The following is a 50,886-nucleotide window of genomic DNA, read 5'->3' on the forward strand; positions in this document are numbered from 1 at the left end:
TCTCACCGGCTACGTCGACGACCTCCCTGCCGTCGTCGACCGCTATCCCATCATGATCAACCCGATGCAGACCGGGAGTGGGCTCAAGAACAAGGTCCTCGAGGCCTTCGGGCTCGGGCTCGCCGTCGTCTCCACGACCCTCGGTGTCGAGGCGGTACCTCAGGCCCGCCACGGGGAGCACCTCGTGTGCGCCGACGACGGCGACGAGTTCGCGAGGGCGATCCTGCGTCTCCTCGACGATCCCGGTCTCCGCGAGCGCCTCCGCCGGGCGGCCCACGAGCTCGTCGCGCGTCACTACCGCTGGGAGTCGATCGGGCACCGCTGGAGCAGCCTCATCGCCGGACACCCGTCGCGCGTGCCGGCGCATCGGACGGCGGAGACGGTCGTGCCTGCGGTGCGAACCGCAGGCACGACCCTTCTCGACGGTCAGGCTGGGCGCAGGGCGCCGTCGAGGGTGCCGGCTTCCTGACGGTCCTTGAGGACGGCGAGGCGGGTGAAGCGCCGGTCGAACGCCTCCTGCGTCAGCCCGCGGGCGCGGTACTCGCGGATCAGCTCCTCGGCGCCGTCGGCGACCGACCAGGCGGGCCGGAACTCCGGCAGGAACTTGCCGATCTTCGTGAAGTCGACGCGGTAGGAGCGCGGGTCACCGCCGGTCTCGCCGGTGATGACGAGCTCGGCCTCGGGCACCGCGACCTTCACCGCGTCGGCGATGTCGCGCACCTGCACGTTGTTCTCCGTCGAGCCGACGTTGAACGCCTGCGCGCGCACCGTGTCCGCGGGCGCGGCCAGCGCGGCGACGACGGCCCCGCCGATGTCCTGCGCGTGCGCCAGCGGCCGCCACGGCGTGCCGTCGCTCATGACGAGGATGCGGTTCGACAGCAGGGCGTGGCCGACGAGGTTGTTGAGCACGATGTCGGCGCGCAGGCGCGGCGAGAAGCCGAAGGCCGTCGCGTTGCGCATCGACACCGGCACGAAGTCGGCGTCGGCCATGTCGACGAGGTCGGCCTCGACGCGCACCTTCGACTCGGCGTAGGGGGTCACCGGCTTCATCGGCGCCTCCTCGTCGAGCACGTCCTCGGTGCCCGACGCGCCGTACACCGAGCACGTCGACGCGTAGACGAAGCGCGACACCCCGGCCTCCTTGGCCAGGCGCGCCAGGCGGGTCGAGGCGTGGTGGTTGATGTCGTAGGTGTGCTGGGGCGCCAGCGCGCCGAGCGGGTCGTTCGACAGCGCCGCGAGGTGCACGACGGCGTCGAACCCGGCGAGCTGGTCGACGGTGACGTCGCGCAGGTCGACCGCGAGGGCCGGCGGCTCGGGGGCGGGCAGGTCGCCGAGCACGCAGCCGGCGTACAGGCCCGAGTCGAGCCCGGTGACCTCGTGCCCGGCCGCGGTCAGCAGCGGCGCCATCAGGGTCCCGAGGTAGCCCTGGTGTCCGGTGAGCAGGACGCGCATCGGGGCGGTCCCTCCTTCGTGTGACTCGTAGAGCGTCAGGTCGACGGTACGGGGGCCGCCAGCAGCGCCCGCGTCAGGTGGAACCCCTCGGCGTAGCGCACTCCGGCCTGGACCCCGCGCACCCGCGCGAGGCCCCGGAAGGTCTCCTCGTCGAACCACGCGCGGCCGACCTGGGACGGGTAGGACTCGTGCAGCAGGCGGACCTTGTCGGCCACCACGTCCGGTTCCAGCGGCCACAGCAGCGGGGGCTGGCTCAGGTCCGGCTCGGCTTTGAGGATCTCGTACCCCAGCGCCAGGTGGTCGCGGAACACGGTGGGCACGAGGCGCGCGAGCTCGCGGTGGTCCTGGTGGTCGTCACCGCGGTGGCCGACGAGGACCAGGTCGGGCTCGCAGGTCCGGCGGAACGCCTCGAGCTGCTCCTTGGCCCACTCCCAGTGGGTCGGGAGCCGCCCGTCGGGCATGTCGAGCACGGTGACCTCGAGGTCGGCACCCGGGGTGAACGCCGCCAGCGCCGCCCGCTCCTCGTCCTCGCGATGGGTGCCCCCGCCCGACAGGACGAGGGCCCGGACACGCAGCCCCGGGCGCGCCCGGCACAGGGTCAGCAGCGTGCCGCCCGCCCCGAGGGGGATGTCGTCGCAGTGCGCCGCGAGCAGGACCAGCTCGTCCAGCGACTCGGGGCGCAGCGCGCGCATCACGAGGTGTCGCGCTCGGAGAGCTCCTGGGCGACGAGGCTCTCCAGCGGCGGCCGGTCGATCGCGCGGGCGGCTTTCTCCCACACCATCCACGGCCGGGTGCCGGCCCGGTACGACGCCTCGAGGGCGTTGCGCTCCTTGAGCGTGTCCGCAGGCTGCCAGAAGCCTTCCCACGGATACGAGAGCAGCTTGCCCTCCTTGGCCAGCGTCATCCCGGCGTCGCCGACGAGGTCGCCGTTCTCCGGGATGTAATCGATGACCTCGGGGCGCAGCACGAAGTAGCCCCCGTTCTCCCGGATGTGCATGTCGGTCACCGGGTAGATCGAGTTCACCCGGTCCGAACCGTCGACGTCGACGATGTGGAACACCGCCTGGGGCGGCACCGCCAGCAGCGACGCCGTGGCGTCGCTCGCGCGGAACTTGTCGACCATCGCGTCGAGCGGGGCGTCGGTGAGGACGTCGGCGTAGTTCGCGAGGAACATCTCCTCGCCCTCGACGAGGTGGCGCACCCGCCGCAGCCGCTCGCCGATCGGCGACTCCAGCCCCGTGTGGACGAAGTGGATCGTCCAGTCGGCGATGTCGGAGCTCTGCAGCTCCAGCTCGCCCTCCCGGAGCACGAAGTCGTTCGACTCGGTCTCGCGGTAGTCGAGGAAGTAGTCCTTGATGTGGTGGGCGCCGTAGCCCAGGCACAGGATGAACTCCTTGTGCCCGAAGTGGGCGTAGTAGCGCATGACGTGCCAGATGAGCGGGCGCGGCCCGACCATCTGCATGGGCTTGGGGACGTCGGAGTCGCCGTCGCGCATCCGCATCCCGAATCCGCCGCAGAAGAGGACGACCTTCACGGTTCGAGAACCTTGCCAGAGCCGGGTGCGACCACCTGCAGGGAGGGGATGGGGAAGACGAGCGCCCCGCCCCAGTCTGCGACGTGCGCGAGCTGCGCGGTGATCTCGTCGCGCAGGTTCCACGGCAGCACGAGCACGTAGTCCGGGCGGTCGGCGTCGATCCGCTCCGGCGGGTGGATCGGGATGCGCGTGCCCGGGGTGAACCGGCCGTGCTTGTAGGGGTTGCGGTCGACCGTGTACGCGAGCAGGTCGGGACGGATGCCGCAGTAGTTGAGCAGGGTGTTGCCCTTGCCCGGGGCGCCGTAGCCGACGACGGTCTTCCCGGCGTCCGCAGCGTCCACGAGGAAGCGCACGAGGTCGTTGCGGATCCGCGAGACCTCGCCCGCGAAGCCGGCGTGGCCCTCGACGGTGTCGAGCCCGGCCGCGGCCTCCTCGGCGAGCACGTCGGCGACGGCCTGCGAGGGCTGCTGGCCCAGCTCGGTGGGTCGCGCCCAGCACCGGATCGAGCCGCCGTGCGTCGGCACCAGCTCGACGTCCACCAGCTCCAGGCCGCCCGAGCGCAGCGCCTTCTGCGCCGTGCCGACCGTGTAGTACTGGAAGTGCTCGTGGTAGATCGTGTCGAACTGGCGGTAGCGCACCAGCGTGAGCAGGTGCTGCACCTCGATCGACACCCAGCCGTCGTCGGCCACCATCGCCCGCAGCCCCTGGGTGAAGCCCACGAGGTCGGGGATGTGCGCGTAGACGTTGTTCGCGACGACGAGCGCGGCCGGGCCGTGCTCCTCGCGGACCGCGGCGCCGGTCTCGGGCGAGAGGAACGCGGTCAGCGTCGGCACGCCCTTCTCCCGGGCGGCCTGGCCGACGTTGACGCTGGGCTCGATGCCCACCGCGCGCATGCCGTCGGCGACCACGTGCTGGAGCAGGTAGCCGTCGTTGCTGGCCGCCTCGACCACCAGCGAGTCCGGGCCGAGCCCGGCCCGCTCGGTGGCCGCGGTGACGAAGCGCCGCGCGTGGTCGACCCAGGACGTCGAGAACGACGAGAAGTACGCGTACTCCGTGAACGTCTCGTCCGGGTCGATCAGCGGGGGCAGTTGCACCAGCAGGCACGACCGGCACACCCGGGGGTGCAGCGGGAACGTCTGCTCGGGGGCCTCGAGGCCCTCCGCGGTGAGGAAGAGCTCGCACGGGGGCGTCGCGCCGAGGTCGACGAAGCTGGCCAGGTCGGCCGAGCCGCAGAGCCGGCAGAGAATCTTGTCCAAGGGTCCCGTCTCAGTAGGCGCCGTCCCCGCGGAACACCGCGGAGACCGTCTTCCACATGATCACCAGGTCCATCGCGGGCGACCAGTTCTCCACGTAGCGCAGGTCGAGGCGGACCGACTCCTCCCAGGAGAGGTCCGACCGGCCGCTGACCTGCCAGAGGCCGGTCATGCCCGGGCGCACGAGGAACTTGCGCTTGGCGGCGTCCGTGTAGGCCTCGATCTCGCCGGGCAGCGGCGGGCGCGGGCCGACCAGCGACATCGAGCCGCCGAGGACGTTGAGCAGCTGCGGCAGCTCGTCGAGCGAGTACCGGCGCAGCAGCTGGCCGATGCGGGTGACCCTCGGGTCCCTGCGGAGCTTGAACAGCGGCCCGGAGCCGTCGTTCGTGCCGGCCAGGAGGTTCTCCCGCAGCTTGTCGGCGTCCGGCACCATCGACCGGAACTTGATCATCTTGAAGGTCCGCCCGCGCTGACCGACACGGGTCTGGCGGTAGAACACCGGACCCCCGTCGAGCTTGACGATCAGCGCGATCACCGCGAACACCGGCAGCAGCACGAGCAGGATCGCCGCGGTCGTGATCCGGTCGAACATCAGCTTGAACACCCGCGGGACGCCCGACAGGCGCGGCTCGGTGAGGCGCAGCAGCGGCAGCCCGTCGACGGGCGCGACGTGCAGTCGCGGGCCCGCGACCTCCATGAGGCCCGGGTCGACCACCAGCTCGGAGCCGGTGCCCTCGAGATCCCACGCGAGGCGGTGCAGGCGCTTGGGGCTCCAGCCGGGCGTCGGGGCCACGGCGACCACGCCGTAGCGCCCGCTGCCGACGCTGGTGGACAGGTCGTCGAGGTCGCCGATGACCGGGACGCCGGCCACGTGGCCCTGCCCCTCCTCGCCGAGCCCGGTCGGGGTGCAGGCCCCGATGACGACCCAGCCCATGTGCGGCACGCGGCGGGTGCGCTCGATGAGGTCGCGCACGGCCTGCTCGGTGCCGACGGCGAGCACCGGGAGCATCCCGCGCCCGCGCTTGCGGGCCTGGTGCAGCCAGCGGCGCAACATGTAGCGGCCCGCCATCGCGACGAGCCCGGCGACCGGGAGGACGCCGAACACCCAGGGGCGGACGCCCAGGCGCTCGAAGGCGAGCCCGCCGAGGCCCAGGACGATCGCCGCGGAGACGAACGCCCGGATCAGGCGGCTCCACTCCTCGGCGCCCTGGCCGAGCGTGCGGGGGTCCCAGGCACGGCACGCGACGATCGCCAGCGGCACGACCACCGCGACGATGCCGGCCAGCGTCCACGGATTCGAGCTCCACGGTGCCTCGGTGCCCTCGCCGAAACCGATGAGGGCACCGAGGAGGACGCAGACCGCGAGCGTCGCCATGTCCGAGGCCGCCACCGCGAGCGCGAACTTGCGCTGCCAGCTGGTCGCGACCGCCACGCTGCCCGGCTGCTCCGGGCCCTCGTCCTCCCAGATGCGCACGAACCCCGGCGCCGTGGGCGCTGGTTCGACGAAGACATCGGGCTCCGGGGTCGCCGGCGCGGCGACCGCCATCCCGAGGTCGTCGGCCAGCTCCTCGGCGGGCGTGCGCACATCGTGCTGCTCGCCGAGCTCTGCTCGTCCGTTCGTCACGTCGCCCCCGTCGTGGGTTGCAGGGTGGGGGTCCACCCCTCGCACCTCGTCGGCATGGACAGCCTTCCTCGGACGTGAGACGTCCGAGTCGGCCTCGGGTTGCCCCGAGCCACGGACGTGATCCGGCACCGGCAACACCCCCTCTCCACAACGCGACCGACGGGCGGGAGGTCACGAGCACACGGCGCCGACTGCCCGGACGGGCGACCGGCCCCGCGGCAGGACGCATCCTCCCGTACAGGTCCCGCGAGCCCTGTCGCCGGTGGTCACCCCCATGGCAGCAATGGCGGCGACCAGCCCGGCGGTACCCCTCCGATGATCGTCGCCGGGAGATCGAGATCACGTGCCGAGTGCTCGTCACCGCCGTCCGACGTCGGCTTCACCTCGGCGCTGGGTATCGTCGAATGCGGGGCGCGCACCGTTACGTACGAGGCGTGGTCGAGCGCACCACGCGCGCCCTGGCGTCGACACCGCCCGGCACCCGGTCGATCACCAGGGTTGGAGCCCAGTTTGCGGAGCACCCCCGCCGTCCCGCGTCACATGACACGTCGCGGGCTCGTCGGCTCCGCGGTTGCCGTCGCGCTCGCACTCGGACTCCTCGTCCTCATCAGCGCCGCGCCGGCCCTCGCATCGTCGCCGACGCCGTCGAACAATGCCCCGATCTGGGTCTTGCCGCCCTCCGGCAACCTGTTCTCGGGCTTCTCGCGCAACGACTACGACGAGCAGGACGGGTCGCCGCAACAGGTCCGTTCACCCGACAAGCCGGGACAGGACGCCGTCGAGTTCGACATCCCGGGCGGCGCCCAGCGCTCGGAGATGCAGCCCCGGATTCCCAACCAGGTCGAGGGCGACGTCCAGTACTACACCTATGGGGCGCTGCTCGCGCCCGACTTCCCGACCGACACGAGGACCTGGCAGCTCATCCTGCAGTGGCACCACTTCGCCGACTCGGGATCGCCGCCGGTGGCCGTCGAGGTCCGGGACGGTCGCCTGATGCTCGCGGCGGAAGGAACCGACCTTCAGGACCTCGGTCCCGTAAGCGGTGGCGATCGCGTGGACCTGACCCTGCGGATCGCGTTCTCCCGCGATCCCGACCAGGGAACGGTGGACGTGTGGCGCGACGGCCGCCAGGTCCTGGTGGGCTACCACCCTCCGAGCGGCACGTTGCTCGACAACGCCGACTACCTGAAGGTCGGCATCTATCGCGACACCTCGATCGACGCCCCGGGGAATCTGTGGCTCGACGAGCTACGGGTCGGGCCCACTCTCGCCTCCGTCCAATCGCCGGGCTCGCCATCCGCGGCCATCCCGACCGAGAGCGATCCGACCAGCGGGCCTTCGGGCGGGGGCCGAGGCGGGTCGTCCGAGACGATCCTGTGGGTGGCCGGCGGCCTGCTCCTCGTCGTCGTGCTGTCCACGGCGGGCTCGCTGCACCATCGGCGCCGCAGCCGCAGCTGACTCAACGCCAACGGCGCCAGACCCGCGGCTGAGAAGCGGGCCCTCCTGCGTGGGACCATGGCGGGGTCCCGCGGCAGCGGGCGATCCGCCGTGGTGTAAGGGCAACACCTCGGATTTTGGTTCCGATGATCCTGGTTCGAATCCAGGCGGCGGAGCGGTGCGCCCGGCGGTCGCTCAGTGCTCCGGCGACGACCCCACGCGCGGCAGGACGTCGGTCGGCCTCTCCCGCGGGTCGAACGCCCGCGGGTCCGGGCCCGGATCGTGGACGACGTCCGCGAACGCGTCCACCGCGAGGGCGACGCCGAGCACCACGGCGACCGCGACCCCGAGCGCGCCGAGGGTGTCGGTCGGGTAGTGGATCCCACGCACCACCAGCGAGAGGCCGACCGCGACGACGAGGGCCGCGAGCCCGGCGACCGCGCACAGCCGCAGCGCGCGCGGCAGGGTCGGCAGGCCGAGCACGAGCACCGCGCAGGTCACGGCGATCGAGGCCACCGACGTCGTGTGCCCGCTGGGGAACGCCAGCTCGCCGCCGCGCGTGCGCTCGACCAACGGCTTGAGCACCAGCGACGTCACGACCATCGCCGTCGTCGGACCGGCGAGCACGAGGCCCAGGCCGCGCCCGCGGCGCAGGTACCAGGCCAGCGGCGCCAGCAGCAGGAGCGCGACGACCACCGGGAGCGGGCCGCCGAGCGCGGCGAACCCCCGCGCGAGGGAGTGGGCGATCCCGGGCTGGTCGTCGAGGACCTCGGTGATCCGGGTGTCGGCGCGACCGGCCCCCGAGTCGCCGGCGTACCGCCAGCCGAGCACGGCGGTGATCGCCGCCGCGACGCCGATGGCGATCACCACGCGGCGGCGCACCGCCGCCACCACGAGGGGTGTGCGGCCGTCGGGGACCAGGCCGGACGGACCGGGGGACGAGCCCATGATCGAGCGCGGCATGGGCGGCAAGGATGCCGTACCCCCGGGGTGGGTTCAGCGGCCTCCCCGCGACGGAGGACAGTGACGTCCGACGGTCGGCGCAGCGTCAACGCCGGGGCGCACCGAACCGCCCGATCGTCGGACGCCGGACCCCGACGGGGTCGCGCGGAGCCGGAGGTGGGCGATGCTCCCGGGTCGCACGACGGTCGCGCCCGATCCCGCCGCGCGCCGGGACGAGCTGGTCGGGCGCGCCGGCGCCGCCACGCTCGCCGCCACGCGGGTGCCCGCCCCCGACCCGTGGGGCAGCCTCGCCGTCCTCGACGCCCTGCTCGACGAGGCGCGCGTCCAGGGCGATCCGGGGCTGCACGCCCTGGTGCTGCGGCAGACCCTGGTCGCCCGCGTCCTGCTGGCCGCCGCGCCGGACGGCCCCGCGCTCGACCACGCCGACGAGCGCGGGCTCGACGAGCTGATCGCCCTGAGCGCCGACCACGGCCTGACGCTCTTCGGCGCCGACGCCCAGATGCTCGTGGCGCGCCGCGCGCTGCTCGGCGACGACGAGGACGCCGCGCTCGCGGCGGTCTCGGCGGGCCTGGCGCACCTCGAGGAGCCGGTCCTGACCGACCTCGCCCCGACCGTCGCCGAGCACCACCGCAACGTGTGCTGCTCGCGGCGCCTGGCCGCGAGCACCCTGGTCTCGCTCGGGATGCACGACCTCGCCGAGCCGCTGCTGGAGGAGGCCGGGGCCGGGGACCCGTCCCGGGAGAGCGGCGCCCTCGCCTACGAGCGGGTGCGCCTCGGCGTCTCCTGGGGCCTGCGCCTCGAGCGCGCCGGGCGTCGCGGCCAGGACCGGATGACCGGCGCGGCGGCCGTCGCCCAGGACATGCGCCGCCGGGCCGCGCCGGAGGAGCTGCCGCTGCTGCGGGCGGCGACGGTGCTCGCCCGGACCGCGCCCGGGGTCGCGACGACCGCCGCCGCGCGCCAGGCCTCCCGCCGCGACGCCGAGGCCCTCGCCCGTGGCGACCTCGTCTCGTCCCAGCACGACCGGCTGGTGACGCACCTGGCCGCCGCGCGCGCGCTCGAGCACGCCGGCGACACCGAGGCGGCGGCCGCCCTGCTCACCCGCCTGCGTGCGTGCCCGCCGCGGGGCGAGGCCAGCCTCATGCTCTCGGTGACCCGCGAGCTCGCCCGCCTGAGCGCGCGGCTCTCCGGGCCCGGCGGCGCGCCCTGCAGCGTCGACGCCGCCGTGCGCGACTACGTGGCCGACCTGGAGGAGGAGCTCTGGTCGCTGCACCGCGCCCGCGCGCTCTCCCTGCGGACGCGGCTCGCCCATGAGCGGCTGCGCCGCGAGCACGGACAGGTGGCCGCGCTGGCCCTGGCCGACCCGCTGACCGGTCTGCCCAACCGCCGCGCGCTGGACCGGTGCCTGTCCGAGGCGCTCGGCCCGGCCGTCGCGATGATCGACGTGGACGGCTTCAAGCAGATCAACGACACCGTCTCGCACACCCACGGCGACGAGGTGCTGCGCGGGGTCGCGGCGGCGCTGCGGTCGTCGCTGCGGGCCCCGGACCTGGTCGCCCGCTACGGCGGCGACGAGTTCGTCGTCGTCCTGCCCGACACCGCGGTGGACGACGCCGGCGCGGCGCTCGGGCGGGCCTGCCGCGCCGTCGCGGGGCTCGCGGGCGCCGGGGGCCGGGCGGTGACGCTGTCGGTCGGGGTGGTCGGGGCCCGTCCGGGCGAGCCCGTGGCCGCCGTGCTCGCCCGCGCGGACGCCGCGATGTACGCGGTCAAGCGGGCGGGCGGGAACGCGGTGCTCACGGAGGCCTGACCGAGGGCGGTGCCCGGCGCGCGGGGCCGCCCGGCGCACACCCCGCCGGACCGGCGGCGCAGCGGTCGTAGGATCGGCCCGCGAGCCCCGGACCCGGGGCCGGCCCGCGCACGAGTGGGAGCCAGAAGAGCCGATGCCGCCGAGCCCGACCGCCGTCGTCGTCCTCGCCGCCGGTGAGGGCACCCGGATGAACTCGGCCACCCCGAAGGTCCTGCACCCCGTCGGCGGGCGCACCCTGCTCGGGCACGCCGTGCACGCGGCCGCGGGCACCACGCCGGACCACCTCGTCGTCGTGGTCGGCCACGAGCGCGAGCAGGTCGGCGGCCACGTCCTCGGGCTCGCCGCGGAGGTCGACCGCGAGGTCCTCACCGCGGTGCAGGACCGCCGCCGGGGCACCGGGCACGCCGTCGCGTGCGGCGTCTCCCGGCTGCCGAGCGACCTCACCGGCACCGTGCTCGTCTCCTACGGCGACGTCCCGCTGCTGGACACGGCGACGATGCGCGCGCTGCAGGCCGAGCACGCCGACGGGGACTACGCGGTGACGCTGCTCACCGCCGAGCTCGACGACCCGAGCGGGTACGGCCGCGTCGTCCGGGACGACGACAACCAGGTCGTCGCGATCGTCGAGCACCGTGACGCGGCGCTCGAGCAGCTCGCGATCACCGAGGTGAACTCCGGCGTCTACGCCTTCGACCTCGCCTTCCTCCGCGAGGCGCTCGAGCGCCTCGACACCCACAACGCCCAGGGCGAGCTCTACCTCACCGACGTCGTCGCGACCGCCGCCCGCGAGGGTCGCGGCGTCGGCGCCGTCGAGACCGCGGACCCGTGGCTGGTCTCCGGGGTCAACGACCGCGTGCAGATGTCCGAGCTCGGCGCGGAGCTCAACCGCCGCCTGCTCGAGCGCTGGATGCGCGCCGGCGTCACCGTCGTCGACCCGCGCTCGACCTGGGTGGACGTGGGGGTGCGCCTCGAGCGCGACGTCACGCTGCACCCGGGCACCCAGCTGCACGGGCGGACCGCGGTCGCCGAGGGCGCCACGATCGGACCGGACACCACGCTCACCGACGTCACCGTCGGCGAGCGGGCCGCCGTCGTGCGCACCCACGGGTCGTCGTCGCGGATCGGCCCGGAGACCTCGGTGGGCCCGTTCGCCTACCTGCGACCCGGTGTCGAGCTCGACGCCCGCGGCAAGATCGGGACGTTCGTCGAGGTCAAGAACGCCCGCATCGGCGAGGGCAGCAAGGTCCCGCACCTGACCTACGTCGGCGATGCGACGATCGGCGAGAGCAGCAACATCGGCGCCTCGTCGGTGTTCGTCAACTACGACGGCGTCACCAAGCACCGCACCGTCGTGGGATCGCACGTGCGCACGGGCTCGGACAACACGTTCGTCGCCCCGGTGCAGATCGGCGACGGCGCCTACACCGGCGCCGGCACGGTCGTCCGCGAGGACGTGCCCCCCGGGGCGCTGGCCGTGTCGTCGGGGCCGCACCGCAACATCGAGGGCTGGGTGACCAGGAAGCGCCCGGGCACCGCCGCCGCCCAGGCGGCCGAGGCCGCGCAGAAGGCGGCGGACGCCGACGAGCGAACCACGCAGGAGGACCCGTGACCGTCAGCATGTCGTCGACCCCGAAGAAGAGCCTCATGCTCTTCTCCGGGCGGGCCCACCCGGAGCTCGCGGAGGAGATCGCCAAGGAACTGGACGTGTCGATCACGCCGCAGTCGGCGTACGACTTCGCCAACGGCGAGATCTTCGTCCGCTTCCAGGAATCGGTCCGCGGGTCCGACGCCTTCGTGATCCAGAGCCACACGGCGCCGATCAACCAGTGGATCATGGAGCAGCTCATCATGATCGACGCCCTGAAGCGGGCGTCGGCCAAGCGCATCACGGCGGTCGTGCCGTTCTACGGCTACGCCCGGCAGGACAAGAAGCACCGGGGCCGCGAGCCGATCTCGGCCCGCCTGATCGCGGACATGCTCAAGACCGCCGGCGCGCACCGGATCATGACGATCGACCTGCACACCGACCAGATCCAGGGCTTCTTCGACGGTCCCGTCGACCACCTGCTGGCCAACAAGGTCCTCGCCGAGCACCTGCGCGACACCTACGCCGACCACGACCTCGCCGTCGTCGCGCCCGACTCCGGCCGCGTCCGCGTCGCCGAGAAGTGGGCGGACATGATGGGCGGCGTCCCGCTGGCCTTCATCCACAAGACCCGCGACAAGACGCGCCCCAACGAGGTCGCCGCCAACCGCGTCGTCGGTGACGTCGCCGGGCGCTGCTGCATCCTCGTCGACGACATGATCGACACCGGCGGCACGATCGCCAAGGCCACCGAGGCGCTCCTCAACGACGGGGCCTCCGACGTCGTCATCGCCGCCACCCACGGCGTGCTCTCCGGCCCGGCCGTCGAGCGGCTGTCGACCTGCGGGGCGCGCGAGGTCATCGTCACCAACACACTCCCGATCCCGGACGAGAAGCGCTTCCCGACGCTGACCGTCCTCTCCATCGCCCCGGTGATCGCCCGCGCGGTGCGCGAGGTCTTCGAGGACGGTTCGGTGACGAACCTCTTCGACGGCAACGCCTGACGTCCGTGGGCCTCTGGGCCGAGCACGTCGTCCCGCGCGTCACCGACCTCGCCCTCGGCACCCCGGACGTGCGCGCGCTGCGCGAGCGGGCGCTCGCGCCGGCGCGGGGCGACGTCGTCGAGCTCGGCTTCGGCAGCGGCCCGACGCTGCCCCTCTACCCGGCGGCGGTGACGTCGGTGCGCGCGGTCGAGCCCTCGGCCGTGGCCCGGCGCCTCGCCGCCGAGCGGGTGGCCGCGGCGTCGGTACCCGTGACGTTCGTCGGCCTCGACGGCGCGGACCTCGACCTGCCCGACGCCGCCGCCGACACCGTCGTCAGCACGTTCAGCCTCTGCACCATCCCGGACGCCGACCGTACGCTGCGCGAGGTCCGCCGCGTCCTGCGCCCGGGCGGGCAGCTGCTCTTCCTCGAGCACGGCCTGTCCCCCGATCCGCGCACCGCCCGCTGGCAGCACCGCCTCGACGGTCTCCAGCAGCGCCTCTTCGCGGGGTGTCACCTCGTGCGACCCATCGACGAGCTGGTCCGCAGGGCCGGCCTGAACGTCACGAGCCTGGAGCACGACCGCCTCCGCGGCCCGGGCCCGATGTCGTATCTCTACCTCGGCGTCGCCACGCCCTGATCGCGACGTCGTCGGGGAGATCAGGAGAGCGCTGTGCACCCTCGCGTGCCGCAGGAGGTGGATGACGCGCTCGTGATCTCCACGAGAGCCGTCGCCGCGGAGATCAGCAGGCGGAAAGGCACCCGCGACGGGTCCCGCGAGGTGCCCACGACCTGCTGATCGTCAGCGCGCCCGCCGCGCGAGCATCGCCGCCTGCGGCAACGGCTTCGCCCGCGAGTCCACCTCGGGCGCGCGCACCACCCGCGCGGTGACGTCGAACCCCGCCTCCACCAGCAGGTCCGCGACGGCGTCGGGCTGCAGGCGGCGGAAGTCCAGCGAGACGCGGTGCCCGAACGCCTCGTCGTGGTGCGAGACGTCGTCGCCGACCTGGAACCCCAGCAGCAGGCGCCCGCCCGGTCGCAGGACGCGGCGGAACTCGGCGAGCACCGCCGGCAGCTCGGGACGCGGGACGTGGATGAGGGAGTACCAGGCGACGAGGCCGCCCAGCGAGGCGTCCGCGACGTCGAGGGCCGCCATGTCGCCGACGGCGAACGCGATCCCCGGGTGCTGGCGGCGTGCGAGCGCGACCATCGCCGGCGAGAGGTCGACGCCGCGGATCGCCACCCCGCAGGCGTGCAGGTGCGCGGTGACGCTGCCGGGCCCGCTGCCGGCCTCGAGGACGTCGCCCTCGACGAGCTCCGCGAACGCCCCGAGCACCGCGCGGTCGAGCGCCGAGCCCGCCAGCTCGTCGCGGAACTCCTCGGTGTAGGGCTCGGCGATCGCGTCGTAGCCGTCGCGGGTGGCGCGGCGGTCGGCCGGTTCCGTCACGGCAGCGGACCCTAGGACGGGGCCACGACAGGCCCACCGGTATCGTGGGACCCGCACTTCGGCGAGGGCCGGTGGAGAGCACCGGCCGTGATCGACGCGGTGCGGCCTCTCCCGGTCCCCGGGTCCCGGCCGCGCGCGGCGCGCCGACCCGAGAGCGACACCAGGAGAGACACCATGGCCGACGAGGTCCGCATCGCGGCGGAGACCCGCACCGAGTTCGGCAAGGGCGCGGCCCGTCGCACGCGCCGCGCGGGCAAGGTCCCCGGCGTGCTCTACGGGCACGGCACCGACCCCGTGCACCTCGCGTTCGACACCGTCGAGTTCGCCGCGGCGCTGCGCGAGAACGGGCGCAACGCCCTGCTCACCATCACCGGGCTCGGCGGGCAGCCGCAGCTCGCGCTGACCAAGAGCATCGCCCGCGACCCCATCAAGGGCTTCTTCGAGCACATCGACCTCGTGCTCGTCCGCCGCGGCGAGAAGGTCCAGGTCGACGTCCGCGTGGTGATCGTGGGCGAGGCCGCCTCCGGGACGCTCGTGTTCCAGAACGAGGACACGCTCACCGTCGAGGCCGACGCGACCAACATCCCCGAGGAGATCTCGGTCGTCATCGAGGACGCCGAGATCGGCACGCAGTTCCTCGCCGGCGACATCCGGCTGCCCGACGGCGCCGAGCTGGTCTCCGACCCCGAGCTCCTGGTCGTCAACGTCACCGAGGCGCCGACCGAGGAGGCCATGGAGGAGGAGATCGACACCGAGGGTGCGGGTGTCGAGGAGGACGCCTCCGAGGACGAGGCCGCCGAGACCGGCGAGTCGTCCGAGGCCGCCTCCGGCGACGAGAGCGCCGAGGGCTCGGGCGAGTCCGCCGAGTCCTCCGACGAGAGCTGACCCGACACCCGTGAGCTCCGACGGTGCCCGGCCCGACGGCCCCCTGCTGGTCGTCGGGCTGGGCAACCCGGGTCCCGACTACGAGGGCACCCGGCACAACGTCGGCTTCGTCGTCGCCGACGTCCTCGCGGCCCGCACCGGCAGCCGGTTCTCGCCGCACAAGCGCTCCGGCGCGGACGTGGCCGAGGGCCGGCTCGCCGGCCGCCGCCTCGTGCTCGCGAAGCCCCGCGGCTACATGAACCTCTCGGGCGGCCCGGTCGCCGGCGCCGCCCGCTTCTTCTCGGTGGACCCCACCGACGTGATCGTCGTCCACGACGACCTCGACCTCGAGTTCGGCGTCGTGCGCCTCAAGCGCGGCGGCGGCGAGGGCGGCCACAACGGTCTGCGCTCGATCTCGAAGTCGCTGGGCACGAAGGACTACCTGCGCGTCCGGTTCGGCATCGGGCGCCCGCCCGGTCGCCAGGACCCCGCCGACTACGTGCTCAAGCGCTGGTCGTCGGCCGAGCGCAAGGAGCTCGACGTCTCCGTCGAGCTGGCCGCCGACGCCGTCGAGGCGCTCGCGGCCGAGGGCCTCGAACCGGCGCAGAACCGCTTCCACCGAGCCTGAGGGTGACTCCGAACGGCGGCTGGCCGTCCCGCTGATCGCGGCAGACCCTCCCGGTATGCGTGCGGTGCGCCGCCACCCCCTCGTCACGTTCTTCGTGCTGACCTACGTCATCGCGTGGGCGTTCGTCCCGTTCGGTTCCTTCGGCGCGTTCGCGCCGCTGGTCGCCGCGCTGATCGTGGTGCCGATCAGCCAGGGCCGCGCGGGCCTCGCCGCGCTCGGGCGCCGCATCGTCCTCTGGCGCGTGCGCTGGTGGTGGTGGGCGCTGGCGCTCGCGGTGCCGGTCGCGATCCACGTCCTCGCCGCGATCCTGGGGGATTCGTCCCCGCTGCGGCTCGCGGCGTGGGGCGACGTCCTGCTGGTCTTCCTGCTGCGGCTCGTGAACCCCACCGACGGGGCGTTCGGCGAGGAGCCCGGCTGGCGGGGGTTCGCCCTGCCGGGCCTGCAGTCGCGGCTCTCACCGCTCGCCGCGACGGCGGTGCTCGCGGTGATCGTCACCGTGTGGCACCTGCCGCTGGTCCTGCTCGCCGAGGGCGACCGGGCGACGACGTTGGTGGGCATGATCGTCGGCACGGTGGGCGTGACGTTCTGGTACTCGTGGCTGTTCGACCACGCCGGGGGCAGCGTCCTGCTGGTCGTCGTCGCCCACGCCGTCGAGGGCGCGATCCAGGACGACACCGTCCTCTACTTCACCCTCTGGCTGGCGCTGGCGGTCGTCCTCGTGGTCGTCGACCTGCGGTGGTGGCTGCGGCCCGCTCCGGCGGAGGCGACGACGGCGTTCCCCCCGGCGCCCTCGCCGGCGGTGCGGTGACCCCGGTCAGTCGACCGCGTTCTCCAACCACGCCTCCTCCAGCTGCTCCCGCTCGCTGAGCAGCGCGCGCAGCTGGGCGTCGAGCTCCTGGAGACGGCCGGGCTGGGTCGCCGCGGCGGCGAGCTTCTCGTGGAGCTTCGTCTCCTCGGTCGCGATCCGCTCCAGGCGACGCTCGATCCGCGCGACCTCCTTGCGGGCCGCGCGGCGGTCGGCCTCCCCGCCGCCGGAGGCCGTGGACGCGGACGACGCCGCGATCGACGGCGGCGCGCTCTGACCGGCGCGCCGGCGCAGGTACTCCTCGATGCCGCCCGGCAGGTCGGTGATCTTCCCGTCGCCGAACAGGGCGACCGCGCGGTCGCAGACCCGCTCGGTGAGGTAGCGGTCGTGGCTGACGACGACGAGCGTGCCCGGCCAGCCGTCGAGGAGGTCCTCGAGCTGCTGGAGGGTGTCGACGTCGAGGTCGTTGGTGGGCTCGTCGAGCAGCAGGACGTTCGGCTCGGTCATGAGCAGGCGCACGAGCTGCAGGCGCCGGCGCTCCCCGCCGGAGAGGTCCGACACCGGCGTCCACTGCCGCGACGCCGGGAAGCCGAAGCGCTCGGCGAGCTGTGACGCCGTCTGCTCGTAGCGCCCGATCGTCACCCGCTCCGCGATGTCCTCGACGGCCTGGAGCACGCGGCGGTGCATCGGCAGGGCCAGGTTCTGTCCCGTCGCTCCGCTCGCCTCGGCGAGATCCTGCGACAGGTGGGCCAGGCGCACGGTGGTGCCCTGCACGCGCTGCCCGCCGTCGAGGGCGCGCTCGCCGCCGACCGCGCGCAGCAGCGTCGTCTTGCCCGAGCCGTTGATGCCGACGATGCCGATGCGGTCGCCGGGGCCGATGCGCCACGTCTGTCGGTTCACCAGGGTCCTGCGCTCACCTCCCTCCTGGCCGCCGACCGTCAGCGTCGCGTCCTCCAGCTCGATCACCGTGCGCCCGAGCCGGTGCTTTGCCATGGTCACGAGCTCGACGGTGTCGCGGGGCTCGGGGACGTCGGCGATCAGCGCCTCGGCGGCCTCGACGCGGTAGCGCGGCTTGGACGTGCGCGCCTGCGGCCCGCGCCGCAGCCACGCCAGCTCCTTGCGCGCCAGGTTGCGGCGGCGCTGCTCGGCGGCGTCGGCGAGGCGCGCCCGCTCGGCCCGGGCGAAGATCCAGTCGCCGTAGCCGCCCTCGTACTGCTCGACGTGGCCGTCGACGACCTCCCAGGTGCGCGAGGCGACGGTGTCGAGGAACCAGCGGTCGTGGGTGACGACGACGAGCGCGGTGCGCCGGGCGAGCAGGTGCTCGGCGAGCCAGCCGATGCCCTCGACGTCGAGGTGGTTGGTGGGCTCGTCGAGGACGAGCAGGTCGAGGTCCTGGACCAGGGCCGCGCACAGGGCGATCCGCTGGCGCTCGCCGCCGGAGAGCCCCTCGACCGAGGCGTCGAGGCCCCGGTCGCCGCCGGGGCGCAGGCCCTCCACGACCGCGCGGCTGCGCGGGTCGGCGGCCCACTCGTGGTCGGGGACGGGACCGCCCAGCACGGCCTCGCGGACCGTGTCCCCCGACAGCTGCGTCTGCTGGCTGACCAGCGCCATCCGCAGCCCGCCGACCGGGCTGCGCCGGCCGGTGTCCGGCGCCAGCGTCCCGGCCAGCACCTTCACCAGCGTCGACTTCCCGCCGCCGTTGCGTCCGACGACGCCGATGCGGTCGCCGGTGTCGACGCCGAGCGAGACGCCGTCGAGCACCGGCTTCGGGCCGCCGAAGCCGATCGACACCGACTCGAGGTTGACGAGGTTGGGCACGGTTCCATTCTCCAGAGGGCGCGAACGGGGACTTCGCGCGCGTAGAAGCAGCGGATGCCACGGTCGCTGCCAGAGGGCACAGGGTCAGGCGTAGGCCCCGGGGCCGGGGTCGAACGGACGGGGCGGGGGCGGCGGGCCGGTGCCGCCGTCGGCGTCGACGACCTTGGCCCCGGGGACCGGCCCGTGCGCGACGCGGACCGTCCGGCACACACCGGCGCCCGCGAGCTCGGCGGCGACGCGGACGGCGGCGTCCTGGCCGTCGCACAGGAACACGCACGTGGGCCCGGACCCGGAGACGACACCGGCGAGCGCGCCCGCGTCGACCCCGGCGCGCAGCGTGCGGCGCAGCCCCGGGTCGAGGCTCACCGCGGCGGCCTGCAGGTCGTTGCCCAGCAGCAGGGCCAGCGAGCGCGCCTCCCCCGAGGCCAGCGCCTCGAGCACCGGCTCGACGTCGCCGACGCGCCGCGGCGCCTCGGGGCGGGCGCGCAGCCGGTCGAGCTCGCCGAACACGGTCGGGGTCGCGAGCCCGTGGTCGGCGACGGCCACGACCCAGTGGAACGTGTGGCGCGTCAGCACCGGGACGAGGCGCTCGCCCCGCCCGGTGCCCAGCGCCGTCCCGCCGTGCAGGGCGAACGCGACGTCCGAGCCGACCTCGGCGGCCACCTCCATGAGGTCCTCGCGGCCCAGGTCGAGCCGCCAGAGCCCCGCGGTCGCCAGCAGGGCGCCGGCGGCGTCGGCGCTGCCGCCCGCCATGCCCCCCGCCACCGGGATGGCCTTGCGCAGGGCCACGCGGACGTCGGGGGTGCGGTCGGCCCGCCGGGCGAGGGCCTCGACCGCCCGCCACGCCAGGTTCGTCGTGTCGGTCGGCACGTCGCTGTCGTCGACCCCGTCGACCGCCGTGACCGACACCCCGGGCTCGATGGCGCCGGGGACGGCGGTGCTCACGCTGACCTCGTCGGCGATGCTCAGCGCCTGGAAGACCGTGACCAGGTCGTGGTAGCCGTCCGCGCGGAGATCGCCCACGGCCAGGTGCAGGTTGATCTTGGCCGGGACGCGGACGGTGACCGGCGGTCCGACGGCGGAGAGCACCCGACCAGGGTACGGACCGCGCCCGCCCGCCTTCAGGACGTCGCCTCCCCGGACGCGTCCCCCGCTGCGTCCCCGGCCGCGTCCCCGGCCGCCGCCGCCCGGGCGATCGCCGTGAACGCCGCGACGTCGAGCGACTCGCCCCGCGCGCCCGGGTCGATGCCCGCGGCCCGCAGCACGGCCTCGGCCGCCGGCGCCGATCCCGCCCAGCCGGCGAGGGCCGCCCGCAGCGACTTGCGGCGCTGCGCGAACGCGGCGTCGACGACCGCGAAGACGGCGTCGCGCTCCACGTCGGCGGGCTGCCCCGCGTGCCGGGTGAACGCCACGAGCCCGGAGTCGACGCCGGGCACCGGCCAGAACACCGCGCGCGGCACCGGGCCCGCCCGGCGGGCGTCGGCGTACCAGGCGAGCTTCGCCGACGGCGCCCCGTAGGCCCGCTCCCCCGGCCGCGCGGCGAGCCGCTCGGCGACCTCGGCCTGCACCATGACGAGGCCCCGGCGCAGGGACGGCAGCACGGCGAGCAGGTGCAGCACGACGGGGACGGCAACGTTGTAGGGCAGGTTCGCCACGAGGACGTCCGGCGCGCACGGCAGGTCGCCGGGCTCCAGGCGCACCGCGTCGGCCGTGACGACGCGCAGGTCGGCGCCCGGGGCGCGGTCGGCCGCGGTGCCAGGGAGCCGCCCGGCGAGCACCGGGTCGATCTCCACGGCCACGACCGTCGCCGCGGCTTCGAGCAGCGGCAACGTCAGCGACCCGAGGCCGGGACCGACCTCGAGCACGACGTCCTCCGGACCGACCTCCGCCCGGCGCACGATGCGCCGGACGGTGTTGGCGTCGTGGACGAAGTTCTGGCCCAGCCGCTTGGTCGGGCGCAGATCCAGTTCCGCGGCCAGAGCCCGCACGTCGCCTGCCCCGAACAGGCGCGCCGGACTCGTCACGCGGTCATCGTGGCAAAGAACGGAACTGGTCTAGCGGGACCCGCAGACCGGCCAGGCGCCGTACCCCCCGCGCGAGTCACGGACGCGCTCGGCGACCGCGATCTGCTCCTCGCGCGTGGCCTGGTCGGGACGCGAGGCGTACCGCGAGCCGCCGTAGGCGTTCCAGGTCTTCTTGTCGAACTGCAGGCCGCCGTAGTAGCCGTTGCCCGAGTTGGTCGACCAGTCGCCGGTCGACTCGCACTGGGCGATGCGGTCCCACTTGCCGCGGCCGACCGCCGGGGCCTCGTTCTTGGGCTTGGTGCCGCGGTGGACCACGCCGCCGACGGCCTGGCGCGTCACCTGCGACTCGCCGACCTGCGTCCGCCCGGTCTCGGCGCCGTTGGTGGCGTTGACCGACCAGGTGACGACCTCCTCGCCGGCCTGGCCGGGCTCCTCGACGCGGGTCTCGCCCTGCTCGAGGTCGGGGTCGTCGACGGTGCGCATCGGCGGCGCGACCGGCCGGGTCTCGGTGACCTGGGTGACGGTGTTGCGGGTGACGGTGAGCGTGGCGCCGTTAACGAGGTCACCGGCCACCGTGTCGGTCGGGCTGAGGCCCGCGAGGCCGTTCTGGGCGAGCAGCTCGTTGGCGTTCGCCGCGGTGGTCGTGATCTGCCGCGGGGCGCCGCCGCCGTCGACCAGCGTCACGGCCTTCGGCACGCGCACGTCGAGGTTCATCCCGTTGACGGGGATGTTCGCGCTCATCGGCGCCGAGGTGACGAGGCCGTCGGTCGGGAGACCGAGCTGCGCCAGCGCGTCCGCGACGGTGCGGGCCGTCGTCGAGATCGTCTGCGGGCGCCCGTCGACCATCAGCGCGACGCTGCGCGTGTGGTTGACGACGAGGTGGTCGCCGTCGTGGACCTCGGCGTTGGGCCCGGGCGCGAGCTGGTCGCCCGGGCCGAGCTCGATGTCGCCGCTGTCCAGCGCGCCGGAGACGTCCGAGGAGTAGGTGTGCACGACCTGGTCGACGCCGTCGACCGTGACCGTGACCTCCTTGTCCAGCGCCACGGCCGTGCTGCCGCCGGCCGCGACGGCCAGGAGGGCGACCGCGACGCCGCCCTTGACGGCGTTGGAGCGGCGGCGGGTGTCGCCGCCGAAGCGCTGCGGGTCGTCGAGCGCGGTCAGGCCGGCGGGAGCGGCACCGCGCAGGTCGCCGTGAGGCTCGGCCTCGAGGTCCTGCTCGCCGGTGAACGACTCGAGGTCGTTCCACTCGTCGAGGTCGGAGAGGTCGAGCGGGCCGCTCGTGCCGGGGTCGACCGTCGTCGCCGGGTCGGCGGTGCGCGCGACCGGGAGCGGGCCGGTGATGTCGTCGAACCAGCCCGGCTGCTCGCCGCCGCGGGTGCCGTACGCCGTGTCGTAGCCGAACTCGTGCGCCGCGTCGTAGCCGTAGTCCGGCGCGTAGTCGCCGGCGACGTCGGTCGCGTACCCGTCCTGGGCGTACCAGGCGTCGCCGTAGGTCCCGTACGAGCCGTGCGGGCCGTGCCCGTCGGGCGCCTCGGAGCCGAACCAGGCGCCGTCGGTGATCGGCAGGCCTGCGGTGTCGCTGTCGCCCTCGCCGACGAGGCCGGCGCGGCCGCGGGTCGTGGTGTCCGCGCTCATCGGGCGGCCACCACGGGGACCGGGGAGCAGGTCAATGCGAACAGGGAGCGCACAAGCACAGGAGAGTCCACATCGTTTCGTCCATCCGGGCAGGAACCGGTCCTGGGGAGACCGTCACGTCCTCGTGGCGTCCTCCCTGTGCTGGGGACCTGGGGAAGTCCTCATCACGCGGGCCCTCGGGGGTGGTTCCATCCCGGCGAGTCACAGCACGGTAACGAGTTGGGTATCGCCGCCATCAAGCCGACACGACCGTGTTGCGCCGAACGGCACGCCGGCGACGACGAGCGTGGCTACCCTGCGCTCTCTCGGGCGACAGAGCGTGAAGGTTGAGGGTGTTCGGCGAGTCGATAGGCCCGTCGGGCGTTGTCCGCGGTGGTCGCCGCCAGCCGTTCGGCGGGCTCCTCACGGAGCTCCGCCAGATCGCGCACCGTGTGGGGGACGACGTAGGGCTCGTTCGGCCGACCGCGGTACGGGTGCGGAGTCAGGAACGGGGCGTCGGTCTCGACGAGGACGAGCTCGGCGGGCATCTGCTGCGCCGCTCGTCGCAGCTCGGCGGCGTTCGCGTTGCGGAAGGTCGCCGTGCCCGAGAACGACGCGAACCAGCCCTCGTCGGCGCAGCGGCGCGCCAGCGCGGGCCCGCCGGAGAAGCAGTGGAAGACCGTGGTCGGCGGCGCGCCCTCGGCGGCGAGGACGTCGAGGATCGCGTCGTGGGCGTCGCGGTCGTGGATGACCAGCGGCAGCCCGGTGCGCTTGGCCAGGTCGATGTGCCAGGCGAAGGCCTCGCGCTGGACGTCGAGCGGCGCGCAGTCCTCGCGGCGCGTCGTCCAGTAGTCGTCGAGCCCGGACTCGCCCACGGCGACGACGCGGGGCCGCGCGGTGAGCTCCTCGAGGTCCCGGCGGGCGTCGGGGGTGAGGTCGTTCGAGCGCGTCGGGTGCAGGCCCACCGCGGCGAACACGCGCGGGTCGCCGTCGGCCGCCCATGCCGCCCAGCGTGCGGAGTCGAGGTCGTCGGCCGTGGTGACCACCGCCTCGACCCCGGCGCTGGTGGCGCGGTCGAGGACCTGCGCGAGGACCTCGGGCTCCCGCGCTCCGCAGGCGTCGAGGTGGGTGTGGGCGTCGATACAGTGAACGATCCCCTGGCCGTGCCCGATGGGTTCGGGCACCGGGGGTGGGACGCGGTCCTTACTCACCGCTCTGGATCGGCGCCCACGACGGACCGGTCTCGCCGAGGCTCGGGTCGAGCTTGGCGAACAGCGGGGTCGGCCGGGCCAGCGGCCGGCCCACCGGGATCGGCGTCGACGCCCAGCGGGCCTGCTCGGCGGCGTAGTCGCCGGTGAGCACCGAGTGGCTCGTCCCGAGCTCGCCGGAGGTGCCGGCGTCCTCGCGGTGCGGCTGCTCGGCCCACACGCCCGTGCCGCCGAGGGCCTCGTGGACCTTCTGCGCGGCGTGCGGCAGGAACGGCGTCAGCAGCGTGTTGGCGTCCTGCACCACCTGCAGCGCGGTGTGCAGGATCGTGTCCCGGCGGGCCGGGTCGTCCTTGCGCTTCCACGGCTCCTGGTGCGACAGGTAGGCGTTCGCCTCCCCGACCACCCGCATCGCCTCGGAGATCGCCTGCTTGAACCGCGAGCGGGCCAGGTGGGCTCCGACGGTGTCGAACGCCGCCCGCGACTGCGCGAGCAGCGCCTCGTCGGCCGGGTCCGGCGCGGTCGGCTCGGGCACGGCGCCGACGTTCTTCGCGGCCATCGAGACCGAGCGGTTGACGAGGTTGCCCCACTCGTTGGCCAGCTCGAAGTTCGTGCGCCGCACGAACTCGTCCCACGTGAAGTCGGTGTCCTGGTTCTCCGGCCCGGCCACCGAGATGAAGTAGCGCAGCGCGTCCGGCCCGAACTCGCGCAGGAAGTCGCCGACGTAGATCACCGTGCCGCGGCTGGTGGAGAACTTCGAGCCGCTCATCGTGAGGAACTCGGAGCTGACCACCTCGGTGGGCAGGTTGAGGTGCCCGAAGCCGCCGACCTCGCCGCCGCGGTCGCCCTCGCCGTTGTGCCCGAGCAGGATCGCCGGCCACATCACCGAGTGGAACGTGATGTTGTCCTTGCCCATGAAGTAGAAGGACTGGGCGTCCGGGTCGCACCACCACTGCTTCCAGGCGTCCGGGTCGCCGGTGCGCTGGGCCCACTCGACCGACGCCGACAGGTAGCCGATGACGGCGTCGAACCAGACGTAGAACCGCTTCATCGGGGCGTCGCGCCAGCCGTCGAGCGGGATCCGCACGCCCCAGTCGAGGTCGCGGCTGATCGCGCGGGGCTTGAGGTCCTCGGCGAGGCGGCGGCTGAAGTTCAGGACGTTGGGCCGCCAGTGGGTCCGGGTGTCGAGCCACGACGCGAGGGACTTGGAGAACGCCGGCAGGTCGAACAGCAGGTGCTCGGTCTCGACGAACTGCGGGGTCTCGCCGTTGATGCGCGAGCGCGGGTTGATCAGGTCCGCGGGGTCGAGCTGGTTGCCGCAGTTGTCGCACTGGTCGCCGCGCGCGCTCGGGTACCCGCAGATCGGGCATGTGCCCTCGATGTAGCGGTCGGGCAGCGTGCGGCCCGTCGACGGGCTGACCGCGCCGAGCGTCGTCTCGGTCGCGACGTAGCCGTTGTTCCACAGCGCGCTGAACAGGTCCTGCGTGACGCGGTGGTGGTTGTCGGTGCTCGTGCGCGTGAACAGGTCGTAGGACAGGCCGAGCCCGACGAGGTCGTCCTGGATCACCCGCGAGTAGCGGTCGACGAGCTCGCGGGGCGTCGTGCCCTCGGCGTCGGCTTGCACCTGGATCGGCGTGCCGTGCTCGTCGGTGCCCGAGACCATGAGCACCCGGTTGCCGACCATCCGCTGGTAGCGGGAGAAGACGTCGGAGGGCACACCGAAGCCGGAGACGTGGCCGATGTGCCGCGGGCCGTTGGCGTACGGCCACGCCACGGCGGTCAGCACGGGGATGCTCATGTCCCCATTCTCCGCACGCCCGCCACCGGCTACGGCATCGCCCCGAACTGCCGGTCCCCGGCGTCGCCGAGGCCCGGGACGATGTAGCCGTGCTCGTTCAGCCGCTCGTCGAGGGCGGCGGTGTAGACCGGCACGTCCGGGTGGGTCGCCGCGAGGTGCGCGACGCCCTCGGGCGCGGCGAGCAGGCAGATCGCGGTGACGTCGTCGGCGCCGCGGTCGGCGAGCAGGTCGATCGTGTAGGCCATCGACCCGCCCGTGGCGAGCATCGGGTCGAGCACGAACACGGGCCGGCCCGCGAGGCTCCCCGGCAACGACGCCATGTACGGCGTGGGCTGCAGGGTCTGCTCGTCACGGGCGACGCCGACGAAGCCCATCACGGCCCCGGGCACCTGGGCGTGGGCCGCCTCCGCCATCCCGAGCCCGGCGCGCAGCACGGGCACGAGCACCGGCGGCGTCGCGAGCTCGGCGCCCGTCGTCGCCGCCACCGGCGTGCGGATCGCCACCGGGGCGGTGGCCGCGTCGCGCATCGCCTCGTAGACCACCATCGCGGTCAGCTCCCGCACGGCGGCCCGGAACGCCGGCCGGTCGGTGGTCTCGTCGCGCAGGGTGGTCATGCGGACGTCGACGAACGGGTGGCGCACGACGTGGGGACCCGGCATGGCCGCGGACGCTATCGGGCCGGGTGGCGGGCGACGCGCGGGTCGGGTGATCAGCGCGGCAGCGACTCGGTGAACGCCACGATCGCGCGCCCGAGCTCGGCGCCCGCGTCCTCCTGCAGGAAGTGCCCGGCGTCGGGGATCGTCGGGTGCACCCGGCCGGCCGCGCCGGGGACGTGGTCGCGCAGCACAGGGCCCATGGCGCCGGTGATCGGGTCGGAGTCGGAGAACGCGGTGAGGAACGGGCGGTCGTAGCGCCCGAGCGCTTCCCAGGCGGCCCGGTTCGCGCCGTTCTCGGGATCGTCGGGGCGGGTCGGCACGAGCAGCGGCATCGCCCGCGGCCCGGCCTTGAACGTCTCGTCGGGGAACGGCGCGTCGTACGCCGCCCGGTCGGCGTCGGCGAGACCGCGGGCGCAGCCGGAGGCGACGAGACGGCCGACGTCGAGGATCTCGGCCTTCTCGACCGCACGGCGGAACCCCCACCAGACCTGCGGCATGTCGACGTCGCCGGTCGGGAGGCCGGTGTTGGCGGCCACGACCCCGGCCCAGCGCTCCGGCTCGGCGGCGACCAGCCGCAGGCCGATCAGCCCGCCCCAGTCCTGCCCGACGAGCACCGCGTCGCGCAGCCCGAGCGCGTCCACGGCCTGGCGGGTCCAGGCGACGTGGCGGGCGTAGGAGTGGTCGGCGATCCGCGCGGGCTTGTCGGAGCGGCCGAAGCCGACCAGGTCGACGGCCACCGCCCGCAGGTCGGCCGCCACGAGCGCGTCGACGACGTGCCGGTACAGGTACGACCACGACGGCTCGCCGTGGAGCAGCAGCACGGCGGGCGCGTCCTCGAGGCCTGCGGTGTAGGTCGCGACCCGGATCCCCGGGCCGCCGTCGGGATCGTCGACCTCGACGTAGTCGGGCGCGGACACGACGTCCGGCAGGTCGGCGAAACGGTCGTCCGGGGTCCGCAGCAGCTCCACCCGGGCAGGGTGGCAGTCGGGAGGGATGCGGTGGAACAGGGCCCGGCGGGGTACGGGCAGGTCACGGCGCCCGGCATAAGGTGCGCCGCGCACCCCACCCCCGGTTCGCGGAGGCCGCCCGGCATGGCGCAGGACATCATCCCGATCACGCTGGCGCTCACCGCCGGCGACCTGGTCACGCTGTGGGCACCGCGGTGGCGCCAGGACGGCGACGAGTGGGAGGCGTTCCTCGGCGACGACGAGGCGCTCTTCGCCTTCGCCGACGCCGCCGACCTCGCGGCCTGGGTGGCGGGCGCCGAGGAGTCCGGCCAGGAGCACGACCTCGCCGACCACCCCGCGTGGCCGGTCGTCGTGAAGCTCTCGGTGGACGAGCTGACCCCCGAGGACGTGCAGCGCTACGACGTCGTCGCCGTCCCCGAGCTCGCGGCGGGCGACCCCGACACCTGGACCCTCGACGACCTCGCCGAGGTCGCGGCCATGTGCCGCTCGCTCGCCGACGTCTGCGACCTCGCCGTCATCCACGAGGTGCTCGACGCGACCCCCGCCTTCGCCGCGCTCACCGCCGGGCCGACGGCCTTCGCCGGGCGCGACGGGCAGGCGCTGTGGGCCGAGCTCGCCGAGGTCGTCGACGAGCGGTGGGACGAGGTGGTCGACGCCCTCGACGGCATGGTCACCATCCCGGAGGTCGACGAGGAGCTCGCGGCGCGGCTGCGCGCCACGGCCACCCCGACCGCCGAGGAGTCCGGCGACCTCGATCCCGACGCGGAGGGAGAGCCCGCGGCGCCGGCGGAGAACGCCGAGGGCGACCCCGAGGACGCGCAGGACGTCGCCGACGACCCCCGCGACGCCGTCGACGACGCGCCCGACGATCTCCGCGAGGACACCCGGGGCGAGTCGCTGCGCAGCGACCTCGTCGACGCCGCCGAGGAGCCCGAGGAGGGCTTCTGGGAGGAGGTCGGCATCGACCCGATCGGCATCACCACCACCGACGGCGACGTGATCACGCTGCGCTGCTACCTCGACGACGCCCCGGTCTTCCTCGGCTCCGGGGGGCGCATCGAGACGTTCACCTCGGCCCGCGCGCTGCGCTCCTGGATCGCGGGCGAGGGGTCCGACGGCCACGACCTCGCCGACGTGACCACCTGGGAGGAGGTCGTGTCCGCCGCGACCGGCGGCGACCTCGAGATCGAGGTGGCCCCGGAGAACCGCTACGTGCTCGCGGGGCTCGCCGACGACATCGGCGAGGGGCCCGACGTCGTCGACGCCGAGCAGCTGGAGCTCGCGGTCGAGCTGATGATCGACGCCGCGGACTGGGCCGGCGAGACCCGCACCCGCGAGGCGCTGGCGCCGTCGGAGAGCCTCGGCTGGCTCGTCTCGTTCGTCGTGCGGCCCGACCCGACGCGCCTGACGCCCTCGCCCCCTTTCGACCGCGAGGCCACCGCGTGGCGGGCACTCGAGGACCGTTTCCTGGGGCGGCTGCGGCAGCACTGAACGCCAGGCCACGCATGGTGCCCGTGTGGTGGACACCCGGACGCCCGGCCATCACCCGGATGGGCTGGGCCCGCGGGGGGTGTTTACGCTTCGGCGCTGCCGAGACCGGCCGTCCCCGGGGCCGGAACCGTCGCAGAGAGATGGGCGCCGCGTGATCGACAACAGCCAGACCATGTCCTTCGACCGCATGCGCAGCATGCTGGTGCGGGCGGCGGAGGTCCGGGACAGCGAGCAGCAGCAGATCTTCGACTCGCTCGACGAGATCCACGGTCGCCTGGCGGCGCTCGACAGCCTCGGCGCGATGCGCAAGCGGCTCTCCGAGGTGCCCGACCGCACCGAGATGAGCGTGCTGGCCGAGCGCCTCGACGAGACCGTCGCGAAGCTCGACAGCCAGGAGTCCTCGATCTCCTCGCTCGCGCGGCTCGTCGAGGGCCTCGTCGACCGCGTCGCCGAGCGCCTGGCCACCCCGTTCGCCCAGCTCGACGGCCGCCTCGACGGCGTCTCCGGGCGCTTCGAGGGCGTGGCGGGCCGGATGGACGGTCTCGAGGACCGCATCTCCGGGCTGCACAAGCGCCTCGACGACCTCGACAACAAGCTCGACCGCCACGAGATGCGCCTCGACGGGCTCCCCTCGGCGGTCACCGGCCCGATGCGCGAGCGCGTCGACGCCGTCGACTCCTCCCTGCGCGACCGCCTCGACGACCTCGCCCGCGGCGTCTCCGAGGAGATCACCGGCACCCGCGAGGCCGCCCGCAGCGACGCCACCACCACCCGCTCCGAGACCGCCGAGCAGGTCGGCGAGCTGACCTCCCGGCTCGAGTCCCTCACCGGCCGCCTCGACCAGGTCGGCAGCCGCCTCGACGGCGTCGAGACGGGGCTGAACGACCGCGTCGGCGCCCTGTCCACCTCCGTGGAGAACGGGCTCGACCGCCTCGACGGCACCCTGGTCAGCCGGCCCGACCACGAGGCCGTCGTGGCGCTGGTCCGCCAGGCCAACGAGGAGTCCGAGCGCCGCAACGCCGGCCACCTCGACGAGGCGATGGCGACCTTCGCCGAGATCATCCTCGGCCCGGGCGGCGGGAACTCCGCCCCGATGCCCGCTCCCCGCCCGACCGCCCGCCGCGGCTCGCGCAAGCCCGTCTCGCGTGACAGCCAGGTCAACGGCGCGGAACTGCCGACGGAGAGCTCCGGCGCCGAGGGCTGAGCGCGCCGGGTCGTCAGCGAAGTGCCGTCGCAGACGCTGAGCGTCCGTATCGGTACTTCGATCACCCGGAGAGCTCCGGCGCCGAGGTGAGCGCCACGCCCTCGCGGGAGCGAAGGCCGCCCTGACTGCGCACGACGCAGCGAGGGACGCCTTCGCTCCGTCGCCGGTCCACGGGCCCGGTGGAGCGAGGGACGCCCCGACGGCGTGCCACGCAGCGAAGGACGCCTTCGCTCCCCGGCCGGTGCACCCGAGCGGGCGGCACGGCGGTCGGGAACGGCGCGCGGTGCGGCGTCTAGTGTCGCGCCGGTGCGTTCCCGACGTCGGCTCGCGACGGTGACGGTGCTCCTGGCACTGCTGCTGTGCGCCCTCCCCGGATTTGCGGCCACGGCTGCCGCCGCGCCCGCTCTCCCCGCCGGCGCGGAGTGCCCCGACGGGACCGCGCCCGGCCCGCCGGTCGACGAGTCCGAGGCCCTGCGGCCCGGGCAGACCGAGCCCCCGGCGCTCCCGGTGCCCGACCCGCCCGTCGGCGGGCCCGCGATGGGCACCTGCGGCGACGTCGTCGGCGAGGGCACCCCGGCGGCACCGGCGGTCGGGGTCGTCTCCTACGTGCTCGCGGACCTCGACACCGGCGCCGTCATCGCCGCCCGCAACCCCCACGCCCGGCTGCGCCCGGCGTCGCTGATGAAGACGCTGACCGGGCTGCTCGTGGCTCGCAGGCTCCCGATGGACGAGACGATCACCGGGACGCAGGAGGACGCCGACCAGGAGGGCACGCGGGTCGGCATCGGGCCGGGCGGGCAGTACACGATCCGCCAGGTGTTCGATTCCATGCTCATGGCGTCGGGCAACGACGCGGCGCACGCGCTGGCGGTCCGGCTCACGGGCAGCGTGCCCGCGACGGTCGACCTCATGAACACCACGGCGCACGACCTCGGGGCGCTCGACACCCGCGCCGCGACGCCCTCGGGGCTCGACGGGCCGGGCATGTCGACGTCGGCCTACGACCTCGCGTCGATCTTCCGCGTCGCGATGCGGGAGCAGGCGTTCGCCCAGGCGACGTCGACCACGCGCATCCCGTTCCCCGGCTACGGCGCGAACCCGCCCTTCGAGGTCGTCAACGACAACAAGCTGCTGACCAGCGGCTACCAGGGCTACATCGGCGGGAAGACGGGCTTCACCGACGACGCGCGGCACACGTTCATCGGGGCCGCGCAGCGGGGCGGGCACCGGCTGGTGGCCGTCCTCATGCGCGGCGAGCAACGCCCGACGCCGATGTACGAGCAGGCGGCCGCGCTGCTCGACTACGGGTTCGCCCTCACCGACCGCCGGCCCGCCGGCACGCTCACCGACGCGCCGGCCGGCGGCGACGACGCCCAGGTCAGCGTCACCCCGGAGCCCGGCACCGGCGACAGCAGCGACGGCGGGCCGGCGTCCTCGTCCGGCGCGACGTCCTCGTCCTGGGGCACCCCGCTGCTGATCGTGGCCATCGTCGCGGCCGCCGGCGGACTCGTCGCCCTGCGCGCGGCCCGGCGCTGATCGTCCCGGGGGCGCAGGATTGCCCCATGCCCGAACCCCTCGGCGAGGCGTTCACCCGGATCGCGGCCGAGCACCCCGACCGACCCGCGGTCACCGACGACGAGGCGGCACGCAGCGAAGCGGAGCTGCCGCGCCGGAGGCGTGATACAGCCCGCTGGACCTTCGCCGAGCTCGAGGCGCACGCCAACCGGTGGGCGCACGAGCTGGCCGCCCTCGGCACCGGTCCCGGCGACATGGTCTCGATCGCGTTCCCGAACGTCGCCGAGCACTACGCGCTGACGATCGCGGCGTGGAAGCTCGGCGCGGTGCCGCAGCCGGTGTCGCACCGGCTCGCGCCCGCCGAGCTCGCGGCCGTGCTCGACGTGGTGCGCCCACCGGTGGTCGCGGGGCTCGCGCCCGGCACCGACCCGGACCTGGCCCCGTCGGGGACGACCGTCCTGCCGCTCGGGCACCGGCCCGCCGGCCCGGACACCCCGCCGCCGCCCGCCCCGCCGTCACCGGCGTGGAAGGCGCCGACGTCCGGCGGCTCGACGGGCCGTCCCAAGGTCATTGTCGCCGGCGAGCCGGGCACGCTCGAGACCGTCGTCGCCCGCGCGCCCGTCTACGACATCCGCCCGGACGGGACGTTCCTGTGCACGGCGCCGCTGTTCCACAACGCGCCGTACCTGTTCTCGCTGCTCGGGCTCATGACCGGCAACCACGTCGTGCTCATGGGCCGGTTCGACGCCGCCCGGGCCGTGGCGCTCGCGCGGGAGCACGCCGCGACCTGGATCTACGCCGTGCCGACGATGATGGGGCGGATGGTGCGGCTGCCCGACCTGCCGGACCTGCCCGCCCTGCACACGCTGTTCCACATCGGCGCGCCGTGCCCGCCCGCGGTGAAGCGCGCGGTCATCGAGTGGCTCGGCCCGGACCGGGTGCTCGAGGGCTACGCCGCCACCGAGGCCCAGGCCCGCACGACGATCACCGGCCGCGAGTGGCTCGCCCACCCCGGCTCCGTCGGCCGCGTGACCGGCGGCGAGATCGAGGCGCGGACGCCCGACGGGACGCGGCGCTGCGAGGTCGGCGAGGTGGGCGAGCTCTGGCTGCGCCCCGCTCCGGGCGTCACCACCTACCGCTACCTCGGCGCGGACGCCCGCCGCCGCCCCGGCGGCTGGGAGTCCCTCGGCGACATGGGCAGCTTCGACGCCGAGGGCTACCTCTACCTCGCCGACCGGGCGACGGACATGATCGTCGTCGGCGGCCAGAACGTGTACCCGGCCGAGATCGAGGCGGCGATCCTCGAGCACCCGGCGGTCGTCTCGGCCGTCGTCGTCCCGGCGCCCGACGACGACCTCGGCTCCGTGCCCCACGCCGTGATCCAGGTCGACGGCGACGTCACCGACGCCGACCTGGACGCCCACATCGCCGCGCGGCTCTCCTCGGCCAAGCGGCCACGGGCGTGGCGACGCTCGGCCGAGGCGCTGCGCGACGACGCGGGCAAGGTCCGGCGCTCGGCGTACCGCTGACCGGTCAGCGGTACTGCAGGGACCCGTCGTCCAGGTCGGCGGCGGGCAGGGTGTGGCGCTCCTCGGCGTACTCGTGCATGTGCGTCCACGGCGCATGGTCGCCCTGCTTGAACATCTTGTGCTGGCTGCGCATGACGTAGCCGGAGTTGAAGTTCTCCGGGTCCGACCACGGGCGGATCTCCATGTCCGCGTCCTCGGCCCGCAGGGTCGGGGTGACCTGGTGCGCCCCCTGGCTCTCCATCGTCGTGATCAGGCGGCAGATCAGGTCGCTGACGAGGTCGGCCCGCAGCGTCCAGCTGTGCCGGAAGTAGCCGAAGACGTAGGCCATGTTCGGGATGCCCGAGATCATGATCCCGCGCCAGGTCACCTGCTGCGAGACGTCCACGGGCGCGCCGTCGACGGTGAACGGGATGTCGCCGAGGGCGCTGAGGTTGAACCCGGTGGCCGAGACGACGATGTCGGCCTCGAGCTCCTCGCCCGACGACGTGCGGATGCCGGTCTCGGTGAAGGTGTCGATGGTGTCGGTGACCACCGACGCCCGACCCTCGGAGATCGCGGTGAAGATGTCGCCGTCGGGCACCACCGCGATGCGCTGCTGCCAGGGGCGGTACCCCGGGTTGAAGTCCTTCTCGACGTCGTAGCCCTCGGGCAGGTAGGGCCGCATCTCGTCGAGGAGCCAGGTCCGCGCCTCGTCCGGGGTCTCCTGGCACATCCGGGTCAGCTCGTTGAACTGCTCGATGTACGCCCGGCGGAGGATCTCGTGGGTCCAGTCCTCGGGGATGTCGAGGGCGCGCAGCTGGACCGCGAGCTCGTGGGTCTTCGGCACCGCCGCGACGAACGTGGGCGTGCGCTGCAGCATCGTCACGTGCGCGGCCTTCTCGGCCATCGCCGGGACGACGGTCGCCGCCGTCGCCCCGCTGCCGATGACGACGACGCGCTTGCCCTCCCAGTCGAGGTCCTCGGGCCACGTCTGGGGGTGGGCGATGACCCCGCGGAACCGGTCCGTCCCCGGCCACTCGGGGCGGTAGGGGTCCTGGTGGTTGTAGTAGCCCTGGCACATCCACAGGAAGCCGCAGGTCATCTGCAGCGTCTCGTCGGTGTCGTCGCGGTGCACGTCGACGGTCCAGCGCTGCTCGTCCGACGACCAGCTCGCGGCCGTCACCTCGTGCCGGTAGCGGATCGCCGCCTTGAGGTCGTCCTCCTCGATCACCTCGTCGAGGTAGTTGGTGATCTCTCCGGAGGTGGCGATCGACGGGCCGCGCCACGGCTTGTGGGCGTAGCCGTACGTGAACAGGTCCGAGTCCGACCGGGCGCCCGGGAAGCGGTGGGTCCACCACGTCCCGCCGCGGCCGGGCATCTTCTCGAGGATCGCGAAGCTCTTGTCGGGGAAGCGCTCGCGCATGTGGTGTCCGGCGTCGATGCCGGACACGCCGGCGCCGATGACGAGGACGTCGACGTGCTCGTTGCCGTCGGCGCCGCCGCTCCCGTCGGCGCTGGTCGTGGGGCTGCTCTCGGTGATCGTCACGGGTCCTCCTCCGTCACGCGGACACGGTCGGGCTCAGGGCGGGGCGCATCGCCGCGACGGCGTCGTCGACGACCCGGGCGCCCGACGGCGTGGCACCGAGCGTCCAGAGGAAGCCGTGGATCATGCCGTCGTAGCGCTCGGCGGTGACGCTGTTGCCGGCCTCGCGCAGGCGGCGGGCGTAGGCCTCGCCCTCGTCGCGCAGCGGGTCGAACTCGGCGGAGGCGACGAACGCCGGGGGCAGCCCGGAGAGGTCCGGGGCGCGCAGCGGGAACGCGTACGGGTCGTCGGCCGGGTCGGTCGCGCCCAGGTAGTGCGCCCAGAACCACTGCATGGTGGCGCGCCCGAGCAGGTAGCCCTCGCCGTTCTCGGTGATGGACGGGCTGGTCCAGTCGAAGTCGACGACCGGGTAGATCAGCAGCTGGAACGCGATCGCCGGGCCCCCGCGGTCGCGGGCGGCGAGGCTGACCGCGGCGGCGAGGTGGCCCCCGGCCGAGTCGCCGCCGACCGCGAGGCGGGAGGCGTCGACCCCGAGCTCCTCGGCGTGCTCGGCGACCCAGACCGTGGCGGCGTAGCAGTCGTCGAAGGCCGCGGGCTGGACGTGCTCCGGCGCGAGGCGGTAGTCGACGTTGACCACGGTGACGTTCGCGGCGTTCGCGATCTGGCGGCAGGGCCGGTCCACGGTCTCGATGTCGCCGATCACCCAGCCGCCGCCGTGGAAGTAGAGCAGCACGCCGTGGGGCAGGTCGCCGGCCGGCGTGTAGATCCGCACCGGGATGTCGCCGGCCGGCCCCGGGATCGCGCGGTCCTTGACGTCGGCGACGTCCTCGGCCGGGGGCTGCAGGTCGATGAACGCCGCGCAGGCCTGGCGGGCCTGGGGCACGGTCATGCACTCGATCGGCGGCATGCCCGCCTCGACGAGCCCGTCGAGGAGGGTCTTGGCCTCGGGGTGGAGGGGCACCGGTGGCTCCTGTCGGTCGGCGACATGTATCCATCGCAGCGTGACCCCGGCCACACGGTCGGCGCTTGTGCGACGGGGACGAACGACCGCCGCCGACTTGTGCGGGCCTCTGCCGTGTGGACCTCCGCGCGCCGCCGGTCGGTCGCGAACGCTGGTCGCGGTCCGCCCTGACCGTTACCGTCGGACGACGGCCGTCGAGGGCCGCGGGCGCTCGGGTGGTGGTCGAGGGTGGTGGTCGTCCAGCCCTCCCCGTTGCCGACCGGCCCCCCGGACGTCGTCGCCGAGGTCGCGGACGCCCTGACGCCGCGGCGCACCGAGGTCAGCGCCTCGATCACCGACGTGCTCGCCACCCGCATCGACGAGCTCCGGGGCGACCCCGCGCTGCTCGACCTGCTCGCCGCGAGCGTCGAGGGCAACGTCGAGACGATCCTGCACGTCCTGCGTCGCGGCCTCGCCCCGCGCGACGTGGAACCACCCCCGGCGGCGATCGAGTACGCGCGGCGGCTCGCCCAGCGCGACGTGCCTGTCAACGCCCTCGTGCGCGCCTACCGCGTGGGCCAGTCGCACCTCATGGAGTGGGCGTTCGCCGAGGCCACCCGCCGGCCGGGCGACGCGGCCGTCGCGGCGTCCCAGAAGATCGTGCTGGTCGTCATGGACTACGTCGACCACGTCACCCAGCACGTCGTGGCCGCGTACGAGGACGAGCGCGACCGCTGGCGGCAGGGTCGCCACGCGCTGCGGCTGGCGCGGGTGCGCGACGTCCTCGCCGGGCGCACGCCCACCGACCCCGACGAGCGCCTGGCCGTCGAGTCCACGCTCGCCTACCGGTTCGCGCCGGTGCACCTGGCGCTGGTGGTGTGGGTCGACGACCCCACCGAGCCCGGGATCCCCGCGCTCGAGCGGGTGGCGCTGGACCTCGGCGCCGCCCTCGACGCCGTCGGCCGCCCCCTGGTCGTGCCGTGGGACGCGGGCAGCGCGTGGGTCTGGGTGACGCGGCGCGACGACGACGACCCCTCCGGCGAGACGTTGACGCGGGCCGTGACCCGCCACGGCGCGGGGTGGCACGTCGCGGTCGGCTCGCCCGCCGCCGGCCTCGACGGGTTCCGGACGAGCCACGACCAGGCCCGGCGGGCCCGGGAGGTCGCCCTGGCGTCGGGGGCCGGCGCGCCGCCGGCGATCCTGTTCGACGAGGTGGGGGCGGTGGCGCTGCTGTGCGCCGACCGCGACGGCGCGCGGGCCTGGGTGCGTCGCGTCCTGGGGCCGCTCGCCGAGCCGGACCCCGCCGTCGCGCGCCTGCGCGAGACGCTGCGGGTGTTCCTCGCGACCGGCGGCAGCCTCGCCACCACGGCGCGACGGCTGCAGGTGCACCGCAACACGGTGAAGTACCGGGTGGGGCGCGCCGACGAGGTGCGCGGGCGCCCCGTCGGCGGCACCGACACCGACCGCCTCGACGTCGAGCTCGCCCTCCTGGCCTGCGCCTGGCTGGGCTGACCGGCTCCTGCGCCATTGCGTCGGAAACTGCTCACATGGGGTCAGCTCTCCTTGCTGCGCCGGCGCCCCATCCCGAGGCCCAACACGCCGAGGATCGCGCCCGCGCCGAGGAGCCCGGCGGCGGCGCGCGGGCCGGGGGTGCGCCCGACCGTCACCGCGGGCCGCACGATCACCGGCGCCGGCTCGGGCAGCTCCTCGCGCTCGTTCTCCTTCAGCGTCGCCGCCCAGGCGGTGACGAACAGGATGAAGCGCGAGACGAAGTTGGCGAACACGAGCAGACCGATGATCGGCCCGAACGCGGCCCCGGCGGGCGAGCTGGTGACGCTGCCGATGTAGACGGTCATGATCTGCTGGAGGATCACGAACCCGACCGCGGCGAGCAGCGCCGCCCGGGCCGCCGAGCGCAGCGTCACCGGCTCCCGGGGCAGGCGGGCGATGACCCAGAGGAAGACCAGCCAGTTCGCGGCGATCGTGATGACGATGCCGGCGACGACGAACAGGACGTGCGCCCAGCCCGCGTCGCCGAGCCCCAGGAAGTCGAGGATGGTGTTCGACAGCCCGGTGGCGACCGCGGTGACGGCGAACGACAGGCCGAAGGCCAGTCCGAGCCCGACCATCGCGATGAGGTCGCTGCCGTACTTCCTGACGATCGACGGGGGCTCACCGCGCTGGTCCCACTGCTCGGAGAGCGCCTCGCGCAGGTTGCCCATCCACCCGAGCCCGGAGAACAGGGCACCGAGCAGACCGATGATCCCGACGGCGTTGCGCTGGGCGATCGCCTGGTCGATGACGGAGTTGAGCAGGTCGCCCAGCCCGGGAGGGACGGCGGCCGTGATGCTGTTCTGGATCTCGGTGAGCAGCGCCTGGTTGTTCGCGAGCACGAACGCCGCCGCGGCGAACGCGACCATCATGAGCGGGACGAGCGCGAGGATCGAGAAGAAGGTGATCGCGGCGGCGTAGTGGTCGCCGTGCTTCTCGGTGTACCGGGTCGCGGCCCGCACGAGGTGGTCGAGCCACGGGTACTTCGCGCGCAGCTTCTCCAGCTGCGTCGGCTGGTCGGCTCCGGAGCCGTCCGTGTCGGCGGTAGTGCTGGCGGCGCTGGTCATCGCTGCGCTGTCCTCTCGCGGTCCCCGACTGGCCGCGGACCGGGAACGGCCCGCGCGTGGGTCCTAGCTACCCCGCGTGGCTCCGCATCACGCGCCGTTCACGGGCGCTGTCAACCGCCGTCGAGCGCTCGGGCCGCGCCGTACGGACGCGGGTCGAACGTCCCGTTGCGCGCCCGGAACGAGCGCGCCGTGCCGGGCCACAGCAGCGTGAGCCGGCCGCTGGCCTCGTCGACGTACCAGCTGTCGCACCCGCCGCGCAGCCACACGGTGTCCGCGCTCATGGCGTCGATCTCGCGGGTGTAGGCCTCCTCGGCCTCCGCGGTGACCTCCAGCGGGATCCCGGGACGGTCGGCGAGGTGGTCGAGGGCGCCGAGGACGTGGTCGATCTGCGTCTCGATCATGTAGACGGCCGAGTTGTGCCCGAGGCTCGCGTTCGGTCCGTTGACCACGAACATGTTGGGGAAGCCGTGCACCGCGGTCGAGGCGTGCGCGGTCATCCCGTCGGCCCAGCGCTCGGCGAGCAGGCCCACCCGGCCCTCGATGCGCTGGGCGAAGGGCAGCCGCGTGGTCCAGAAGCCGGTCGCGAGGACGAGCGCGTCGAGCGGGTGGTGGGCGCCGGACGCCGCGATCGCCGTCGACTTCTCGACCCGCGCCAGCGCGCTCGGCTCGAGGGTCACGTCGTCGCGCCCGAGCGCCGGGTAGAGGTCGTCGGAGATGACGATGCGCTTGCAGCCGATCTCGTAGTCCGGGCGCAGGCGGGCGCGCAGGTCGGGCTCGGGCACCTGGGCGGCGAGGTGGCCCAGCGCCCGCTCGCGCAGGCGGTCGATGTCGGGGCGCACGCGCCGGCGCGCGGCGATGGCGTGCTCGGCCTCGTCGAACAGCTCCTCGCGCAGGGCCCGCTCGGCGGCGGGGTCGAGGGCGAAGGCACGGCGCTCGTGGTCGGAGTACGCGCGGTCGCCGCGTGGCACCACCCACGGCGGCGTGCGCTGGAAGACGACGAGGTGGCTCGCGGCGCCGGCGAGGGCGGGCACGATCTGCGCGGCCGACGCCCCGGTGCCGACGACCCCGACGCGGCGCCCGGCGAGCTCGGCGGCGCCGTCCCAGCGCGCGGAGTGGAAGACCGGGCCCTCGAAGTCGGACAGCCCCGGGAGCTCGGGGATGCGGGGCTCGGAGAGCCGCCCAGCGGCCACGACGAGGACCTTCGCCCGGTAGGTGCCGGCCGACGTCGCGACCCGCCACCGCGTGCCGTCCCACCGGGCGTGCTGCATCTCGGTGCCCAGGCGCAGGTGAGGGTCGAGGCCCTCGTCGCGGGCGCACTCGCGCAGGTACTCGTGGATCTCCGGCCCGGGTGCGAACACCCGCGACCAGTCGGGCTTGGGGCGGAACGAGTACGAGTACAGGTGCGAGGGGACGTCGCAGGCCACCCCGGGGTAGCGGTTGTCGCGCCACGTGCCGCCGACGCCGTGCGCGCGCTCGAGGAGCACGAACGACTCGCGGCGCCGCCGGGCCAGCCGGACACCGAGACCGATGCCCGCGAACCCGGCGCCGACCACCGCGACGTCGACGTCGACGTGATCAGGCACGACCCGAACCTACGCCGGGGACGTCGGGCTGTCAGAGCACGGCGATCACGCCGAGCGCGAGCCAGAGGCGCGCCCGCCCGGCCTCGCCGTCGATCCGGGCCCCGGCGTCGGAGCGTCGTCCCGCTCGTCGCGGGTGCCTTCGGCGTGTGCGCACTTCCGAGTGCCCGGCACTCCGAAGTGCTCACATGCCGGAGGCACCGCGCAGGACGGCCATCCGGTCGGGGGGCGGATCGCCGTACACGGTGGTGCGCTGGCGGGGCGTGCGGCCGAGGTCGGCGGCGAGCGCCTCGACCTCGCCGAGCGTGAGCTGACGGCCCGCCTCCGCCCCGGCGGCCGGGTCGATCGCGCCGTCGAGGAGCAGCCCGCCCGCGTCGTCGGCACCCCCGCGCAGGACCGCGGTGGTCAGCGCGGGCCCGAGCTTGGGCCACGCCGCCTGGACGTGGTCGATGCGCCCGAACAGCATCAGCCGCGCGACGGCGTACAGCGCTCGCGTCTCCCGCGCGTCGGGCACCGTTCCGGTGCGAGCAATGCGGCTTTCCTGGCGTGTGACGCCAGGATCGCCACATGCTCGCTCGGCGACACGCCGCAGCTCGGGCGGCAGCGCCTCGGGCATCAGCGGCATCGGGATGAACTCGGTGAACCCACCGGTCCGGTCCTGGATCGCGGCGAGCGCGCGCAGGTGCGCGACCTGCTCGGCCGGGGTCTCGACGTGCCCGTAGACCATTGTCGCGGTCGAGCGCAGGCCCACCTCGTGGGCGGTGGTGACGAGCTCGGTCCAGCGGGCGGCGGGGATGTCGGTGCCGCCGGTGAGCAGGGCGCGGATGCCGTCGTCGAGGATGCGGGCGGCCGTGCCGGGGACCGACCCCAGCCCGGCCTCGCGGGCGGCGACGAGGAACTCGCGGGCGCTCAGCCCCAGGCGCGCGGCGGCGTCGGCGACCTCGGCGGGGCGGAACGCGTGCAGGTGGAGCGGCACGCGCCCGGTGATGAGCGCGACGAGGTCGAGCGGGGCGCGGTCGTCGACGTCGGGCGGCAGCGGGCCCTGCACGCAGATCTCGGTGGCGCCGAGGGCCCAGGCCTCGTCGACGAGCTCCGCGGCGTGGGCGGGGTCCCGGACGACGGCGGTGTCGAGGTTGCGGTTCGCGACGAAGGTCAGCTCGTCGCCGACGGCCTCGCGGCGCACCTCGTCGGCGAGCTCGGCGAGGGCCTCGAGCTCCTCGCCGTCCGCGGCGAGCAGCGCGACGTAGTCGTCGTCGGGCAGCCCCGCGGGGTCGGACTCGGCGCGCGCGAGCGGGTTCCGGCCGCTCACCGCGCCGCGGCCGGCTGCCGCGGCCGGGCGAGCCCCTGCTCGTCGGCCAGGGCGATGACGGGGTCGACGAGGTCGGGGTGCAGCCACCGGTTCGGGTCGCGGACGTAGCGCGGGTAGATCGTCAGCCGCGGCGTGAGCGCGAATCCGGCCGCGGCAGTGACGTCCCGCAGCGCGTCCAGCCCGGGCCACGGGCGTTCGGGGTTGACGTGGTCGGGGGTCACGGGCGAGACCCCGCCCCAGTCGTCGATCCCGGCCCGCAGCAGCAGGGCCTGGTCGTCGGCGGCGGACTGGCTGTCGTCGAGGTCGCCGGCGAGGTTCGGCGGCGCCTGGACGCTGACGCCGAGCGGCATGATCAGCCGGGCGACGGCCACGGCCGCGACGAACGCGTCGAACTCGGCGTCGGGCTCGCCGCGCATGGCGGTGTCGGGCTTGGCGCGGAAGTTCTGGACGATGACCTCCTGCAGGTGCCCGCCCCGCTGCGCCGACTCCGCGAGCACGAGCAGCGACTGCGCCCGCTCGGCCCGGTGCTCACCGATGCCGACGAGGATCCCGGAGGTGAAGGGCACCCGTGCGCTCCCGGCGTCGTCGACGACCCGGCGACGCAGGGCGGGCTCCTTGTCCGGCGACCCGAAGTGCGCGCCGCCCGGGCGAGACCACAGCCGCGTGGCCGTCGTCTCCAGCATCATCCCCATCGACGGCGAGACGGACCGGAGCCGCTGGAGCTCGACGAGGTCCATGACGCCGGGGTTGAGGTGCGGGAGCAGGCCGGTCTCGTGGAGCACCGCTTCGGCCGAGTCGTGCACGTGGTCGAGCGTGGTGCCGAGGCCCCGCGCGCCGAGCCAGTCGCGGGCCGCGGACCAGCGCTCCTCGGGGCGGTCGCCGAGGGTGAAGAGCACCTCGGTGCACCCCTGCTCCGCCCCGGCGCGCGCGATGTCGAGGACCTCGTCGCGCTCGAGGTACGCGGCCGGCAGGCGGCCCGGCACCGTCGCGAACGTGCAGTAGTGGCACCGGTCGCGGCACAGGCGCGTGAGCGGGACGAAGACCTTGGGGCTGTAGGTCACGACGCCGGCGCGACCCTCGGTGGCGAGGTGCTCGTCGCGCCGCTGCGCCGCGAGCGCGAGGAGCGCGCCGAGGTCGTCGCCGCGCGCGGCGAGCAGCGTCGTGGCGTCGGCGAGGACGTCGGCACTCCGCGGGTCCCCGGAGAGCAGCGCCGTCCGTCCTAGCGCCGCGCGCACCTCCGCCCGCGTCGGCTGCACCGGCTCCGGGAGCTCGGCCAGCGCCGGCGGCGGGACCGCGGGATCGGGGAGATCGGCGGGAACGACCACGCGCCCGAACCTACGCGCCGCCCGGGCCCGCCGCCCGTGTCGTCGTCGCCCGCCGCTCTCCCTCGGGGTCGGCGTGTTCGAGCGATGCGGCTTTCCTGGCGTCTGACGCCAGGATCGCCACATCCTCGCGAGGACGACGCGCCGAGCCGTGTCAGCCTGGCGTCCACGCTGACGCTCACCGTCAGGAAAGCACCCACGATCACGGAGCGGGCCGGACGCACCTGGTCCAGGGTGTGCGGCGTGGAGGCCCGGAGCCGCGCCCTCGCCGCGCTGTGCGTCACCGAGATCGTGAGCTGGGGCGTCCTCTACTACGCGTTCCCGGTCCTGGTGACGTCCATCAGCGCCGACACCGGGTGGTCGGTCGGCGCGGCCACCGGAGCGTTCTCGGTCGGCGCGCTCGTCTCGGCCGGCGCCGGGATCGCCGTCGGCCGACTCATCGACCGGCGCGGGCCGCGGCTGGTGATGACCACCGGGTCCGTCGTCGGCGTCCTCGCCGTCCTGGCGATCGCCGCCGCGCCGAACCTGCCGCTGTTCTACGCGGCGTGGGCGCTGGCGGGACTCGGGCAGTCGGCGACGCTGTACCCGCCGGCGTTCGCGGCGCTGACCGGCTGGTACGGCGACCAGCGCGTGCGAGCGCTGACGACCCTGACGCTCGTCGCCGGGTTCGCGAGCACGGTGTTCGCGCCGCTGACCGCCGCCCTGGTCGGTCCTCTGGGCTGGCGCGGGACGTTCGGGGTCCTCGCCGTCGTGCTCGCGCTCGTCACGGTGCCGCTGCACGCCCTCGCGCTCACCCCGCGGTGGCGCCCTGCCGAGAACGTCGACCGCGAGTCGGCCGACCGTGAGCACGCGTCCGAGGTGCTGCGCAGTCCCCGTTTCGTGGTGGTCGCGGCCGTGATGACGCTCAGCGCCTTCGCGCTCTACGGCGCGACCATCAACCTGGTGCCGCTGCTCGAGGGCCGCGGGCTCGACCTCCGCCTCGCCGCCCTGGCGCTCGGGCTCACCGGGGCCGGGCAGGTGCTCGGGCGCCTGACGTTCGTCCCGCTGGTGCGGCGGTCGACGCCGCGGACCCGCCTGGTGGCGGTCCTGGTGCTCGGTGCCGCCGGCGTCATCGCGCTGGCCCTGGTCCCCGGCCCGGCGCCGCTGCTCATCGCGCTCGCGGTCGTCGCGGGCGCCGGGCGCGGACTGCACACGCTCCTGCAGGCCTCGACCGTCTCCGACCGCTGGGGGACCCGCGCGTTCGGGCGGATCAACGGCGTCTTCTCCGCCCCGGTGACCCTCGCCGTCGCCCTGGCACCGGCCGGCGGCGTCGCCGTGGCGGCGGTGCTCGGCGGCTTCCCGGCCGCGTTCCTCGTGCTGGGGCTGGCGACGCTCGTCGCGGCCGGCGTCGGGCTCGTCAGCTGATCTGCAGGAACGACATCGGACGCCCGTCCCGGGCCCGGTCGCCGGTGCCGGACGTGACGACGAGGGTGACGTCGACGGGTCCGACCGGGCGGCCGCGCCGGCTGTAGACGAGGCACGTCGTGCTCGGCGACGCCTCGGACACCCCGCCCCGGCACCGGGCGGTCGGGGTCTCGACCGGCCCGTACCCGAACCCCCCGCCCGCCGCGTCGGCCCGGCGCAGGGACCGGCAGATCGGGTCGGTGCCGCCCGCGCACCTCATGGTCAGCTGCGTGGCGACCTCGCGGTCGAGCTCCGTCGCGGTGTAGGCCCGGACCACGCCGCCGCCGGAGGGTCCGTGGCTGCCCAGCACGACCGCGACGATCACCACGAACACCGCCACGAGCGGCAGCCCGACCAGGAGGACCACGAGACGTCCCATCGAGGGCGGGCCGGTCTCGGCACGAACGGTCGTCACGGCCGACAGTGTCACGTTCCGTCACCGCTGTCGGAAAGATGCTCACTCCGACGGCCTAGGACCCGAGCGGGTGGATTTCCTGACGTTGAGTGTCAGCGTGGCCGCCAGGCCGACACGCCGACGGCGTGTCGGCGCACCGAGGATGTGGCGATCCTGGCCTCACACGCCAGGAAAGCCGCATTGCTCGAACACCCCGGGCCTCAGTCGCCGTCGCTGATCTCGGGTGCGCCGAACGCCGCCCACAGCCGGTCGCGGGTCATCGGGAGGCGGTAGGGGCGGACGCCGGTGGCGTCGCGGATCGCGTTGGCCAGGGCCGGGGCGACGGGGTTGTAGGGCGACTCGCTCATCGACTTCGCCCCGAACGGGCCGTGGGGGTCCGACGTGTCCGCGAAGAACACCTCGGTGCGCGGCACGTCGGCGTACTGCGGCAGGTGGTAGTCGCGCAGGACGCGGGTGACGACGCGGCCGGCGTCGTCGAGCCGGATCTCCTCGTAGAGCGCCGTGCCGATCGCCTGCGCGACGCCGCCCTCGACCTGCGCCCGGCACTGCTGCGGGTTGACGACGACGCCGGCGTCGGCGGCCTGCACCGAGCGCAGGATGCGCACCTCGCCCGAGCGGACGTCCACCGCGACGCGCACCGCGTGCACGTTGAACGCCACCGACCGCGGGGTGCCGTCGTGGCGCCCGACCGACGGCTCGCCGCCGACCAGCACCGCGAGCTCCCCCAGGTCCACGCGGAGACCCGCCGCCGTCACCCCCTCCGCCCCGAGCCGGCACTCACCCACGTCCGCCCCGAGCCGCGCGGCCGCCGCCCGCAGCACCCGCGAAGCGAGACCGGCCGCCGCCCGCGCCACCGCCGTCCCGGCGACGACGGTGCCCGTCGACCCGAACGCCCCGGTGTCGACGCCGACCGCGTCGGTGTCGCCGGCGACCGCCCGCACCTGGTCCAGGCGGCACCCCAAGGTCGTCGCCGCGATCTGGGCGTGGGTGGTCGCGCTGCCGTTGCCGAACTCCGCGGTGCCCGTGCGCAGCCGGTACGTCCCGTCGGGCGCGAGCGCCAGCGAGGCCTCGGCGTGGTGCCCCCGCGGCGGGATCGTCGCGATCATGGTCGCGGCCGTCCCCGTCCCCACCCGCCAGTGCTCCCCCGGCGGCGGCGCGTCCCCGTCACGCGCGACCGCGGCCTGCGCGAGGTCGAGGCACTCGATCAGGCCGTCGGACCCGAACTCCAGGTCGTCGGGGTGCTCCCCCGGGTCGTGCGACGCGACGAACGGCTCGCCCGGCCGCACGACGCAACGGCGGCGCAGCTCGAACGGGTCGAGACCCAGCTCGCGGGCGAGGTCGTCGAGCGCCGACTCGATCGCGAACTGCACCTGGCCCAGCCCGTACCCGCGGAACGCCCCGGACGGCGGGGTGGTGGTGTAGACGGCCTCGGCGTCGACGCGCTTGTTCGCGCACCGGTAGAGCGCCATCGACTCGTGGCAGCCGTGGAACATCACGCCCGGCGAGTGGTTGCCGTAGGCGCCCGCGTCGGACAGGACGTCGATCGCCAGCGCCGTCAACGAGCCGTCGGGGCGCGCCGCCGCCGTCACCGCGACGCGCATCGGGTGCCGGGTCGGCGTCGCGGTCAGCGACTCGGTGCGGGTGAGCTCCCACTGCACCGGCCGCCCGGTGCGCAGGACGGCGAGCCCGACCAGGTCCTCGGTGAGCATCTCCTGCTTCGAGCCGAACCCGCCGCCGACCCGGCCGGTGCTCACCCGGACCCGCTCGCGGGGCAGGTCCAGCAGCCGGGCCAGCTCGTCGCGCACCAGGAACGGCACCTGGCTCGACGTGCGCACGACCAGCCGCCCGGACGCGTCGAGCTCGCCCCGCGACCCGTGGGTCTCCAGCGACGTGGGGGCCACCCGCCCGGTGTGCCAGGTGCCGGAGACGACGGCGCCGCCGGCCGCCCGCGCCTCCACCGCGCCCGCGACGACGTCGCCCACCCCGTCGTGCAGCGCGGCGACGACGTTGTGCGCCGCGTCCGCGATCCGGCTCTCCGGCCCCTTGTCCCCGTGGATCGGCGCCGAGGTCCGGGCCGCCTCGGCGTCCAGCACGGGCGTCAGGACCTCGTAGCGCACCTCCAGGGCGCGCACGCCCTCCTCGGCCGCCGCGAGGGTCTCCCCGATGACGGCCGCGACCCGCTGACCGTGGAAGCGCACGACGGTGTCGAGCATGCGGGTGTCGTCGGGGTCGTCGAGCCGGTCGTCGTGGCGCGCGGTCGAGTACAGGACGTCCGGGACGTCGGCGGCCGTCAGGACGGCGAGGACGCCGGGGACGGCGCGGGCCGCCTCCGTGTCGACCGCCAGGACCCGCGCGTGCGCGTGCGGGCTGCGCAGCACCGCGAGGTGCGCGAGGTCCGGCGGGGCCGCGACGTCGAAGGTGTACCGCGCGGAGCCGGTGACGACGTCCTCGGTCGCCGGCGCCCGCACCGACTCGCCGACACGGCCGTCGGGCTTGGTCGTGGTCGCGGCGTCGAGGGCGCTGTCGATCGCGCGGTAGCCCGTGCAGCGGCAGAGGTTGCCCTGCAGGCCGCGCCGCCGGTCCGCGCCCGGCGCGAGCGTCGCGGCCGTGACGATCATGCCCGGCGTGCAGAAGCCGCACTGGAAGCCGGCGGCCTCGGCGAACGCGCGCGCCACGGGGTGCGGCTGGTCCGGGGTGCCGAGCCCCGCGACGGTCGTGACGGCCGCGTCCGCGGCGCGCACGGCCGGGTAGAGGCACGAGTGCACCGGGGTGCCGTCGACGAGCACCGAGCACGCGCCGCAGTCACCGGCGTCGCAGCCCTTCTTGACCTCGACGTGCCCGGTCTCGCGCAGCAGCGTGCGCAGGCACTGCCCGGGACGCGGGGCGGCGTCGACCGGCTCGCCGTTGACCTTCACGTGAGCTCCTCGACGATCTCCCGCGCGAGGCGCCGGGTCATCGCGCGCCGCCAGGCCGGGGTGCCGTGCGGGTCGTCGAACCAGGGCCCGTCCGCCTCGAGCCCGAGCACGGCGGCGTCGAGCTCGGCGGTGTCCGGGGCGGCCGGGAACCGCAGCACCGCGGGGCGGGCGCGGGCGGCGGTGACGGCGAGGGTGACCGCGCCGTCACCGTCGATCCGTCCCCCGAGCAGCGCCGCCGAGCGCCCGAGCGGCGCGAGGGAGGCCTTGCGCAGGGCGGTGCGGGACCGCAGCGCCGACGACGGCAGCTCCACCGCCCGCAGCACGTCGCCCGCGGCGAGGAGGGTCCGCCGGTCGCCGACGACCAGGTCGGCGACGGGCAGCCGGGTCTCCCCGCCCGTGGCGGGCCAGACGACGGCGGTCGCGTCGAGGGTGACCGCGAGCGTGGTCATCGGGCCCGCGGGCAGCGCGAGGGCGATGTTGCCGCCGACCGTGGCCACGTTCCACACCTTGTGCGAGCCGACCAGCGCCTCGGCGCACCCCTGCACGAGCGGGTGCGGGAGCTGCTCCACCAGCTGCGCGATCGTGGCCGTCGCGGCGACCGTGACTCCCGCGGGCGTCGTGCTCACCGCCGGCCAGGGCAGCGTCGTGAGGTCGACCAGCGTGCGCAGGTGGGGCTGCGGCACGGAGAAGAGCCAGGTCCCGCCGGCGAGCAGGGCGTCGGTGGGCGACGCGGCCGGCATCGCCGCGGCGCGGGCCCGCAGCGCCGCGTCGTCGGCGGGGCGCTCGAGGGCCTCGACGGTGAGGAGGTCCATGTCGTGACTCAGTAGGCCACGCGGTCGGACTTCGCCAGCCAGGCCTCGAAAGGATGGGCCCGCGTCGGCAGGTCGAGGGTCTCGACGGGTGTCGCCCACGTGGCGCGGTCGCGGGCGAACAGCTCGTAGAACTCACGGTCGTCGAACCCGCCGCGCGCCGCGTCGTGGCGGTCGGCGGCGTAGACGACCCGGTCGACGCGCGCCCACAGCGCGGCGGACACGCACAGCGGGCACGGCTCGCACGACGCGTAGAGCGTGGCGCCCGCGAGGGAGAAGTCGCCGCGGACCCGGCACGCGTCGCGGATCGCGACGACCTCCGCGTGCGCGGTCGGGTCGAGGTCGCGGGTGACGCGGTTCTGCCCGCGGGCGAGCACGACCCCGTCGGCGACGACGACCGCGCCGAACGGCCCGCCGCCCTCGGCGACGTTCGTCGACGCGAGGTCGACCGCGTGGGACAGCCAGGTGGCGTCGTCGCTCATGGGCACGCCTCTCGGTGGTGATCGGGAGCGGTGACGGTCGGCGTGCGCTGGCGACCGGTACCGAACGTAGCCGCCCGCGGCCCCGCCGCGCGCCCGGTTCGTCGTGTTCCTGCGCGCGTGCCCGTCCGCGTCAAGCAGGCGGCACCACGCGGTTGCGTGGGTGTCACGCCGTCGGGTCACGGTCGGGGGCGATCGACAGCGATCGATTCCGCCCCCGCGACCGGGAGGGTGACCGTGAGCACGACCGAAGCGCCGTCCGAGAAGACCGTCCACCCCGTCGACGAGGTGCTGCCCCTGCCGCGCCTGCTCGTCCTGGGCCTGCAGCACCTGTTCATCATGTACGCGGGCGCCATCGCGGTGCCGCTGATCGTCGGCCCGGCGGTCGGGCTCGACGAGTCCGACATCGCGATCCTCGTCAGCGCCGACCTGCTGGTCTGCGGGATCGCCTCGATCATCCAGTCGGTCGGGATCAGCCGGATCCTCGGCGTGCGGCTGCCGGTGGTCGCCGGCGCGACGTTCACCGTGCTCAACCCGATGATCATCATCGCCAACGCGTACGGCGGGCGGGACGGCCTGCCCTACGTCTACGGCGCGATGATCATCTCGGGCATCTTCGCGCTGCTCATCGCCAAGCCGTTCTCGATGATCATCCGGTTCTTCCCGCCGCTGGTCACGGGCACCGTCATCGCGATGATCGGCCTGTCGCTGATCGGGGCCAACATCGGGCTGATCGCGGGCGACACGACGTCGACGTTCACCGCCGAGATCCCCGTGCTGAACGCGCAGGGCCAGCCGTTCCTGGACGCCGACGGCGAGGTCGCGATGATGACCAACCCGGACTCCGGGCAGGTCTCGCACATCGTGCTGGCCGCGGTGGTCGTGCTGCTCATCGTCGTGATCGCGCGCTTCTTCCGCGGCTTCATCGGGCAGACCTCGGTGCTGCTCGCGATCATCATCGGCACGGTCGTCGCGATCCCGATGGGCCTCGTGGACTTCTCCGACGTCGCGACCAGCGGCTGGTTCGGCATCGCTGCCCCGTTCCACTTCGGGCCCCCGAAGTTCGCGGCGGCGGCGATCATCTCGATGTGCATCGTCATGCTCGTGACCTATGTCGAGTCGACCGCGGACATGCTCGCGGTCGGCGAGATGGTCGGACGTGACCTCAGCCCGAACGACCTGGCCCGCGGTCTCGCCGTCGACGGGCTCTCGGCGTTCCTCGCGGGGTTCATGAACTCGTTCCCCGACACCGCCTACGCCGAGAACGTCGGCCTGATCTCGATGACGAACGTGCGCAGCCGCTGGGTGGTCACCGTGTGCGGGATCGGGCTGGTGGTCCTGGGGCTCGTGCCGAAGGTCGGCGCGGTCGTCGCGGCCCTCCCCGGTCCGGTGGTCGGCGGCGCGGCGACGGTGATGTTCGCGATGGTCACCGCGGTCGGCATCCAGACGCTGCACAAGGTGCGCTTCGGCGGGCCGGACAACCACAACCTGCTGATCATCGCGGTGTCGTTCTCGATCGGCCTGATCCCGACGATCCAGCCGGACTTCTACCAGCACTTCCCCGCGGACTTCCAGGTGATCTTCGGATCGAGCATCACCTCGACGGTCATCGTCGTCTTCCTGCTGAACCTGCTGTTCAACCACTGGCTCCCGCACCTGCCGCGCCGCCAGGGCGCGCTGGAGACGGCCGTCGAGCACGGCGCGGTGACCGGCGCCGGCACGGGCGACCGCTCCGACCCCGACTGAGGTCCGGGGTGTTCGAGCAATGCGGCTTTCCTGGCACGTGACGCCAGGATCGCCACATGCTCGCCTGCCCGACACGCCGGGCTCAGGAGCGCGCCTGCATCCGCGTCGCCGCGGCGTGGTGCCGGCGGAGGATCTCCTCGGTGTCCGCGTGCACGAGTGCGCCGTCGCGCACCACCGCCCGCCCGGCCACGACCGTGTGCCGGGCGGCCGTGGGCCCGCAGCGCAGCCAGGCGGCGACGGGGTCGGCGAGCGCGCCGGAGAACGCGACGCCGGTCTGCGGCCACACGGCGAGGTCGGCCGCCGCCCCGGGCACCAGCGCGCCGATCTCCCCGTCGCGGCCGAGGCACCGGGCGCCGTCGCGGGTGGCCATCGTCAGTACCTGGCGCGCCGACATCCCCGTCGGCCCGCCGCGGACCCGGCCGAGCATCAGCGCGTGCCGCGACTCGACCCACAGCGAGGCCATGTCGTTCGACGCCGAACCGTCAACGCCGAGCCCGACCGGGCTGCCGGCCGCGCGGAGGTCGGTCACCGGGCAGATCCGCGCGTTGCCGAGCACGGAGTTCGACGACGGGCAGTGGGCGACGCCGACCCCGGCGGCGCCGAGCCGGGCGATCTCGGCGTCGTCGGGGAAGACGCAGTGCGCGACCCACGACCGGTCGGTGAGCCAGCCGACCTCGTCGAACTGGTCGATCGGGCGGCGGCCGAAGGTCTCGAGGCAGTAGGTGTCCTCGTCGGCGTCCTCGGCGAGGTGGGTGTGCAGGCGGACGTCGAGGCGCTCGGCGAGCTCGGCCGTCGCCGCCATCAGTTCCGGGGTGACGCTGAACGGCGAGCACGGCGCCAGGGCCACCCGGACCATCGCCTCTGGCGACGGGTCGTGGAAGGCGGCGACGAGGCGTTCGGAGTCGGCGAGCACCGCGTCGTCGTCCTGCACCACCGAGTCCGGGGGCAGCCCGCCGTCCTTCACCGAGCGGGTCATCGAGCCGCGCGTCGGGTGGAAGCGCAGCCCGACCTCCCCGGCGGCCCGGATCTCCGCCGCCCACAGGTCGCCGGCGCCACGCGGGGCGACGTAGAGGTGGTCGGTGGACGTCGTGCACCCCGAGAGCGCGAGCTCGGCGAGCCCGACCCGCGCGGCGAGGTACGCCGCCTCCTCGTCGAGCCCCGCCCAGACCGGGTAGAGGCCGGTGAGCCACTCGAAGAGCGTCCCGTCGGTGACCAGGCACCGGGTGAGGTTCTGGTAGAGGTGGTGATGGGTGTTGACCAACCCCGGCGTCACGAGGCAGCCGGACGCGTCGAGGACGTCGGCGGCGGCGGGCTCGGGTCCGGTGCCGACCTCGGCGACCACGCCGTCGCGCACGGCCACCCAGGCCCCGGCGAGCTCGGTGCCGGCGTCGTCGCACGTCGCGACGAGCGTCGCGCCCCGGACGAGCAGGTCGACGGGCTGTGCAGCGGTCATGATCGGACGCTAGTGCGTTGACCATGAACGTTGACCGGTTTCGCGACACGCCGTCGTAGGTTCACCGCTGCTGCGCTGGAGCAAGATCTCATTGTCGGTGTCGGCCGCAGGTCGGGACCGGGAGTGGGAGCGCGAT

42 protein-coding genes and 1 tRNA gene (1 of these 43 running past the window's edge) are annotated in these 50,886 nt (G+C 74.5%); 17 read left to right on the forward strand and 26 right to left on the reverse strand.

Annotation, left to right across the window (positions count from 1 at the left end; all coding sequences use genetic code 11):
• On the forward strand, positions 1-469 hold the final stretch of the coding sequence (locus tag QSK03_RS23515) for a glycosyltransferase family 4 protein (protein WP_285657303.1). Its footprint begins 842 nt before the window's first position; the window shows 469 of its 1,311 coding nt (coding positions 843-1,311); the start codon falls outside the window, past its left edge; it ends in the stop codon at positions 467-469.
• On the opposite strand, the gene QSK03_RS23520 is transcribed toward QSK03_RS23515, so the two are convergent.
• Genes QSK03_RS23520 through QSK03_RS23540 form a run of 5 tightly spaced genes read right to left on the reverse strand, consistent with a single transcriptional unit; the run spans position 427 to position 5,863 of the window.
• Entirely contained in the window at positions 427-1,452 is a 1,026-nt protein-coding gene (locus QSK03_RS23520; RefSeq protein ID WP_285657305.1) for an NAD-dependent epimerase/dehydratase family protein, read from the reverse strand. The two genes, QSK03_RS23515 and QSK03_RS23520, sit on opposite strands and share 43 nt — an antisense overlap.
• A gap of 35 nt (positions 1,453-1,487) precedes the next feature.
• The gene (locus QSK03_RS23525; protein ID WP_285657376.1) at positions 1,488-2,144 is read right to left on the reverse strand and encodes a PIG-L deacetylase family protein; all 657 of its coding nucleotides are present in this window, start codon (positions 2,142-2,144) and stop codon (positions 1,488-1,490) included.
• Positions 2,144-2,986: a sugar phosphate nucleotidyltransferase gene (locus tag QSK03_RS23530; protein WP_285657306.1), complete on the reverse strand. Its 843-nt coding sequence runs from the start codon at positions 2,984-2,986 to the stop codon at positions 2,144-2,146. The genes QSK03_RS23525 and QSK03_RS23530 overlap by 1 nt, the downstream gene beginning before the upstream one ends.
• Positions 2,983-4,242 carry a class I SAM-dependent methyltransferase gene (locus tag QSK03_RS23535; protein WP_285657307.1) on the reverse strand — a complete coding sequence of 420 codons (1,260 nt, stop codon included), beginning with the start codon at positions 4,240-4,242 and terminating at the stop codon, positions 2,983-2,985. Before QSK03_RS23535 ends, QSK03_RS23530 begins: the two co-directional genes overlap by 4 nt.
• A gap of 10 nt (positions 4,243-4,252) precedes the next feature.
• The gene (locus QSK03_RS23540; protein WP_352232029.1) at positions 4,253-5,863 is read right to left on the reverse strand and encodes a sugar transferase; all 1,611 of its coding nucleotides are present in this window, start codon (positions 5,861-5,863) and stop codon (positions 4,253-4,255) included.
• A 315-nt stretch (positions 5,864-6,178) separates the two neighbouring features.
• Between QSK03_RS23540 and QSK03_RS23545 the strand changes: the two genes are divergently transcribed.
• The gene (locus QSK03_RS23545; RefSeq protein ID WP_285657309.1) at positions 6,179-7,321 is read left to right on the forward strand and encodes a heparin lyase I family protein; all 1,143 of its coding nucleotides are present in this window, start codon (positions 6,179-6,181) and stop codon (positions 7,319-7,321) included.
• Between the two features lie 84 nt (positions 7,322-7,405).
• Positions 7,406-7,476 (forward strand) — tRNA-Gln (locus tag QSK03_RS23550).
• 19 nt (positions 7,477-7,495) lie between these two features.
• On the opposite strand, the gene QSK03_RS23555 is transcribed toward QSK03_RS23550, so the two are convergent.
• Positions 7,496-8,263, reverse strand: a complete 768-nt coding sequence (locus QSK03_RS23555; protein ID WP_285657311.1) for a phosphatase PAP2 family protein — start codon at positions 8,261-8,263, stop codon at positions 7,496-7,498.
• A gap of 163 nt (positions 8,264-8,426) precedes the next feature.
• Here QSK03_RS23555 and QSK03_RS23560 point away from each other — a divergent pair, with 163 nt between their 5' ends.
• The 4 genes from QSK03_RS23560 (at position 8,427) to QSK03_RS23575 (ending at position 13,273) form a co-directional block, all read left to right on the forward strand.
• The gene (locus QSK03_RS23560) at positions 8,427-10,067 is read left to right on the forward strand and encodes a GGDEF domain-containing protein (RefSeq protein WP_285657313.1); all 1,641 of its coding nucleotides are present in this window, start codon (positions 8,427-8,429) and stop codon (positions 10,065-10,067) included.
• 133 nt (positions 10,068-10,200) lie between these two features.
• A complete protein-coding gene (glmU, locus tag QSK03_RS23565) occupies positions 10,201-11,676 on the forward strand; it encodes a bifunctional UDP-N-acetylglucosamine diphosphorylase/glucosamine-1-phosphate N-acetyltransferase GlmU (RefSeq protein WP_285657315.1) in 1,476 nt (491 codons plus the stop codon).
• Between the two features lie 8 nt (positions 11,677-11,684).
• On the forward strand, positions 11,685-12,656 hold the full coding sequence (locus QSK03_RS23570) for a ribose-phosphate diphosphokinase (protein WP_285657380.1): 972 nt from the start codon (positions 11,685-11,687) through the stop codon (positions 12,654-12,656).
• 5 nt (positions 12,657-12,661) lie between these two features.
• Positions 12,662-13,273 (forward strand): class I SAM-dependent methyltransferase, encoded by a 612-nt coding sequence (locus QSK03_RS23575; RefSeq protein ID WP_285657318.1) that lies wholly within the window; start codon positions 12,662-12,664, stop codon positions 13,271-13,273.
• A 162-nt stretch (positions 13,274-13,435) separates the two neighbouring features.
• Here QSK03_RS23575 and QSK03_RS23580 read toward each other — a convergent pair whose 3' ends face one another.
• Positions 13,436-14,080 carry a class I SAM-dependent DNA methyltransferase gene (locus QSK03_RS23580; RefSeq protein ID WP_285657319.1) on the reverse strand — a complete coding sequence of 215 codons (645 nt, stop codon included), beginning with the start codon at positions 14,078-14,080 and terminating at the stop codon, positions 13,436-13,438.
• 174 nt (positions 14,081-14,254) lie between these two features.
• Between QSK03_RS23580 and QSK03_RS23585 the strand changes: the two genes are divergently transcribed.
• The 3 genes from QSK03_RS23585 to QSK03_RS23595 are packed head-to-tail and all read left to right on the forward strand — an operon-like array spanning position 14,255 to position 16,380.
• Positions 14,255-14,965: a 50S ribosomal protein L25/general stress protein Ctc gene (locus tag QSK03_RS23585; protein WP_285657320.1), complete on the forward strand. Its 711-nt coding sequence runs from the start codon at positions 14,255-14,257 to the stop codon at positions 14,963-14,965.
• A 10-nt stretch (positions 14,966-14,975) separates the two neighbouring features.
• Positions 14,976-15,572: an aminoacyl-tRNA hydrolase gene (gene pth, locus QSK03_RS23590; protein WP_285657321.1), complete on the forward strand. Its 597-nt coding sequence runs from the start codon at positions 14,976-14,978 to the stop codon at positions 15,570-15,572.
• A gap of 55 nt (positions 15,573-15,627) precedes the next feature.
• Positions 15,628-16,380 carry a CPBP family glutamic-type intramembrane protease gene (locus tag QSK03_RS23595; protein WP_285657323.1) on the forward strand — a complete coding sequence of 251 codons (753 nt, stop codon included), beginning with the start codon at positions 15,628-15,630 and terminating at the stop codon, positions 16,378-16,380.
• A 6-nt stretch (positions 16,381-16,386) separates the two neighbouring features.
• Here the strand turns inward: QSK03_RS23595 and QSK03_RS23600 are convergent, their stop codons facing one another.
• The 8 genes from QSK03_RS23600 to QSK03_RS23635 form a co-directional block, all read right to left on the reverse strand.
• Complete coding sequence (locus QSK03_RS23600; protein WP_285657325.1) at positions 16,387-18,195, reverse strand: ABC-F family ATP-binding cassette domain-containing protein; 1,809 nt, start codon at positions 18,193-18,195, stop codon at positions 16,387-16,389.
• Positions 18,196-18,279: 84 nt separating this feature from the next.
• Positions 18,280-19,284: a 4-(cytidine 5'-diphospho)-2-C-methyl-D-erythritol kinase gene (locus tag QSK03_RS23605; RefSeq protein WP_285657326.1), complete on the reverse strand. Its 1,005-nt coding sequence runs from the start codon at positions 19,282-19,284 to the stop codon at positions 18,280-18,282.
• 32 nt (positions 19,285-19,316) lie between these two features.
• Entirely contained in the window at positions 19,317-20,219 is a 903-nt protein-coding gene (gene rsmA / locus QSK03_RS23610) for a 16S rRNA (adenine(1518)-N(6)/adenine(1519)-N(6))-dimethyltransferase RsmA (protein WP_285657328.1), read from the reverse strand.
• Between the two features lie 30 nt (positions 20,220-20,249).
• The gene (locus QSK03_RS23615) at positions 20,250-21,854 is read right to left on the reverse strand and encodes a resuscitation-promoting factor (RefSeq protein ID WP_285657330.1); all 1,605 of its coding nucleotides are present in this window, start codon (positions 21,852-21,854) and stop codon (positions 20,250-20,252) included.
• Positions 21,855-22,144: 290 nt separating this feature from the next.
• Positions 22,145-23,044 (reverse strand): TatD family hydrolase, encoded by a 900-nt coding sequence (locus QSK03_RS23620; protein WP_285657331.1) that lies wholly within the window; start codon positions 23,042-23,044, stop codon positions 22,145-22,147.
• Positions 23,037-24,836: a methionine--tRNA ligase gene (gene metG / locus QSK03_RS23625; RefSeq protein ID WP_285657332.1), complete on the reverse strand. Its 1,800-nt coding sequence runs from the start codon at positions 24,834-24,836 to the stop codon at positions 23,037-23,039. The genes QSK03_RS23620 and metG overlap by 8 nt, the downstream gene beginning before the upstream one ends.
• A 29-nt stretch (positions 24,837-24,865) precedes the next feature.
• Complete coding sequence (upp, locus tag QSK03_RS23630) at positions 24,866-25,495, reverse strand: uracil phosphoribosyltransferase (protein ID WP_285657334.1); 630 nt, start codon at positions 25,493-25,495, stop codon at positions 24,866-24,868.
• Positions 25,496-25,545: 50 nt separating this feature from the next.
• Complete coding sequence (locus QSK03_RS23635) at positions 25,546-26,460, reverse strand: haloalkane dehalogenase (RefSeq protein WP_285657336.1); 915 nt, start codon at positions 26,458-26,460, stop codon at positions 25,546-25,548.
• 123 nt (positions 26,461-26,583) lie between these two features.
• Here QSK03_RS23635 and QSK03_RS23640 point away from each other — a divergent pair, with 123 nt between their 5' ends.
• The 4 genes from QSK03_RS23640 (at position 26,584) to QSK03_RS23655 (ending at position 32,199) form a co-directional block, all read left to right on the forward strand.
• Positions 26,584-27,951, forward strand: coding sequence for a SatS C-terminal domain-containing protein (locus tag QSK03_RS23640; protein ID WP_285657337.1), 1,368 nt, complete (start codon positions 26,584-26,586; stop codon positions 27,949-27,951).
• 151 nt (positions 27,952-28,102) lie between these two features.
• Positions 28,103-29,155, forward strand: coding sequence for a PA containing protein (locus QSK03_RS23645; protein WP_285657339.1), 1,053 nt, complete (start codon positions 28,103-28,105; stop codon positions 29,153-29,155).
• A gap of 306 nt (positions 29,156-29,461) precedes the next feature.
• A complete protein-coding gene (locus QSK03_RS23650) occupies positions 29,462-30,691 on the forward strand; it encodes a D-alanyl-D-alanine carboxypeptidase family protein (protein WP_285657342.1) in 1,230 nt (409 codons plus the stop codon).
• 26 nt (positions 30,692-30,717) lie between these two features.
• Positions 30,718-32,199, forward strand: a complete 1,482-nt coding sequence (locus QSK03_RS23655; protein WP_285657345.1) for an AMP-binding protein — start codon at positions 30,718-30,720, stop codon at positions 32,197-32,199.
• A 4-nt stretch (positions 32,200-32,203) separates the two neighbouring features.
• Here QSK03_RS23655 and QSK03_RS23660 read toward each other — a convergent pair whose 3' ends face one another.
• Together QSK03_RS23660 and lipP1 are read right to left on the reverse strand one after the other, a co-directional pair.
• Positions 32,204-33,724 (reverse strand): flavin-containing monooxygenase, encoded by a 1,521-nt coding sequence (locus QSK03_RS23660; protein WP_285657347.1) that lies wholly within the window; start codon positions 33,722-33,724, stop codon positions 32,204-32,206.
• 13 nt (positions 33,725-33,737) lie between these two features.
• Positions 33,738-34,682, reverse strand: a complete 945-nt coding sequence (gene lipP1 / locus QSK03_RS23665) for a LipP1 family hormone-sensitive lipase (protein ID WP_285657349.1) — start codon at positions 34,680-34,682, stop codon at positions 33,738-33,740.
• Positions 34,683-34,910: 228 nt separating this feature from the next.
• Between lipP1 and QSK03_RS23670 the strand changes: the two genes are divergently transcribed.
• Positions 34,911-36,173, forward strand: coding sequence for a PucR family transcriptional regulator (locus tag QSK03_RS23670; protein ID WP_285657351.1), 1,263 nt, complete (start codon positions 34,911-34,913; stop codon positions 36,171-36,173).
• Between the two features lie 41 nt (positions 36,174-36,214).
• On the opposite strand, the gene yhjD is transcribed toward QSK03_RS23670, so the two are convergent.
• The 4 genes from yhjD to cofG form a co-directional block, all read right to left on the reverse strand.
• Positions 36,215-37,279 carry an inner membrane protein YhjD gene (yhjD, locus tag QSK03_RS23675; RefSeq protein WP_285657353.1) on the reverse strand — a complete coding sequence of 355 codons (1,065 nt, stop codon included), beginning with the start codon at positions 37,277-37,279 and terminating at the stop codon, positions 36,215-36,217.
• 110 nt (positions 37,280-37,389) lie between these two features.
• Entirely contained in the window at positions 37,390-38,862 is a 1,473-nt protein-coding gene (locus tag QSK03_RS23680) for a flavin-containing monooxygenase (protein WP_285657355.1), read from the reverse strand.
• 181 nt (positions 38,863-39,043) lie between these two features.
• Complete coding sequence (locus QSK03_RS33200; protein WP_352232030.1) at positions 39,044-40,168, reverse strand: FO synthase; 1,125 nt, start codon at positions 40,166-40,168, stop codon at positions 39,044-39,046.
• A complete protein-coding gene (cofG, locus tag QSK03_RS33205; protein ID WP_352232031.1) occupies positions 40,165-41,493 on the reverse strand; it encodes a 7,8-didemethyl-8-hydroxy-5-deazariboflavin synthase CofG in 1,329 nt (442 codons plus the stop codon). Before cofG ends, QSK03_RS33200 begins: the two co-directional genes overlap by 4 nt.
• Before the next feature lie 240 nt (positions 41,494-41,733).
• Here cofG and QSK03_RS23690 point away from each other — a divergent pair, with 240 nt between their 5' ends.
• Complete coding sequence (locus QSK03_RS23690) at positions 41,734-42,894, forward strand: MFS transporter (RefSeq protein WP_285657356.1); 1,161 nt, start codon at positions 41,734-41,736, stop codon at positions 42,892-42,894.
• On the opposite strand, the gene QSK03_RS23695 is transcribed toward QSK03_RS23690, so the two are convergent.
• The 4 genes from QSK03_RS23695 to QSK03_RS23710 form a co-directional block, all read right to left on the reverse strand.
• Positions 42,887-43,348: a hypothetical protein gene (locus QSK03_RS23695; RefSeq protein ID WP_285657357.1), complete on the reverse strand. Its 462-nt coding sequence runs from the start codon at positions 43,346-43,348 to the stop codon at positions 42,887-42,889. The two genes, QSK03_RS23690 and QSK03_RS23695, sit on opposite strands and share 8 nt — an antisense overlap.
• 200 nt (positions 43,349-43,548) lie before the next feature.
• Positions 43,549-46,263, reverse strand: coding sequence for a molybdopterin-dependent oxidoreductase (locus tag QSK03_RS23700; protein ID WP_285657359.1), 2,715 nt, complete (start codon positions 46,261-46,263; stop codon positions 43,549-43,551).
• Positions 46,260-47,075, reverse strand: a complete 816-nt coding sequence (locus QSK03_RS23705) for an FAD binding domain-containing protein (protein ID WP_285657361.1) — start codon at positions 47,073-47,075, stop codon at positions 46,260-46,262. The genes QSK03_RS23700 and QSK03_RS23705 overlap by 4 nt, the downstream gene beginning before the upstream one ends.
• A gap of 8 nt (positions 47,076-47,083) precedes the next feature.
• Positions 47,084-47,554, reverse strand: a complete 471-nt coding sequence (locus QSK03_RS23710) for a nucleoside deaminase (RefSeq protein WP_285657363.1) — start codon at positions 47,552-47,554, stop codon at positions 47,084-47,086.
• A gap of 234 nt (positions 47,555-47,788) precedes the next feature.
• Between QSK03_RS23710 and QSK03_RS23715 the strand changes: the two genes are divergently transcribed.
• Positions 47,789-49,297, forward strand: coding sequence for a nucleobase:cation symporter-2 family protein (locus QSK03_RS23715; protein WP_285657366.1), 1,509 nt, complete (start codon positions 47,789-47,791; stop codon positions 49,295-49,297).
• Between the two features lie 82 nt (positions 49,298-49,379).
• Here the strand turns inward: QSK03_RS23715 and QSK03_RS23720 are convergent, their stop codons facing one another.
• Positions 49,380-50,750, reverse strand: a complete 1,371-nt coding sequence (locus QSK03_RS23720; protein ID WP_285657368.1) for an 8-oxoguanine deaminase — start codon at positions 50,748-50,750, stop codon at positions 49,380-49,382.
• Positions 50,751-50,886 lie beyond the last annotated feature (136 nt).

Source organism: Actinomycetospora sp. NBRC 106375 (assembly GCF_030269665.1).
Lineage (GTDB): Bacteria > Actinomycetota > Actinomycetes > Mycobacteriales > Pseudonocardiaceae > Actinomycetospora.

Coding starts and splice junctions, on each gene's coding strand:
- QSK03_RS23560 (WP_285657313.1), top strand. CDS start 8,427: ATGCTCCCGGGTCGCACGACGGTCGCGCCCGATCCCGCCGCGCGCCGG.
- QSK03_RS23570 (WP_285657380.1), top strand. CDS start 11,685: ATGTCGTCGACCCCGAAGAAGAGCCTCATGCTCTTCTCCGGGCGGGCC.
- yhjD (WP_285657353.1), bottom strand. CDS start 37,279: ATGACCAGCGCCGCCAGCACTACCGCCGACACGGACGGCTCCGGAGCC.
- QSK03_RS23545 (WP_285657309.1), top strand. CDS start 6,179: ATGATCGTCGCCGGGAGATCGAGATCACGTGCCGAGTGCTCGTCACCG.
- QSK03_RS23640 (WP_285657337.1), top strand. CDS start 26,584: ATGGCGCAGGACATCATCCCGATCACGCTGGCGCTCACCGCCGGCGAC.
- QSK03_RS23555 (WP_285657311.1), bottom strand. CDS start 8,263: ATGCCGCGCTCGATCATGGGCTCGTCCCCCGGTCCGTCCGGCCTGGTC.
- QSK03_RS23520 (WP_285657305.1), bottom strand. CDS start 1,452: ATGCGCGTCCTGCTCACCGGACACCAGGGCTACCTCGGGACCCTGATG.
- glmU (WP_285657315.1), top strand. CDS start 10,201: ATGCCGCCGAGCCCGACCGCCGTCGTCGTCCTCGCCGCCGGTGAGGGC.
- QSK03_RS23705 (WP_285657361.1), bottom strand. CDS start 47,075: ATGGACCTCCTCACCGTCGAGGCCCTCGAGCGCCCCGCCGACGACGCG.
- QSK03_RS23710 (WP_285657363.1), bottom strand. CDS start 47,554: ATGAGCGACGACGCCACCTGGCTGTCCCACGCGGTCGACCTCGCGTCG.
- QSK03_RS23615 (WP_285657330.1), bottom strand. CDS start 21,854: ATGAGCGCGGACACCACGACCCGCGGCCGCGCCGGCCTCGTCGGCGAG.
- metG (WP_285657332.1), bottom strand. CDS start 24,836: ATGAGCATCCCCGTGCTGACCGCCGTGGCGTGGCCGTACGCCAACGGC.
- QSK03_RS23525 (WP_285657376.1), bottom strand. CDS start 2,144: ATGCGCGCGCTGCGCCCCGAGTCGCTGGACGAGCTGGTCCTGCTCGCG.
- QSK03_RS23595 (WP_285657323.1), top strand. CDS start 15,628: ATGCGTGCGGTGCGCCGCCACCCCCTCGTCACGTTCTTCGTGCTGACC.
- QSK03_RS23720 (WP_285657368.1), bottom strand. CDS start 50,750: ATGACCGCTGCACAGCCCGTCGACCTGCTCGTCCGGGGCGCGACGCTC.
- QSK03_RS23655 (WP_285657345.1), top strand. CDS start 30,718: ATGCCCGAACCCCTCGGCGAGGCGTTCACCCGGATCGCGGCCGAGCAC.
- QSK03_RS23585 (WP_285657320.1), top strand. CDS start 14,255: ATGGCCGACGAGGTCCGCATCGCGGCGGAGACCCGCACCGAGTTCGGC.
- upp (WP_285657334.1), bottom strand. CDS start 25,495: ATGCCGGGTCCCCACGTCGTGCGCCACCCGTTCGTCGACGTCCGCATG.